The following is a 53828-nucleotide window of genomic DNA, read 5'->3' as shown; positions in this document are numbered from 1 at the left end:
TGGCACCGCCGCCCGCGCCGTCGCCCTACGCGCAGCCGCCCGGTCAGCCGCAGACGCCGCAGCAGCCGCAGTTCGGCCAGATCCCCGGTCAGCCTCCGGGCCAGGTCCCCGGCCAGTTCCCCGGTCAGGGGCAGCCGCCCGGCGTGCTCTCGCCGTACGGACAGCCGACGCCGCCTCCGTACGGAGGCCACCCCCAGGGCGCACCGCCCCCGGGTCTGCCGCAAGCGGGCCAGCAGGCCGGCGCCGGTCTCCAGGCCGCGCTCCAGCCGTACCGCGAGGCGGCCACCGGCCAGCGCTGGACCCCGCAGAACCAGCAGTTGATGCGGGTCGACCTCGCCATGGGCGGCACACCCGTCCTGGCCCGCCAGGGCAGCATGGTCATGTACCAGGGCAAGGTCGAATTCGGTTACAAGAGCGCCGGCTTCGCGGGCCGCGTCGTAGGGAACGCGACCGGGCAGGAGATGCAGCTCATGCGCTGCTCCGGCCGCGGCCAGGTGTTCCTCGCCGAGGAGGGCTCGCATCTGCACCCGATCGAGCTCCAGGGCGACGCCGTCTGCGTCTCCGCGGAGAACGTGCTCGCCTTCGACGAGACCCTTCAGTACGAGGTCCGTCGCATCGAGGGCCACGGCATCCCCGGTGGAGCCCTGTTCACCATGCAGTTCCAGGGCACCGGCACCGTCGTCGTGAAGACCCACGGAGTCCCGGTGGTCCTGCCGGTCACGCCCACGACCTTCGCCGACTGCAACGCCGTCGTCGCCTGGTCGGCCGCCTCCCAGGTCATCCTCTCCAGCCAGGTCCGGCTGCGCCGCAACGCGTATCCGGGGCACAGCGGAGAGACCGTGAATCTGCAGTTCCGGGGAGCACCCGGCAACTTCATCGTCGTCCAGCCGTATGAGGTCTGAGGGAGTCCGCCACATGAACCAGCAACTCGTGGGCTTCGCCCCGACACCCGTCACGGCCCGGATGGAGAATCACGGCCGCACCATGCTCAAGGTCGCCATGGCCAGTGGGCAGGACCTCTACGCCCGCACCGGCTCGATGGTCGCGTACGAGGGCTTCGTGCAGTACGAGCCGAACCCGCCCGCCGTGCGTCAGATCGCCAGTCAGTGGGTGACGGGCGAAGGCGCACCGATCATGAAGTGCGCCGGTGACGGCCTGCTCTATCTGGCCGACTACGGCGCCGACGTCGTCGTCATCAATCTCAACAACGACTCGCTCTCGGTCAACGGCACCAACCTGCTGGCCTTCGACGCGCACCTCCAGTGGGGCGTCGAGAAGGTCAAGGGACTGGCGAAGTTCGCCGGTCAGGGCCTGTGGAACGTCACGATCGCCGGGACCGGCTGGGTCGCGCTGACCTCGCGCGGCACACCGATCGTCGTCGACTGCGGCCGTGGCGAGGACGAGACGTACGTCGACCCCGACGCCCTCGTGGCCTGGTCACCCGGGCTCAAGGTGAAGGGCAAGCGGAGCTTCAAGGCATCGTCGCTGATCGGACGGGGCAGCGGGGAGGCCTTCCAGATGGCCTTCTCGGGCCAGGGAATCGTCGTCGTACAACCGAGCGAGGACAGCACCGACCGCCTGCGGGTCCGGGGCTGAGGGGGAGGAGAACATCATGCAGAGCCCGCTTTTCGGACTCGCGGAAACGCAGTCCCAGGACCGCTACGTCGTACAGAACCCGCAGCTGCTGCGGGTCGCGCTCACCGGCCAGGACGACGTCCTCGCCCGCAAGGGCGCGATGGTCGCCTACCAGGGACTCATCGACTTCGACGGTGAATACCAGTCCCAGGGCCAGCGCCGCGCCAGGGCGAACACCGGTGAAGGCCTCGAACTGATGCGCTGCTCGGGTCAGGGGACGGTCTACTTCGCCAATCTCGCGCAGTACGTGCATGTCGTGGATGTCGACCAGGAGGGCATGACCGTCGACAGCGCCTATGTCCTGGCGCTCGACTCCACGCTGCACACCGAGGTCATCGCGGTGGACAGCCAGTACGGCATCTCCGGCTCCGGCAAGTACCAGCTCAACATCTCGGGCCGGGGCAAGGTCGCCCTGATGACGTCCGGGCAGCCACTGATGATGCACGTGACGCCCGACAAGTACGTCAACGTCGATGCCGACGCGATCGTGGCGTGGTCCTCCGCGCTGCGGGTCCAGATGCAGGCGCAGACGCACTCCTCGGGCGTACGGCGCCGGCGCGGCAACACGGGCGAGGGCTGGGAGCTCAGCTTCCTCGGCCAGGGCTTCGCGCTCGTGCAGCCCAGTGAGGTCATGCCGCCGCAGAACGCGGACATCGGGCAGGGCGCGCGTGCGCAGTTCGGCGTCGGCCAGCAGGGTGCCCACGCGCAGAACCAGAACAACGTCTGGAACAGCCGGGGCTGAGTCCGGTGGGGCTCCGGCTCCGCCGGCCCTTCGGCGCCCGTCAGGGGCGGTCTCCTCGGAGGCCGCCCCCGCTCGTTCCCGTCAGCCCCGCACCCTCCCGGAGAGCGCGGCGCGCGTGCGGTCCAGGAGCCGTACGACCGATCCGTCGGCGACCGCCGCCACCTCGTCGTACGCGAACCAGCGCAGGTCCAGCGACTCCTCGCTGATCTCCTCGACCGCCCCGGCCGGCGCCTGAGCCGCGTACTGGACATCAAGATGCCAGTGGCAGGGCGCCGGAATCCCGTGCCGGTCGAGCTGTACGGGCCCGCCCGGCAGCAGTGTCAGTCCCTGGATCCCGGACTCCTCCGTCGCCTCGCGCAGCGCCGCCGCCGCGAGTGAACCGTCCTGCGGCTCGCAGTGACCGCCCATCTGCAGCCACATGCCGAGCTTCTTGTGGAGGGTGAGCAGAACCCGGCCCCGCTCCGCGTCGATCACCAGGGCGCTCGCCGTGACATGCCCGGCCTCACAGGATTTCCACATCCCGTCCGGACGGGCCGCCAGATGCTCCAGGTAGATCCCGCGCAGCTCCTCCTGACCTTCGTACGTCTCCAGTACGCGGACGGCGTCGTCGTGCAGGCTCACTTGGCGCTGTCGTCCTTGCCCTCGTCGCCGCCCTCGCCCTTGTCGCCGGGCCCCTTGTCGCCGGGCCTCTTGTCGTCGGGCCGGTCGCTGTCCTTCCGGAGACTCTCCTCCGGGGCCTTCTCCGGGTCCTTCGCCGTCTTCGGCTTGCCGCCCGCCGCCTCGCCGAGCATCTTGTCCAGCTCGGAGAAGTCCGCGTGCTCGTGGTGGACGAAGCCGTCAGGGTCGTCCAGGTCCGAGGCCGTCGGCAGCATGTCGGGGTGCTCCCACAGCCCGTCGCGGCCGTCCACGCCCCGCGCGTCCGTGAGCGAGGCCCAGAGCCGGGAGGCGTCCCGCAGCCGCCTGGGGCGCAGCTGAAGGCCGATGAGGGTGGCGAAGGTCTGCTCGGCCGGGCCGCCCGACGCGCGGCGCCTGCGCAGCGTCTCGCGCAGCGCGTCCGCCGACGTCAGCCTGGTCCTGGCAGCCTCGTGCACCACCGCGTCCACCCAGCCCTCGACCAGCGCGAGCGCCGTCTCCAGGCGGGCCAGGGCGGCCTTCTGCTCGACCGTGTCCTCCGGCTGGAACATGCCCTGCTGGAGTGCTTCCTGAAGCTGCTCGGGATTCGACGGATCGAGCTGGCTGACGGCGTCCTCCAGCTTGGAGGCGTCGACCTTGATGCCCCGCGCGTACCCCTCCACGGCGCCGAACAGATGCGAGCGCAGCCACGGCACATGCGCGAACAGCCGCTGGTGGGCGGCCTCGCGCAGGGCCAGATACAGCCGCACCTCGTCCTGGGGGATGCCGAGGTCCTTACCGAAGGCCGCGATGTTCAGCGGGAGCAGCGCGGCCTTGCCGGCCGGGCCCAGCGGCAGTCCGATGTCGGTCGAACCGACCACCTCACCCGCCAGCACGCCCACGGCCTGCCCGATCTGCTGGCCGAACATGGCGCCGCCCATGGAGCGCATCATGCCGATCAGCGGCCCGGCCATGGCCTGCATCTCCTCGGGCAGCACGTCGCCCATGGCGGCGCCCACGCGCTCGGCCACCGGGTCCACGAGCTGTTGCCACGCGGGAAGGGTCGCCTCGACCCACTCGGCGCGGCTCCACGCCACGGTCGATCCCGAACCGGACGGCAGTGACGTCACGGCGTCCAGCCAGACGTCGGCCAGCCGCACGGCCTCCTCGACCGCGATCCGCTCGCCGGGGCTCACGCTGGCGTCCTTCGTGCCGTCGGACGTGCCCTGCGCGACCGTCTGGCGGGCGATCTGCTTGGCCATGTCCCAGTTCACGGGACCGCCCTCGTAGCTGAGCATCTGGCCGAGCTGCTGGAAGGCGGCGCCCAGGTCGTTGGGGTTCATCGATCCGAACATCGCGGCGAACGGGTTGTCCCCGCCCGCGCCACCGCCCGGACCGCCCGGCAGGCCGAACCCCGAGAAGGGGTTGCCCCCGCCGCCTCTGCCGCCGGCACCCTGACCACCTCCGGCGGGGTCGTTCTTCTTGCCGTCGCCGTCCTCTGGCTCCTCCGGCGGAAGGCCGAATCCGAATGGGGTGTCACTCACGGGTTTCCTCGGCTCGTTGGGCCGCCGGCTTTTCTGCCGACGGCGACTGCCCGACACCACCCAGCGTAGACATCCGAGGCCGCATCCGGGCTCGGTGCTCCGCCAATGCTCGGCCTGCGGCAGGATGGACGCCACCTGGTACGCACGTTTCATACACGTCCGTACTGAAGACAACCGCTGGAGACGCCCGGTGAGTTCCCCAGATCCGCAGGTTCGCGCAGCGCGAAACCGCTCAACCCCGACCCCGCCACGCGGCCCCGTCGTCGCGGTCACCGGAGCCGCCTCGGGCGTCGGCGACCTGCTCACCCGGCGCCTCGCGGCGTCCGAGGAGATCAAGCAGGTCGTCGCCATCGACGAGCGCCGCGGCGAGGTGAGCGAGGCGCAGTGGCACATCCTGGACGTACGGGACCCGGCCATCGCCGAGAAACTGCGCGGCGCGGACGTCGTGGTGCACCTGGCGCTCGATCTGGACCTGGAGCGGGACGCGGCGGCCCGTACGGCCTACAACGTCCGCGGCACCCAGACGGTGCTCACCGCCGCGGCCGCCGCGGGGGTGCACCGGGTCGTCCTGTGCACGTCGGCCATGGTCTACGGGGCGCTGGCCGACAACGACATCCCGCTGTCGGAGGACGCCGAGCTGCGCGCCACCGCGGAGGCCACGGGCGTCGGCGACCTGCTGGAGATCGAGCGCCTCGGCCGCCGGGCGCCCCGCGCGCACCCCGGCCTGAACGTCACGGTCGTGCGGCCCGCCGTCCTCGTCGGCGGCACGGACACCGCCCTGACCCGCTACTTCGAGTCACCCCGGCTGCTGGTCGTCACGGGCTCCCGGCCCACCTGGCAGTTCTGCCACGTGGACGACCTGGTCAGCGCCCTGGAGTACGCGGCGCTGGAGAAGGTCGACGGCGAGTTCGCGGTGGGTTGCGACGGCTGGCTCGAACAGGAGGAGATCGAGGAGCTGAGCGGCATCCGCCGCATGGAGCTGCCCTCCGCCGTCGCCCTGGGCGCCGCCGCCCGGCTGCACCGCATCGGCCTCACGCCGTCCCCGGCCGGCGACCTCGCCTACACGATGCATCCCTGGGTGGTCAGCGTCAGCCGTCTCCACGACGCCGGCTGGCGGCCCCGGTGGACCAACGAGGAAGTCCTCGGCGCGCTTCTCGAAGAGGTCGAGGGCCGCCACACCGTCGCCGGCCGACGCCTCGGCCGCAAGGACGCCACGGCCGCCGGAGCCGCCGGTGCGACGGTCGCCCTGCTCGGCGCGGCGGCGGTGGTACGCCGCGCCCGTAAGGCCCGCCGGCGCTGAGGCCGGCAAGCGCGCCGGGCGCCCGCCGTCCTTCGTCCTTCGTAGGACGCTCCGAGCGGGCGGGCCGACAGCCGGTCGAACGCGCCATTACGTGATGCCCGTGCCGTACGGCACGATGGGCCGCATGGCACGCATCGAGGCGCACCCGGGTGAGCAGGCGGCACAGGACCCCATCCGTCTGCTGGCGATCCGCGAGAGCCCGCTGTCCGTCGACGAGATCTTCCGGGCCGTCGGCGACGACGCGGCGGGAGGCACCGCCCTGTTCGTCGGGACCGTCCGGAACCACGACGGGGGCGCCGACGTCGACACCCTCGGATACTCCTGTCACCCGTCCGCCGAGGCCGAGCTACGCCGGGTGGCCGAGAAGGTCGTCGCCGATTACCCCGTCCGCGCACTGGCGGCCGTCCACCGTGTGGGTGACCTCGCCGTCGGAGATCTGGCGGTCGTCGTGGCCGTCTCCTGCCCGCACCGCGCGGAGGCTTTCGAGGCCTGCCGCAAGCTGATCGACGATCTCAAGCACGAGGTGCCGATATGGAAGCACCAGACATTCTCCGACGGTACGGAGGAATGGGTCGGGGCCTGCTGACGCCCTTCCCGCACCGCCGCGTCGCTCTCCGTTCCCGTGTGGCCCGATTTGCGTAACCGCACCCCTGCCCGGAGCGTTGAAGCAGCAGATGGCTAATCTGCTGATCAGTCGGTTCACATACACATGGGTAAGGAGGTCGGGATGGCCGCGCTTGCCTGGTTGCTGATTCCGCTCTTCGCCGCGGTCGGCGCGGCGATATGGGGAAGCTGGGTCTCAAGGAACCGAACCACCGGAGACATAGCCGAACTCGCCGGCTACGCGCGCTTCCGGGACGCCATGGCGAAATCCCATCCGGCCACGACGGACGCCACCTAGGCGCTCGCGCCCGGCTCCCCGCACCCCCTCGTCGGCCCCCGGCCCGCGGCCTCCGTCCGCCCGCCCGTCAGGCCACGCACCGGGGCCAAGTCGCCCCGTACGGACCGGCCCCGGGGGTGCACCGACAGACCCTTCCCGTACTGTCGTTCCATGCCACGCCGCACCGCGACGATGCTCGCCTCCACGCTCGTGCTGATCGCGCTGCTCTGTGCGGGAGTGTTCATTCCCGTTCCGTACGCCGAGATGAGTCCCGGTCCGACGGTGAACACACTGGGCGACGCGAATGGTGAGCCGGTGCTCCACATTGCCGGTCGCAAGACTTATCCGACGACCGGGCATCTCAATATGACGACCGTCAGGGTCACCGGCGCGGATTACAAGATGAATGTGGTCGAGGCGGTCTACGGCTGGTTGTCGCACGACAACATCGTGGTGCCGCACAACACCCTCTATCCGGACGGCAAGACGGAAGAGCAGTCCACGCAGGAGAATGCCGAGGAGTTCAGCCAGTCCCAGGAGAGCGCGAAGGTCGCGGCCCTGAAGGAGGAGAACATCCCCGTCACGTCGCGGGTGATCGTCTCCGCGGTCGTCAAGGACAGCCCCTCCGACGGCACACTGCACGCCGGTGACGTGATCAAAGCGGTGGACGGCAAGACCGTCGAGGCGCCGCCGGACGTCGCCGAGATCGTCACCACGCACAAGCCGGGCGAGGACGTCGTCTTCACGATCATCCCGGCCAAGGTCGCCCAGGCGGCCGAGAAGGCCGGCAAGGAGCCCGAGGGCACCGAGCGGGTCACGGTCAGGACGGTGAAGTCGGACGAGGGTGACGACCGCGCCATCGTCGGCATCCAGGCCGGGACGGACCACACGTTCCCGTTCGAGATCGACATCAAGCTGGCCGACGTGGGCGGACCGAGCGCCGGTCTGATGTTCGCGCTCGGGATCGTCGACAAGATCACGCCCGGCGATCTGACGGGCGGCAGGTTCGTCGCCGGCACCGGCACGATCGACGACAACGGCAAGGTCGGCCCCATCGGCGGCATCGGGATGAAGCTCGTCGGCGCGCGGCAGGCGGGTGCCCGGTACTTCCTGACGCCGGACGAGAACTGCGCCTCGGCCGCTTCCGACATCCCGGGGGGCCTCACCCTGGTGCGGGTGAAGAACATCAAGGACGCCACGGCGTCCCTGGAGAAGATCAAGAGCGGCGACACGGCCGGCCTGCCGAGCTGTTCGACCGGCTAGATCCTGTCCGGGCGATCCTGCCGGGCCCCGACAGGGCCCGGCTCGCCGGTTCGCTTCGTCGGAACGCCGGAGGGGCCGCGGGTGCGGCCCCTCCGGCGTCGAGGTCGTTACGCCTCGAACGTGGCGGCCAGGGCCTCGGCGAGGCCCGGCACCAGGCCGGCGCCGGTCAGCACCTGGGTCGGTGAGTCCTTCTCGCGCAGCCGCAGCGCCGAGTCCCGCGTCCCGTCACGCAGGACGGCGACCGTCATCCGTACCTCCTGACGGTCCGGGTGGGCGGCGACCCAGTCCACGAGCGCGGACTCGTCCAGGCCTTCGGGTACGGACGCCTCGGCGGACGGCGGCAGCATCAGACGCTCCACCGTGATCGCGCAGCCGGCCACCGCGCCGGGCCAGGCGATCGTGGCGAGGAACTCGTCGAGCGGGGTGCCCGCCGGGATCTCGTCCTGCTCGACGGGTGTGAGCGGGGCGGGGGTCGAGCCGTCGTCGAGACCGAGCTGGTTGGCCAGCTCCGGCTCGTCGGTGCGCAGTCGGGCCGTGTCGACGAGCGCGAACAGTCTGGCGGGCTGGTCCCAGCCCAGGCCGGAGGCGTATTCGTCGATCTCCAGCACCGCACGGGTGATGGGGGTCGAGGCGACCGGGCCCGATGCCGAGGGCGGCTGATCGGACGAGGACGAGGAGGAAGAGGAGGAGGAAAGGTTGGACATGGCCAACATCCTGCCTCCTTCCGACCCCCCTGCGGGAACTAGGTAAAGCCTCAGTAAGTTGCATGGGTGGGCCCTACGATCGCTGGGGCCCGCTTACAGACGCTGATTCAGCTGCTTCACACGACCGCGAACTTCGAGGTGCGCACGTTGGCTTTCCAGATGCCGGACCGCGGCGGAGGCCCGACCGGGCCACGGATCAGAGTGGGCCGGCCGTCCAGACGTGCCCGGACCCTGCTCATGACACTGGGCATCCTGGCCGTCCTGGCCATGATGTTCGTCATGTTCGCGGGGTTCTGGACCGACTGGCTCTGGTATCGCTCGGTGAGATACTCATCCGTTTTCACCACCACCCTCTGGACCAAGATCGGCTTGTTCGCGGTCTTCGGTCTGCTGATGGCGGCTGCCGTCGGCGTGAACATCTGGCTGGCGCACCGGCTGCGTCCGCCGCTGAGCGCGATGTCGCTGGAGCAACAGAGCCTCGACCGGTACCGGATGGGCATCGCCCCGTACAAGAAGTGGGTGCTGCTCGGGATCACCGCCCTGGTCGGGCTGATCGCCGGAGCGTCCGCGGCCGGTCAGTGGCGCACCTGGCTGATGTGGGTCAACGGGGTGCCCTTCGGTCAGAAGGACCCCCAGTTCAACCTGGACGTGAGTTTCTACGCGTTCGACCTGCCCTGGTACCGCTTCATGCTCGGCTTCGGCTTCGCCGCCGTCGTCCTGGCGCTGATCGCCGCCGCGCTGACGCACTATCTGTACGGAGGGCTGCGCGTCACCAGCCCCGGCGCGCGGGCGACGGGCGCGGCCACCGGCCATCTCTCGGTGCTGCTCGGTGTCTTCGTCTCGCTCAAGGCCGTGGCGTACTGGCTCGACCGGTACGGGCTCGCCGTCAAGGCGAGTGACTTCAAGGCCACCGGCAACTGGACGGGCCTGCGGTACGTCGACGCCAACGCCTACCTCCCGGCGAAGACGATCCTGTTCTGCATCGCCGCCATCTGCGCCGTGCTCTTCTTCGCGACGCTCTGGCGCCGCACCTGGCAGCTGCCGGTGATCGGCTTCGGTCTGATGGTCCTGTCCGCCATCCTCATCGGCGGCCTCTACCCGGCGATCGTTCAGAAGTTCCAGGTCCAGCCGAACGAGCAGGCCAAGGAAGCCCCGTACATCGAGAAGAACATCGATGCCACACGCGCCGCGTACGGCATCGACGACGCCGATGTGACGGACTACTCCGGCAAGGGCGACCCCGACAAGAAGACCCAGCAGCGCGCGGCGGCCGACTCGGCCGCCAGCTATCGGCTGGTCGACCCCAACGTCGTCTCGCCCGCCTTCCAGCAGCTCCAGCAGGAACGCAAGTACTACCAGTTCCCGGACACGCTGGACGTCGACCGCTACCTCGGCCCGGACGGCAAGCCGCAGGACACGGTCATCGGTCTGCGCGAGCTGAACATCACCGGTATCCCCAAGCGCAACTGGATCAACGACCACTTCACCTACACCCATGGGTACGGAGCGATCGCGTCCAAGGGCACCGGGACGGTCACCGAGGAGAACGACGGCACGATCGGCGCGCCCGACTTCACCGAGTCCGGCCTGCCGACCAGCGGTCAGCTCGGCAAGTACGAGCAGCGGATCTACTACGGCGAGAAGACCCAGCAGTACTCGATCGTGGGCGGCCCGCAGAAGGAGCTCGACTACGAGAAGAACGGTGAGCAGACCACCAGCTACAAGGGCAACAGCGGTGTCGATCTCTCCAACCCGGTGAACCGCGCGGCCTACGCCGTGGCGTTCAGCGAGCCGCAGATGCTCTACTCGGGCGCCATCGGTGAGGGTTCGCGGATCCTGTACAACCGCACGCCCAAGGAGCGCGTCGAGGCCGTCGCACCGTGGCTGACCATCGACGGCGACGCCTACCCCGCCGTGGTCGACGGCAAGATCAAGTGGATCGTCGACGCCTACACCACGACGAACGGCTATCCGTACGCGTCCCGTACGACGCTGGGCGACACCACGACTGACTCGCTGACCAACAACCAGCGCGCGGTCGTCGCCCAGCAGAACCAGGTCAACTACATCCGTAACTCGGTGAAGGCCACCGTCGACGCGTACGACGGCTCGGTCAACCTGTACCAGTGGGACACCAAGGACCCGGTCCTCAAGACCTGGATGAAGGCCTTCCCGAACACGGTCAAGCCGAAGGCGGACATCAAGCCGGAGCTGCTGGCCCACCTGCGCTACCCGCAGGACATGTTCAAGGTCCAGCGCGAGCTGCTCACCCGCTACCACGTCACGGACGCCGCCCAGTTCTACAGCGGCTCCGACGCGTGGCAGGTGCCGGACGACCCGACGAACAAGGACAGCAGTGCGGTCCCGCCGTACTACCTGAGCCTGAAGATGCCGGGGCAGTCGGCCCAGAAGTTCTCGCTGACGACGACGTTCACGCCCAACGGACGTCCCAATCTCGGGGCGTTCATGGCGGTCGACGCCGATGCCACCAGCGACGACTACGGCAAGATCAGAGTCCTGAGGGTGACCTCCACGGTCCAGGGACCGCAACAGGTGCAGAGCGAGCTGAACGGCGTGCCCGAAGTCGCCGAGTTCGTAAGGAACCTGAGAGGTACCGACTCGGACATCGAGTACGGCAACCTGCTGACGGTGCCGCTCGGCGGAGGGTTCCTGTACATCGAGCCGGTGTACGCGCGAGGCGGCAGCGCCAACTATCCGCTGTTGAAGAAGATCGCCGTCTCCTACGGAGGCAAGCCGGTCTTCAAGGACAGCCTGTCCGAGGCGCTGAACGCGGTGTTCGGTGTCGACGGCGCCGAGCCGCCGGAGACGACGCCACCACCGGGCGACGGTGACACGACGACGCCGCCGGCCACCGGTGACGCCGCGCTCAAGGAGGCCATCGCCGACGCCCAGAAGGCGTACACGGACGGTGAGGCCGCTCTGGAGAAGCAGGACTGGGTGGCGTACGGGAAGGCCCAGGAGGCCCTTCAGGACGCCCTGGGGCGCGCGGCCGAGGCGGAGAAGTCCGCCAAGACGCCGGCCAAGCCGCCGGCGGGCGGGAGCGACGACAAGACCTGATCAGCCAACACCCCGCGTCGTGGTAAGGTTTGGAACACAACGACGCGGGGTGGAGCAGCTCGGTAGCTCGCTGGGCTCATAACCCAGAGGTCGCAGGTTCAAATCCTGTCCCCGCTACTTCTCAGTCAAAGGCCCGGATCCGATCAGGATCCGGGCCTTTGCTGCGCGTTGTGTGGTGTTCGTACCTGTTCGTGGTCGATCCGTGACCGTGCGTCCGGTCAAGTGGGCGGTGGGAGTGGCGAGTTGACCCGAGAGGCGTTTGAGTTGTCTCTCTGTGGGCATGTCGACAAAACGCTGAAGTGACCTTGCTGGCCGCGATATACCGGCTGTACGCGGGTAACAGGTGGTGTAACGATGGATTTTATGGGGGACAGGGCAACTCTGTTGGAGACAGGGCGGTTTGTACCGCGACAGGCGGAAAATGCCGCCGACGCCGAGAACTCCAAGGGCGCGACCGGTGCCACGACCGCCGGCGGTCCCACGGAGAGCGCCGACGCCGAGACGGAGGCGCGCCACCGGCGTGCCGCCGACAAGGGCGATGTCGCGTCGATGAGCGTGCTCGGCGCGCTGCTGCTGCGACGCGGTGATCTCGACGCCGCCGAGAACTACCTGCGCGCGGCGACCGCCGAGGGCGACCGCGCCGCGGCCAACAACCTGGGTGTCCTCCTCCACCAGCGCGGCTACACCGAAGAGGCGTCGGGCTGGTGGCGCGTAGCCGCCGTCGCCGGTTCGGCCGCCGCGGCGCACGCGCTCGGCCGGCACTACCGCGAGCAGGGCGACGAGCCCGCCGCCGAGTACTGGCTGCGCCAGTCCGCCGAGCAGGGACACGCGCTGGGCGCCTACGCGCTCGCCGACCTGCTGGAGCACCGCAGCGACGTCGGCTCGGAGCGCTGGCTGCGGGCCGCCGCCGAGCAGGGCCACCGGGAGGCCTCGTACCGCCTCGCGCGTGCGCTGGAGCGCCGTGCGCGGCAGGCCGCGCGCACCGGCGACACCGTCCGCGCGGTCATCGCCGGCAGGGACGGCGGCGCGGGCCCCGGCGTCCGCGAGGCCCCCGCGGGCAGCGACGGTGCGGGTCCCGGCGCCGAGGCCGACGCCGGACAGTCGCTCCTCGCCGAGGCCGCGCAGTGGTACCGGCAGGCCGCCGCGCGCGGGCACCGCCGCGCCGCGCTGCACCTCGGCGCGATCCTGGAGAGCCGCGGTGAGCTGAAGGAGGCCGGGCGCTGGTATCTGACGTCCGCCAAGGACGGCGAGGCGCGGGCCGCCTGCGCCCTCGGCTTCCTGCTGCGCGACGCCGGTGACGACGAGAGCGCCGCCGTCTGGTGGCTGCGCGCCGCGCAGGACGGCGACGGCAACGCCGCCAACGCGCTCGGCGCGCTCCACGCCGCGCGCGGCCAGCAGCAGACGGCCGAGCGCTGGTACCGGGCCGCGATGGACGCGGGCGATGTCAACGGCGCCTACAACCTCGGGCTGCTCTGTGCGGCCCAGGACCGTACGGCACAGGCCGAGCAGTGGTACCGCCGCGCCGCCTACGCGGGCCACCGTGAGGCGGCCAACGCCCTCGCCGTCCTGCTCCTCCAGGCCGGTGACCCGACCGGCGCCGAGCCGTGGTTCTCCAAGGCGGCCGAGGCGGGCAGCGTGGATGCCGCGTTCAACCTGGGCATCCTCTACGCGGGCCGTGACGACGACCGTGCGGCCCTGGTCTGGTACGAGCGGGCCGCGGCGGCGGGGCACACGGAAGCGGCCCTCCAGGTGGGCATCGCGTGCCTCAGGGACGGTGACGAGCAGGCGGCGGAACGGCATCTGCGGTGCGCGGCCGGGGGCGGCAGCGCGGAGGCGGCCTTCCGGCTCGCGACCGTGCTGGACGCGCGGCAGCCGCCGCCGGGCGCGCCGGCGCTCGGTGAGACGCAGCCGGAGAAGACCGAGTGCGAGCAGTGGTACGAGCGCGCGGCCGAGCACGGCCACCGGCGCGCCCAGGTGCGCGTCGGGATGCTCGCCGCGAGCCGGGGCGACATGACGGACGCGGCGCGCTGGTACCGGGAGGCCGCGGAGGCGGGCAGCCGTAACGGCGCCTTCAACCTGGGGCTGCTGCTGGCCCGGGAGGGCAGCGAGCGGGAGGCGGCGCTGTGGTGGTCGCGCGCGGCGCAGGCCGGCCACGGGCGCGCGGCGCTGCGGCTCGCGCTGCTCGCGGCCCGGCGCGGGGAGCTGGCCGAGGGGCAGCGCTGGTGCGCCCGCGCGGTGGAGCTGGGTCCGTCCGAGGTGACGGAGCGGGCCGCGCGGCTGCGCGAGGCGCTGCACCAGGAGCTGACGGCGTGAGCGGTCGAACCGGGATTTGCGCTGGTCGGCGGGGTGACGTAATGTCGTGTTCACCGACGCGGGGTGGAGCAGCTCGGTAGCTCGCTGGGCTCATAACCCAGAGGTCGCAGGTTCAAATCCTGTCCCCGCTACTGAAGAAGGACGAAGGCCCGGATCCGATCAGGATCCGGGCCTTCGTCGTGCTCCGGGGTGCGGCGCGGGAGTCGTGCTCCGGGGTGTGCGCCGCGCGCGTTCCGGCGGGCGCGGGGTGCGGCGCTCGACGGCGCCGACGGGCTCAGCTCCGGGCGCAGTTGGGGCAGGTACCCCGGTACGTCACTTCCACGTCCGAGACCGCGAAACCGAAACGCTCCGTCGCCGGCAGGTCGGCCAGCAGGTCGCCCACCGGGTGCACGTCGCGGATCGTGCCGCAGTGCGCGCAGACCAGGTGGTGGTGGGGCCGGTGGGCGTTCGGGTCGTACCGCTTGGCGCGCCGGTCCGTCGAGACCTCGATGACCTCGCCCAGCGTCACCATCTCGCCCAGGGTGTTGTAGACCGTCGCCCTGGAGATCTCGGGCAGCCGGGCCACGGCGCGCGCGTGCACCTCGTCCGCCGTGAGGTGTACGTGGTCCCCGTCGAGGACCTCGGCCACCACACGGCGCTGGGCGGTCATCCGCCAGCCGCGTTCGCGAAGTCGTTCCAACAGGTCACTCATGAGGGTCAGCTTAACAGTGAGGGCGCCCAGATCCTGAATGAGTGTCGAGTTGGACCCTCGCTTGACTTAGACAAAGTCCATCGTAGGATCGGGACAAGGAAATCGCCGAGCGACAGGTACAGCAGGTATGACGCAGGAGGCGCACGTGACGCAGGGACCGCTTACTACGGAGGCCGGCGCGCCGGTGGCCGACAACCAGAACAGCGAGACCGCCGGCGCGGGCGGCCCCGTTCTGGTTCAGGATCAGGCACTTCTCGAGAAGCTCGCCCACTTCAACCGCGAGCGCATCCCGGAGCGCATCGTGCACGCCCGCGGCGCCGGGGCGTACGGCACCTTCACGCTCACCCGCGACGTCTCGCGGTGGACGCGTGCGAAGTTCCTCTCCGAGGTCGGCAAGCAGACCGAGACCTTCCTGCGCTTCTCCACCGTCGCCGGAAACCTGGGCTCGGCCGACGCGGTGCGTGACCCGCGCGGTTTCGCGCTGAAGTTCTATACCGAGGAGGGCAATTACGACCTCGTCGGCAACAACACCCCGGTGTTCTTCATCAAGGACGCCATCAAGTTCCCCGACTTCATCCACACCCAGAAGCGCGACCCGTACACGGGCAGCCAGGAGGCTGACAACGTATGGGACTTCTGGGGCCTGAGCCCCGAGTCGACGCACCAGGTGACCTGGTTGTTCGGCGACCGCGGCATCCCGGCCACGCTGCGCCACATGAACGGGTACGGCTCGCACACGTACCAGTGGAACAACGAGGCCGGCGAGGTCTTCTGGGTCAAGTACCACTTCAAGACCGACCAGGGCATCAAGAACCTCACCACCGACGAGGCCAACCGGCTCTCGGGCGTGGACCCGGACAGCCACCAGCGCGATCTGCGCGAGTCCATCGAGCGCGGCGAATTCCCGTCGTGGACCGTGCAGATCCAGGTCATGCCGGCGTCGGAAGCGGCCACCTACCGCTTCAACCCGTTCGACCTGACCAAGGTCTGGCCGCACGAGGACTACCCGCCGGTCGAGATCGGCAAGCTGGAGCTCAACCGCAACCCGGAGAACATCTTCGCCGAGGTCGAGCAGTCGATCTTCAGCCCGGCGCACTTCGTGCCCGGCATCGGCCCGTCGCCCGACAAGATGCTCCAGGGCCGTCTCTTCGCGTACGGCGACGCCCACCGCTACCGCGTCGGCATCAACGCCGACCACCTGCCGGTGAACCGTCCGCACGCCACCGAGGCGCGGACGAACAGCCGTGACGGCTTCCTCTACGACGGTCGTCACAAGGGTGCCAAGAACTACGAGCCGAACAGCTTCGGCGGCCCGTTCCAGACGGACAGGCCCCTCTGGGGGCCCACTTCGGTCACCGGCACCACCGGCAACACCGAGGCCCCCGCCCACGCCGAGGACAACGACTTCGTGCAGGCCGGAAACCTCTACCGGGCGATGTCGGAGGACGAGAAGGCCCGGCTGGTCGGCAACCTCGCCCAGTTCATCTCCCAGGTCTCGCGCGACGACATCGCCGAGCGAGCGGTCAACAACTTCCGTCAGGCGGACGGAGACTTCGGCAAGCGGCTGGACACCGCGGTCCAGGCCCTGCGCGGCTGACGGCCCTCGCCGATGAGGCGGCGGAGGCCGGGTTCCGGGACGGACCCGGCCTCCACCGTTGCCGTCCCGACAGCTCCCGCGCCTCCGCGCCTCTCAGCCGGTCAGCGCCGACGGGCGCCGCCCGACCGGGGCCCAGCAGCGGATGATGTCGCGTACGGAGACGATGCCGACCGGCTCCCGGTCGTCGCAGACGATCAGATGTCGGAAGCCGCCGTGCGTCATCGCCTCGGCCGCCTCCTCCAGGGTCCAGATCGGTGAGGCGAACACGACATCGGTGGTGGTGTGCGTGCCGGCCAGTTCGACCTCGGGATTCTGTCCGGCGCCGATCGAGATCAGGATGTCACGCTCGGTGATGATCCCGAGCCCGCAGTTATCGGTGTCCAGGACGACAGCGGCGCCGACGCGGCGTGCCGCCATCAGCTGTGCGGACTGGCGGAGTGTGTGGGTGGGCCCGATGGTGAGGACCACCGTGCTCATGGCGTCACGGACGAGCATGGAGTGGAGCCACCTCCTCGGTGAACCGGTCCCTTGGCTGGAGAACGGATTCACAAGTTCACAAGTGGGGGGACTTTCAGAGTGACACCGGCACGGTGAGTCAACAAGGGGGCGGGCGAAGCGAGCCGCCCGGCGCGTGAAGATCAGAACCGCACGCCCTGGGCGCCCCAAGGGACTCACGATCCCCCGAATGGCCGATTGCCCCGAGAAAAAGTTTGCGGATGTCCGAGCGGGAGCCGTCTTCCGCGGCGCCGTCTCCGGAGTTCTCTCCCCGGAGACACGGCGCCGCCGCTGTCAGTAGCGCTGATTCAGATAGCCGAGCAGCTCCTCGTGGAGCACCCCGTTCGACGCCGCGGCGTTGCCGCTGTGCGGCCCCGAGCGCCCGTCCAGGCCCGTGAACCGGCCGCCCGCCTCCTGGACGATGATCGACGGCGCCGCCATGTCCCACAGGGACAGCTCCGGCTCCGCGCACATGTCCACCGAACCCTCGGCGACCATCATGTACGGCCAGAAATCGCCGTACCCGCGAGTACGCCAGCAGGCCCGGGTCAGATCCAGGAACCCGTCGAGGCGGCCCTGCTCCTCCCAGCCCTTCAGTGAAGCGTGCGCGAACGAGGCGTCCCCGATGCGCGAGACCTTCGAGACCCGCAGCCGGGTCGCGGACGAGAGGCTGCGGCCGGAGTACGCGCCGCCGCCCTTGGCCGCCCACCAGCGACGCGCCAGCGCGGGCGCCGACACCACGCCGACCACCGGCTCGTAACCGCCCTCGCCCGCCACCATCAGGGAGATCAGCGTCGCCCAGACGGGGACGCCGCGTACGTAGTTCTTGGTGCCGTCGATCGGATCGATCACCCAGCGGCGCGGGCCGGTGCCCTCGATGCCGTACTCCTCGCCCAGTACGGCGTCACGTGGCCGCGCCCGCTGGAGATTGCCGCGGATCAGCTCCTCGGCCGACTTGTCGGCCTCACTCACCGGGGTCATGTCCGGTTTGGTCTCGACCTTCAGGTCGAGAGCCTTGAACCGGTCCATCGTCGCGGCGTCGGCGGCGTCCGCGAGGACATGGGCGAGTCGCAGATCATCGTGGTAATCGGGCATGGTCGTCACAGTATCGACAGCGTCCGAGATCGGGCTACGGGCCGGTGGGGGAGGCGCCCCGGCCCCGGGTCCTCTTGACAGCGCGCGAGGCTGCGTCAACTCTGAGTGCGGAGCCGAACGGCCCGGGAGGCAACGATGCCTACAGCGCGTGAAGCCCTACTCAACGCCGCTCTTTCGGCGCTCACGGACCAGTCCTGGTCCGCCGTCAGGATGGTCGACGTCGCGTCGGCCGCCGGGGTCTCGCGGCAGACCCTCTACAACGAGTTCGGCAGCAAGGACGGTCTCGCCCGCGCGCTGGTCCGGCGCGAGGCCGACCTGTATCTGAACGGTGTCGAGCGGCTGCTGGCCGAGCCCGCCGAGCCGGTGGACCGGCTGGTGTCGGTGGCCGAGTGGACGGTCTCGGAGGCGCGCTCCAGGCCCCTGCTGCGGGCCCTGCTCACCGACGGGTGGACCGAGCGCCACCCGGCGCCCCGTCCCGTACGCCCCGCGGCCCCTCCGGGGGGCGCGCCCGCACAGCGCCGCGCGGACGCCGGGCCGCCCGCGCCGGCGGATCTGGTGGCGGCGGTACGCAACCGGGCCGTGGCCGCGCTGGATCCGGGGCGGCCGGACCGCCGGGGCCCGGCGGACGCCGGTGGTCCGCCGCGTACCGAGCCGCTGCGCGTGCAGGCGGGACGGGTGCAGCGGGCGCGTGTGGAGCAGGCGAGGGCGGACCAGACCCGCGCCGAGCAGGCACGGGTCGAGCGGGGACGTACGCCGCAGTACCGCAGACCGGAGCACGCCCGGCCCGAACAGTCCCGTTCCGATCAGTCCCGGACCGACAACGGCCGTCCCGCCGCCCCGCCCAGGGCTCCCGAGCCCGTCCCCCGTACGAAGGACGAGTCCGCCGAGCTGGCCTTCCGCTGCGAACTCGCCGTACGCCTCGCCCTCGCGCACGTCGTCGCGCCCGACGGTGAGCCCGTCGGGCGGCTGGTGCGCGCGGCCGTCGCCGGACCGATCGCGGCCGTCAGTGCTGGGACGAGCCCGAGAGCTGGAGGCCGATGACACCGATGATGACGAGGGAGATCGAGATGATCTTCAGCGTGGAGACCAGGTCGTCCAGGAAGACCATCCCGTAGATCGCCGTGCCGGCCGCGCCGATGCCCGTCCACACCGCGTACGCCGGGCCGACGTCGAGCTTCTTGAGCGAGAGGGTCAGCAGGCCGAAGCTGGCGAGCGCGAAGGCCGCGAACGCGACCGTCGGCCAGAGCCGGGTGAACCCGTGCGAGAGCTTGAGACAGACGGCGAAGCCCGTCTCCAGCAGCCCCGCGACTACCACCAGCAGCCACGCCATCGTCTGTGCCTCCCGCGTCGGTGACCGCACGTTCTCGATGTGCCTCGGTATGCCTTGACAGACCTTGCCAAGACTTGGTGAGTTTATGCACTCACCAAGACTTGCAGGCGGCAAACATCGCGGGATCAGTCGCCCTCGCGCCGCTCCCGGGTGGAGAGAAGCCGGCGCAGCGAGTCGAGCCTCGACGGATCGGCGTGGCCTTCGGCCACCCACGTGTCCAGCGCGCAGTCCGGTTCGTCGTGGCCGCACCCGCGCGGGCAGTTCTCCGTGCCCGGTACGAGATCCGGGAAGGCCAGGATGACGCGCGACGGGTCGACGTGGTGCAGGCCGAAGGAGCGGATGCCCGGGGTGTCGATCACCCAGCCGTCCGCCTTCACCAACGGCAGCGCGAGCGCGGAGGTGGTGGTGTGCCTGCCGCGCCCGGTGACCGCGTTGACCAGGCCGGTCGTACGGCGGCGGTCGTCCGGTACGAGCGCGTTGACCAGCGTCGTCTTGCCGACGCCGGAGTGCCCGACGAACGCGGTCATCCGGCCTTCGAGGTACTCCCGTACGCGGTCGGCCGCCTCACCGGTGGCCAGTTCGTCCCGTCGCGTGACGACGTAACGGATTCCCAACGGCCGGTAGGTCTCCAGCAGTTCGTCCGCCGAGGCGAGGTCGGACTTGGTCAGGATCAGCAGCGGTTCGAGGCCCGCGTCGAACGCCGCGACCAGACAGCGGTCGATCAGCCGGGGCCGCGGCTCGGGGTCGGCGAGCGCGGTGACCACGGCGAGTTGGTCGGCGTTGGCGACGACGACGCGCTCGAACGGGTCGTCGTCGTCCGCCGTGCGCCTCAGTACGGAGCGTCGCTTCTCGATCCGTACGATGCGCGCCAGCGTGTCCTTCCTTCCGCTGAGGTCCCCGACGATCATCACCTGGTCACCGACCACGGCGGCCTTGCGGCCCAGTTCGCGCGCCTTCATCGCCAGGACGACGGTGTCGCCGACCAGACAGGTGAGCCGGCCGCGGTCGACGGTCAGGACCATGCCCTCCGCCGCGTCCTCGTGCTTGGGGCGGATGCTGGTGCGCGGGCGGTTGCCCTTGGGGTTGGGGCGGGAGCGGATGTCGTCCTCGTCCGGGTTCTTGCCGTAGCGGCGCATCGCGTCAGGCTCCCGCTCCCGCGAGCATGTCGGTCCACATCTCAGGGAAATCGGGCAGGGTCTTGGACGTCGTTCCGACGTTCTCGATCTCCACGCCGTCCACGACGAGGCCGATGATCGAGCCCGCCGTGGCCATGCGGTGGTCGTCGTACGTGTGGAAGACACCGCCGTGCAGGGGGCGCGGGCGGATCCGGAGGCCGTCGGCGGTCTCGGTGACGTCGCCGCCCAACTCGTTGATCTCCTTGGTGAGGGCGGCCAGCCGGTCCGTCTCGTGGAGCCGCAGATGGGCGACGCCGCGCAGCGTGGAGGGGCCGTCGGCGAGGGCCGCGACGGCCGCGATGCCGGGGGTCAGTTCGCCGACCTCGCTCAGGTCGACGTCGATGCCGTGGATCCGGCCGCCGCCCGTGAACGTCAGTCCCCGCGCGGTCAGTTCGCAGGAACCGCCCATCTCGGTGAAGATCCGGCGCAGCGCGTCACCGGGCTGTGTGGTGCGGGTGGGCCAGTCCCGTACGGTCACCCGGCCGCCGGTCACGAGGGCGGCGGCGAGGAACGGCTGGGCGTTGGAGAGGTCCGGCTCGACGGTCAGGTCGCGGCCGAGCACGGCACTGGGGGAGACCCGCCAGACGTTCGGCTCGCCGCCGGTCTCCGGCTCGTCGACCTGGGCGCCGACGCCGCGCAGCATGTCGACGGTCATCCGGATGTGCGGCAGGGACGGGAGGGTGGCGCCCACGTGCCGTACCTCGACGCCCTGGTTGAAGCGCGGGCCCGAGAGCAGCAGCGCAGAGACGAACTGCGAGGACGAGGAGGCGTCGATCTCGACGGTGCCGCCGTCCAGCGCGCCGCCGCCGTGCACGGTCAGCGGGAGCGAGCCGCGGGCCTCGTCGTCGATACGGGCGCCGAGGGCGCGCAGGGCGTCGATGACGCCGTGGAGCGGGCGTACGTAGGAGCGCGGGTCGCCGTCGAAGTGGATGGGGCCGTCGGCGAGGGTCGCGACGGGGGGCAGGAAGCGCATGACCGTACCGGCGTTGCCGACGTCGACCCTGGCCGGGCCGTGCAGACCGTTGGGGAAGATGCGCCAGGCCTCGCCGGTGAACGACGGGCTGCCCGCGCCGCGTGCGGGCGTCATGGAACCCGCCGCCGCCGAACTGGAGGAGACCGTCTCCTCGATGCCGACGCCCATCGCGCGCAGGGCGTCCGCCATCAGGAGGGTGTCGCGTGAGCGCAGGGGCCGGCGCAGCCAGCCGGGTTCGGCGGCGAGCGCGGCGAGGACGAGGCCACGGTTCGTGACCGATTTCGAACCGGGCACGGTGACCGTCGCTTCGACGGCCCCGCTCGCGTAAGGGGCGGGCCAGAGGGCAGGGTGCACGGCGCTTTCGGTCATGGCCTTTACTTTAATGGCTGTACAACGACCCTGATCCTGATCAAATACGTTGAAATCGGGGCGTAATACGAAGGTGGTATGGAGGCGCGCGACCGGCTCGCGGGGTGCTTTCCGGGCGCGCTACAGGCCCAGCAGCCAGGTGCCTCCGCCGATCAGCGAGCACAGCGAGACGGCGTGGAAGAGGAACAGCCACATCGCCGGCGGCACGTGCGTCAGGCGCGAGAGCTGGTCGGCGTCGGAGTCGGGGGCGCCGCCGTGCCGCCGCTTGGACTGGAGCTCGAAGGCCGGCCGTACGCCGCCGAGCAGCAGGAACCATACGGCGGCGTACGCGAACGCGGCCTGCACGGCCGGACCGGTCAGCCAGGAGATCAGCAGGAAGGCCGCCCCCGTCACGATGACGGTGAGCGCCCCGTACGCGTTGCGGATCATGACCAGCATCACCAGCAGCAGGGCCGTCGCCAGCCAGAGCAGCAGCGTGATGTGGTGCGCGGCGAGCAGCCAGGCGCCGCCGAGGCCCAGCAGGGACGGGGCCGTGTAGCCCGCCGCCGCGGTGAGGATCATGCCGATGCCGGTGGGCTTGCCGCGGCTGACGGTCAGGCCCGAGGTGTCGGAGTGCAGCCGGATGCCGTCGAGCTTGCGGCCGGTGAGGAGGGCGACCAAGCCGTGTCCGCCCTCGTGGGCGATGGTGACGGCGTTGCGCGACAGGCGCCAGAGGGCCTGCGGTACGACGGCGGCGAGCGCGACGACGGCGGTGGCGATCACCAGCCAGTCCTCGGGGACGGGCTGGGTGCCGAAGACGCGATCCCACAGATCGCCTATGGAGGCGGCCGAGATGCCGCTGGAGTCGGTGCTGATCATCGCTCGGGCGGCTCCTTGGGAGGACGCGCGTCGGGTGCGCGTCGGGTGTGCGTCGTCGCAGTGTGGCACTTGCGCGCGGGACGCGGCCGCCGCACAGCGGCTGGAGGGTTTCAAGCCACGTGCGGTCAAGGGCAGTTCAAGTCTTGACGACACCCGAAAGCGGCTGCCATGGTCTAGACCTAGTAGAACATTGGAGTGGTTAGCCCTGCGACAGCGCTCCACCGGACCGTCACCGGACTTCTTCCGCTGTCGATGCAACTGTTCGTGCACCTTCGCGAGTTCCCCACACGCAGTGAGTCCGTAACGGGTCGGAGCCGGCCGCGTCTTCGGCGACGGTCCCGTCGGATGTCACCACGAAGGAGTTGTCATGCACAAGAAAACTCGTCTCGCCCTCGTCCTGAGTGCGGCGGTCGCACCGATCATCGCCGTCACTCTTCCCGCCCCGGCCGCCTCCGCGCACGGCTGGATCAACTCGCCCGCCAGCCGGCAGGACCAGTGCAAGACCGGCGTCGTCTCCTGCGGCGAGATCAAGTGGGAGCCACAGAGCGTCGAAGGCCCGAAGGGCCTCAAGAGCTGCAACGGTGGGCTCGCGAGGTTCGCCGACCTCAACGACGACAACAAGGGCTGGCAGCGCTCCAACATCGGCGTCAACCAGACGTTCAACTGGACGCTGACGGCGCGGCACCGCACCACCACCTGGCAGTACTTCGTCGGCAACACCAAGGTCGCCGAATTCAACGACGGCGGTGCCACCCCCGGTGCCACCGTGAGCCACAACGTCAACTTCGGCAGCATCCGCGGCAACCAGAAGGTCCTGGCCGTCTGGAACATCGCCGACACCCCGATGGCGTTCTACTCCTGCATCGACGTCAACATCCGCTGACCCGGGCGGAGTCGGAGCTGATATGAGTCCCTGTCGGGGCCGGGGGCCACCCCCGGCCCCGACAGGGCTGTCGGCCCCATGGTCACGCTCTGCGCGAAGTGACCGGCGGAGACGACGGACGATCTGCGAGGGTTGTACGCGTGCCGGTGGCGTGATCCGGCGCGGGTGCGTCGGCAGGTCGGAGGGTGGTCGGACATGTGCGGTCGGTACGCGGCGAGCCGGAGGCCGGAGGATCTCGTCGGGCTCTTCGAGGTCGAGAAGTGGGAGCCTGAGGAGACCCTCGCGCCCGACTGGAACGTGGCACCTACCAAAGAGGTGTACGTGGTCCTGGAGCGTCCCGTGAAGGGCGCCGACGATCCCGCCCCCGTACGCCAGCTCCGCACGCTCAGGTGGGGGCTCGTGCCCTCCTGGTCCAAGACGCCCGAGGGCGGCGCCCGGATGATCAACGCACGCGCCGAGACCGTGCACGAGAAGCCGTCCTTCCGGCGCCCCTTCGCCTCCCGGCGCTGCCTCGTACCGGCCGACGGCTACTACGAGTGGGTCACGGCCCCCGAGGAGCGGCAGCTGGAGGAGCAGGGCAAGAAGAAGCGGCCCCGCAAGCAGCCGTACTTCGTCACCCCGGCCGACGGGTCGGTCATGGCCATGGCCGGTCTGTACGAGTTCTGGCGCGACAAGACCCTCCCCGACGACCACCCGAACGCCTGGTGGGTGACCTGCTCGGTCATCACGACCGAGGCGGAGACCGGCCCGCTCGGCGTGGCCCCGGCCGAGGGGCCCGGGTCGCTCGCCGACATCCACCCCCGGATGCCGCTGATGCTGACGCCCGACCGGTGGGACGCCTGGCTGGATCCGGCCCGTACGGACCTGGACGAGCTGCGTGAGCTGCTGGCGCCCCCGCCGGAGGGGCTGATGCGGGCCTATCCCGTGGCGACGGCCGTCAGCAACGTACGGAACAACGGTCCGGAGCTGCTGGAGGAGCTGGCCGCGCCCGAGGAGAGCACCCTCTTCTGAGGAGGACGCGGCGGATCCGCGGCGTACGACCACCCCGATGTGATCCTGGTGACATGCAGAGCGAGATCGTCGACACTCCTGCGGGCGACGCCCGCATCACCTGGCACCTCTCTACGGAGGGGAGGGCGTCGAAGGGGAGGGCGGCGCGCCTCGTTCTCGCCGTCGGCCATGGCGCGGGCGGCGGCATCGAGGCACGCGACCTCCAGGCGCTCGCCGCGGCGCTGCCCGCGCTCGGGGTGACCGTGGCGCTGGTCGAGCAGCCCTGGCGGGTGGCCGGGAAGAAGCTGGCCCCCGCGCCGAAGACACTCGACACCGGCTGGCGGGCGCTCTGGCCGGCGCTGACGAAGCCCGGACTGCCCGTCGTCGCGGGCGGGCGCAGCGCCGGGGCGCGAGTGGCCTGCCGTACGGCGCGCGAGCTGGGCGCCCACGCCGTACTGGCGTTGAGCTTCCCACTGCACCCGCCGGGCCGGCCGGAGAAGTCCCGCGCCGACGAACTGCTCGGCGCCGGAGTGCCGACGCTCGTCGTCCAGGGCGGGAACGACCCCTTCGGGAAGCCCGCCGAATTCCCCGACGGCGGTCACGAGCTGCTTGAGGTGCCGTACGGCGACCACTCCTTCGCCGTCCCCAAGCGCGCCACGCTCACCCAGGACGAGGCCCTCACCCTCCTTACGGACGGCGTCGGGAAGTGGATCCGGTCACAGTCGGCCCGCTGACGGAGCGTGCCCGCGCACCCGGGAATGCGTCGTGGACGGCGGCTGTTGTGCGAGATGTCGGTACACAGATCCTGGAAAGGGAGTCCGTCGCATGGGTTCGACCATCTGCCCCGCCCGGTCGCACGCCACCGAAGTGGAGTGGACGGTGCTTTCCGCACCCAGGACCGCCCCCGCCCGGTCGTCGGCCGAGGCGGCAGCGAAGCCCGCCCCGGCACAAGGTCGACTATTCTCCGATTCGAGTGGGTCCGCCTTCGGGCCTGCCGCAGCGTTGGAGGAGGTGGGTCCGGTCACTGGGACCGACACAGGGACCGACGACGGCCACAAGGAAGAGTCAGCCGCCGAGCGCAACGCCCGTTTCGAGCGCGACGCCCTCGGCTATCTCGACCAGATGTACTCGGCCGCCCTGCGCATGACGCGCAACCCGGCCGATGCCGAGGACCTCGTGCAGGAGACCTACGCCAAGGCGTACGGCTCCTTCCACCAATTCCGTGAGGGCACCAACCTCAAGGCGTGGATGTACCGCATCCTCACCAACACCTTCATCAACTCGTACCGCAAGAAGCAGCGTGAACCCCAGCGCAGCGCCGCCGAGGAGATCGAGGACTGGCAGCTGGCGCGCGCCGAGTCGCACATGTCGACCGGTCTGCGCTCCGCGGAGTCCCAGGCGCTCGACCACCTTCCCGACTCCGACGTGAAGGAAGCGCTCCAGGCGATTCCCGAGGAGTTCCGCATCGCCGTGTATCTCGCCGATGTAGAGGGCTTTGCGTACAAGGAGATCGCGGACATCATGGGGACACCCATCGGTACGGTGATGTCGCGACTGCACCGTGGACGGCGTCAACTGCGCGGCATGCTTGAGGACTACGCCCGCGAGCGCGGGCTTGCCCCGGCCGGCGCCGGAGAGTCGTCGGATGATCGGAAAGGCTCGGGCTCATGAGTTGCGGAGAGCCGCACGAGACGGATTGCACCGAAGTTCTCGACCATCTTTACGAGTACCTCGACCGGGAGATGCCGGACAAGGACTGCACCAAGTTCGAGGAGCACTTCGACGAGTGCTCGCCGTGCCTGGAGAAGTACGGACTCGAACAGGCCGTGAAGAAGCTGGTCAAGCGGTGCTGCGGACATGACGACGTACCGACCGATCTGCGGGCCAAGGTCATGGGACGCATCGACCTCATCCGCGCCGGCCACGCCGTGCCCGAGCGGGACGTGACGGCCGTCGACACGGACCAGCCGGCGACCGCCACCGAGTAGTCGGCAGCCGTAGTACCGACCCGCCTACGGGGCGCGCCGCGCACATCGCGGCGCGCCCCGCGTGCGTTTGCGCACGCGTCACCCGATGGTGCTAATCGCCGCCGTCGGCCGGTGGTCCGGCACCCAACTCGCTAGCCTGGCCCTCTGTTTGGGCCGGTGCCAAGTGAGCTTTTTTGCGGGGTGAGGGCGGGGTGAGGGCGGGGTGAACGCCATTCCGGGAGCGGCACGCGCGTACATCTGCTGCGCCGTGCTGGGCGCCCTCGCGTGCGTCCTTCCCGCGTTCACCCTGCCCGGGTTACGCCCCGCGTCCCTGGCCGGACCCGACAGCCTGTGGCCCGTTGTCCTGCCCCTCGGCGCGCTGTACGCGCTCTGCGAGGCACCCGCCCGCTGCCGCTTCCTCGGGAGGTCGGTGCGCGGCTCGGTGCCCGTCACCGCCGGGTCCTTCTTTCCCGTCCTGCTCGCCGCCGCTTTCCTGCTGCCGCCCGCCGCCGCGGCGCTCGTGGCCGTCCCCGGCGGACTCTGCGGCCACGTCGCGCGGCGACCGGCCGGGGTCCGCCGGGTATGGCGCGCGGCCCAGCTCGCCGTCGCCACGTGGGCCGCCGCCCAGGCCCACCGGCTCCTCGACGGTCCCGCCGCGCTGGGCGGCGCCGCGTACCCCGGCCACGCCGTCCCCGGTGTTCCCGGCGCCCTCGCTGTTCCCGACTTCCCGTACGCGCTGCTGCCCGCCGGGGCCGGGGCCCTCGCCTTCTGCCTGGTCCTGTGCGCGCTCGACGGCGGCATCCTCGTGACCGCCGAGCGGCGGCCCGTCCGCACGGCCTGGCGCGGCCTGCTGCCGCGTTCGCTCGCGCCGTACGGTGCGCACGCCCTGGCCGGGCTGATGATGGCCGTGCTCTGGCGCAGCCCGTACGGTCCGCTCTCCGCGCTCTTTGTACTGCTGCCGATGTACATCTCCTGCTGGGTCTTCGCGCAGTACCACCGCGAGCGTGCCGCGCACCAGGCGACCATCAGGGCGCTCGTCCAGGCCGTCGACCTCAAGGACCGGTACACGCGCGGCCACAGCGAACGGGTCGGGCGGGCGTCGGTGATGATCGCCGGCGAGCTGGGGATGGACGACGAGCGCCTTGAGGTCCTGCGGTTCGCCGGGATCCTGCACGACGTGGGCAAGCTCGGCGTCCCCACGCGCGTGCTGCGCAAGGACGGGCCGCTGACCCCGGAGGAGCGGCGCGTCATCGAGCTGCACCCCGAGTACGGCCACGAGATCGTGCGAGGTATCGGTTTCCTCGGAGAGGCCCGGGCCGCGATCCTGCACCACCACGAACGGCTCGACGGCACCGGCTATCCGTACGGCCTGGCGGGGGCGGAGATCCCCGAATTCGCACGGGTCGTCGCCGTCGCGGACGCCTTCGACGCGATGACCTCCACCCGGTCCTACCGGCGGGCGCGGCCAGTGGCGACGGCGGTGGCGGAGCTGCGGCGGTGCGCGGGCACCCAGTTCGACCCGCGGATGGTGCGGGCGCTCGTACGGGCGCTGGACCGGTACGGCTGGCAGACGGCCGTGACGTCGGACGAGAGGGACGGTGCGGACGGCGGCGACGGCGCGTGGGAGGCGGGGATGGGGGTGTCGGCCCCGTTACAGGCGGCGCTCGCCGTGCCCGCCGGGGCGCTGCTCCCGGCGCCCGGGGACGGCGGCGCCGACCCGCGCAAAAACGTCCCGCCACCGCGCAGGGCGGACGGTCCGCGTACGACGCCCTCGCCGATGCCGATGCCGACACCGGCGCCGACACCGGCGCCGATGCCGACCGCCGACGGTGCGGGCGTCCCCGGCGGTCCGGGTGCCCCGCGCGGTCCGCGCACCCCCGGCGGTCGCGGGTGAACGCCGCCCCGGCCGTCCGTCCACCCCGCCCCGTCCCCACCGTCGTCGCCGTCCACGGCGCCGCGCTCCTGCTCGCCGGAGCCGGTCTCGGCCGGACCCTCTGGCACGGGATCACCGAGCCCCGCACCGCCCTCGCCTTCGGCGTGCTCATCACCTTCGGCGAACTCGTCCGCCGAGGCGCCCTCCCCGGCGAGCGCGAGCCCGCCCCCCTCGCCGCCGCCGGAGCCCTCGCGTACGCCCTGCTCGGGCAGAACGCGGGCCGGCCGGCCGAGCACGGCGTCCCGCAGACCGTCGCCGTCGTCGTTGCCGCTGTCCTCGTCGGAGCCGTACCGCATCTCGCCCGCGGTCACGGCCCCGCGCGCGACCACGTGGCGCGCCGCGTGCTGACCGTCGGCTTCGCCGCCGTCTGCTTCCAGCCGTTCGTCGCCTCGGGCGAGTGGGGGAAGCGGGTCGGCGAAGGCCCGTACCACGCGCTCCTGCTCCTCCTCCTACTGATGCTGACCGCCCTGTGCGACGCCGTCCTCGCCGCGCTGATGGCGCGCGCCCGTACCCGCCATCCGTACGGGCCGCTGCTCCGCGACGAACTGCGCGCCCTGATCGGCATCGGCTCGGCCGTCTGCGCGACCGGTGTGGTGATGGCCCTCGGCGTCGCCGTCGCGGGGCTGTGGGCGCTGCCGGTCTTCTGTGTGCCGCTGCTGCTGACGCAGCTGTCCTTCCGGCGGTACGCGGCCGTCCGCACCACCTACGGCCAGACCATCGCCTCGCTCGCCCGCGCCACCGAGATCGCCGGATACACCCGCCACGGCCACGCCCGCAGGGTCGCCGAGCTGAGCCGCGCGGTCGGCCGTGAGCTGGGGCTCTCCGGAGCGGAGCTGACCGTCCTGGAACACGCGGCGCTGATGCACGACATCGGCCAGCTGTCGCTCGTCGATCCCGTGCCCGACGGCGCCACCGCCCTGCTGCCGGTCACCGAGCAGCGGCGGATCGCGCTGCTCGGCGGGGCCGTCGTACGCCAGACCGGGGTCCCGGCGGCGGTCGCCGTCGTCGTGGAGCGGCAGGCCGATCCGTACCGCGAGCAGCCTTTGTCGGCCCGGATCGTCCGCGCCGTCAACGCGTACGACGATCTCGCCGGGGCGGGCGCCGGCGGCCCCGGAGGGGCGACAGGGCCGCTCAGGGCCCTGGAGCGGCTGCGCCTCGGCACCGGCCACGACTACCAGCCCGAGGTGGTGGAATCTCTCGCGCGCGTCCTGTCACGCGGTGGTCTGACCCCTGGTCGGGCTGGGTAACCCATGGGTAAGGAGCGAGCGCCCGACCGGGCATGGTTGGATGCGAAGAGGAGTCCAAGAGGGTGTCCGGGGGCACAGACCCGAGCGACCGGCAGGCGGGAATCGTGAAGATCTTCGGGAAGGTACGGCATCGGCCCTCCGCCTCGTGGCGGCAGGCCACCGACCGCGCGTTCACGCTGATCGGCGACGGACGGTACGAGGACGCGGGTGCGCTGCTCACTCGTGCGGCGGATCTGGAGCCCTGGCTCTCCGAGTCCTGGTTCAACCTGGCGCTGCTGCACAAGTTCCGGCACGACTGGGAACAGGCGCGCGCCGCCGGGCTGCGCGCCGTCGCGCTGCTCGACAGGGAGACCGGGGCACCCGACTGGTGGAACGTCGGCATCGCGGCCACCGCGCTCCAGGACTGGCCGCTGGCCCGCCGTGCCTGGCAGGCGTACGGCCTGAAGGTGCCCGGTTATCAGTACGCCGCGGCGGCGACCGGTGAGCCGGTCGGTATGGAGCTGGGCAGCGCGGCCGTCCGGCTCTCGCCCGAGGGCGAGGCCGAGGTCGTCTGGGGCCGCAGGCTCGACCCGGCCAGGATCGAGATCCTGTCCATCCCGCTGCCGTCCTCGGGCCGCCGCTGGGGCGAGGTGGTCCTGCACGACGGCGTGCCGAACGGCGAGCGTACGACCGCCGCGGGGTCGAACGGCGCCGCGCGGGCGTTCCCGGTCTTCGACGAGATCGAGCTGTGGGCCCCGTCACCCGTGCCGACCTGGGTGGTGCTGCTGGAAGCGGCGACCGAGTCCGACCGGGACGCCCTGGAGCGGCTCGCCGCCGACGCGGGCTTCGCCGCCGAGGACTGGTCGTCCTCCGTACGACTGCTCTGCCGGTCCTGCTCCGAGAGCCGCATGCCGAGCGCCGAGGGCGACGGCGAGCACCTCGACCCGCACGACCACAGCGAGCCGGGGCATCCGGGGCCGCTCGGGCATCGTACGGAGGGCGAGTTGTGGGTGCCCGAGCGCGAGTGCGGGATAGCCGCGCCGCCCGGACTGGTCCGCGGCCTGCTCGACGGCTGGGTGGCCGACAGCCCGGACACACGTGAGTGGCGGGATCTCGAAGAGGTCTGCTGACCTCTCGGCGGGGGTGGACCGCCGGGGGCCGGTTCTCGGGTATCGCGGCGGACAGCGCGTCTGCGGGCCGTAGGCTGTACGGGCACATCGCGCAGGCAGCGGTGTACAGGCAGCAGCGGGTACCGAGGAAGGCGTACTGCGGACATGGCGCAGCAGGAGACGGACCAGAAGACCGAGGGCGGGGCCTCCCGGGCGGAGCGGGGAGACGGGTTCGTCGCGGGCGGCGAAGGCATCGTGGACGACGAGGGGTTCGTCGTCGACACACAGGACGCGGAGGCGCGTGAGCTGGCGTACCGCGAGCGCGGGACGTCGCGCCCCATCACCGTCGTCGGCAATCCGGTCCTGCACAAGGAGTGCCGGGACGTCACGGAGTTCGACGACAAGCTCGCCACGCTCGTCGACGACATGTTCGCGAGCCAGCGGACGGCGGAGGGCGTGGGCCTGGCCGCCAACCAGATCGGTGTGGACCTGAAGGTCTTCGTCTACGACTGCCCGGACGACGACGGTGTGCGGCACGTCGGTGTCGTCTGCAACCCGGTGCTGGACGAACTCCCGCCCGAGGAGCGCAATCTGGAGGACGGCAACGAGGGCTGCCTGTCCGTCCCGACGGCGTACGCGGAGCTGGCGCGGCCCGACTACGCGGTGGTCCGGGGCCAGGACGTCAACGGCAAGCCGGTCAAGGTGCGCGGCACGGGCTACTTCGCGCGCTGCCTCCAGCACGAGACGGACCATCTGTACGGATACCTGTACATCGACCGGCTCTCGAAGCGCGACCGCAAGGACGCGCTCCGGCAGATGGAAGAGGGCACGCCGCGCTACGAGGTCGTACCGAACGCCTGACGTCCGTCGTTTGCCCGACCGTCGCGGCCCCGTTCCGGAACTCCGGGAGCGGGGCCGCCGGTGTCGCCGAGGTCGGCCGGGAAAAGCGCCATTGGTTCGACAAGTGGCCCTGGTCGGGGACGGGTTGACGCGCGTCGACCCGTGCGCCACTCTCTGCCGTACATCTTGCCTGTCCGCACGTCCCACCTCGCCGTACATCTCGCCTCGAATCTGGAGACCCGATGCTCCGACGTACCTCACGACTTCTGCTCAGCCTTGTCATGACCCTGACGTTCGCCTGGGCGGGCGCGGTGGTCACCGCCGGCACCGCGCAGGCCGACGGCTGCTACACCTGGTCCGGCGCCCTCTCCCAGGGGTCCAGCGGCGCCGCTGTGACCCAGCTCCAGATCCGGGTGGCCGGACACGCGGGCAACGGTGCCGTACTCGGCATCGACGGCGAGTACGGACCGGCGACCTCCGCCGCGGTCAAGCGCTTCCAGTCCGCGTACGGGCTGGCCGCCGACGGCGTCGCGGGCCCCGCGACCTTCAACAAGATCTACGAGCTCCAGGACGACGACTGCACGCCGATCCACTTCACGTACGCCGAGCTGAACAACTGCAACTCCGACTGGTCCGGCGGCGCGGTGAGCGCGGCGACCGCCAAGTCCAACGCCCTGCGCACCATGTGGAAGCTGGAGGCGATGCGGCACGCGATGGGCGACCAGCCGCTCCGGGTCACCAGCGGATTCCGCTCGCACGCGTGCAACAACGCGGTCGGCGGAGCCGCCAGCAGCCGTCATCTGTACGGAGACGCCGCCGACATCGGGTCCGGACCGCACACGCTGTGCTCGCTGGCCCAGAACGCGCGGAACCACGGCTTCAACGGCATCCTCGGCCCGGGGTACCCCGGCCACGACGACCACGCGCACGTCGACCACCGCTCGGGCCGCTTCTGGTCGGCGCCGAGCTGCGGCATCTGACGCTCCCGCGCTTTCTCCGACCGGGGCCTCACGCGACGCGCGTGGGGCCCCGGAACGTGCGCCGGTAGACGTTCGGGGTCGTCCCGAGCGTACGCAGGAAGTGGTGCCGCAGCCCCGCCGCGTTCCCGAAGCCCGACCGGCCGGCGATCGCGTCCACCGTCTCGTCCGTCCCCTCCAGCAACTCCTGTGCCAGCAGCACGCGTTGGCGCAGCAGCCAGCGGTACGGGGTGGTGCCCGTCTCCTGCTGGAAACGGCGCGCGAACGTGCGGGGTGACATGTGGGCGCGCTCCGCGAGCTGTTCGACGGTCATCTCGCTGTCCAGATGCCGCTCCATCCAGGCGAGGACCCCGCCCACCGTGTCGCACGCGGTGGGCAGCGGGCGCTCGATGAACTGCGCCTGTCCGCCGTCGCGGTGCGGCGGTACCACCATGCGGCGGGCGATCGCGTTGGCGACCTCGGGGCCGTGCTCCTGGCGTACGACATGGAGGCAGGCGTCGATGCCCGCGGCCGTACCGGCGGACGTGACGACGGGGCCGTCGTCCACGTACAGCACGTCGGGCTGCACGTCGGCCAGCGGATACGCCTCCGCCAGCTCGGCGGAGTGCATCCAGTGGGTGGCGCAGCGGCGCCCGTTGAGCAGCCCGGCGGCGCCGAGGGTGAACACGCCCGCGCAGACACTGAGCACACGCGCGCCCCGGTCCACGGCCCGGCGCAGCGCGTCCAGCAGCTCGGGCGGGTAGTCGCGGACGACGTACGTGTCCCCGGCCGGCACGCAGATCAGATCGGCCTCCTCCAGCCGGTCGAGGCCCTGGAGCGCGGAGATGGTGAATCCCGCGTGCGTACGCAGGACGGGGCCCTCGGCCGAGACGACGGCGAAGTCGTAGACCGGCAGGCCCTGCGCGCTGCGGTCGAGGCCGAACACCTCGCAGAGCACGCCGAGTTCGAAGGGGTGGACTCCGTCGAGAAGGACGACCGCGACGTTTTTCAGCATGGCAGCAGTGTGGCAGTAATTCGATGGTTCATGACAGTCCTGCCACTGCTCTTTGTTCGGCCGAGCGACGAGAGTGGAGCCATGAACGCAATCGGTGGTTACCTCGTCGTACTGGCCCTATTCGCCCTTCTCGCCCTTCCCGGACTGATCGGCTACCTCAAGGACCGCGCCATCGACCGCCAACTGCGGCGCGCGGAGGACCCGGACGCAGCGCCGGCCGACCGCTCACCCACGTATGCGCCAGCGCGGCGGCTGCCGCACCGAGCGCGTACCACAGCAGGTCAGGCGCATTGAACGTCGACCCGAACACGAGCCGCACGATCACACTCCGCTCGGCGGGCCCGGCGGTCACCCCGGTGAGCTGAAGCAGCTCAACGGCCCAACTGAACGCCAACGCCCCGCATCCGGCCACGACGGGCCGCACGCGGGGAGCGGCCAGGACGACGAGGACGTACACGAGGACGGTGTACAACGCGACCCCGCCGTACTTGGCGACGCCCCCGTCCGCGACAACCCTGACCCCGAGCCCGGCCCCGACAACCCCGACGGCGACTGCCGTGGCCACCAGCCGCGTGCGCGCACGAATCCGCATGTTGCTCATGCGAGGCAGGCTATGTCCGGAGTCAGGAGCCGGCGAAAGCGATGAACGTGTGCCAGGGTCCTTTGGGGACGTCCAGCACTGCGCCGTGGGTGGTCTTCGAGTCGCGGATGTGGATCCTGGTGGCAGTGACGGCTACCTCGACGCAGTTGCCGCCGCCCGAGCCGCTGTAGCTGCTCTTGAACCATGTCAGCCGGGCGGGTCCGGCCATAACCTGCTCGGTATTCATGCTTCTCCTGCCACGCGCTCGATCAGACGCGCAGACTCCTCCGCGTTCAGGGCCTGCGTGCGCAGCTTGCCATAGCGCAGTCCGAAGGTGCTGACCTTTGTGGGGTTGGTGATCACGAGACCCACGTCCTGGGACTCGATGTAGCCGACCCGTCGGTGCTCCAGCGTCTCCAGAACCACCATAGAACCGTTGTGTCCGGGGTGGAAGCCGAGGTTTGACGGCATGACTTGGATCTCCACGTTGCGCATCGAGCTCTGCCCCAGCAGGTGTTGAAGCTGACCCCTCATCACGTCTTCGTTGCCCACCATGGTGGTCAGGGCCGCCTCGCCGATGATGAAGCACGACTCCACCAGGGGCGTGCGCGTCAGCAACCTCTGTCGGCCGATCCTGGCTTCGACGTGCTGCTCGATGATTTCGTCGCTCAGCGGTGGGCAGTGAGCTGTGAACAGTGCCCGTGCGTACTCCTCGGTCTGAAGCAGTCCGGGGATTAGGAGCGGTTCGAAGTCGTACCTGCTGACGGCCTCTGTCTCGATCAGCGCGAAGTCCTGGAAGAACGCCGGGAGTTTTGCCAGGTCCACGTCGTCCTGCAACACCGTCAGGGTTCCGCCCGCGTTCAGCGCCGTCTCCGCTGCCTCGGTGAACTTCGCCTGCGCCGGTCTGCGGCCTTGCTCGATCGACGCGACCAACTCGACGGAGTAGCCGAGCGTCTGGGCGAGTTCCTGCTGAGTCAGGCCCGCTCTGTCGCGGTGGAGTCTGAGCAGTTTTCCGTAGCCGGCCCAGATACCGGGCCGCTCGTCTTCCTGTCCCCGCTGCTTCTTCTGGCGGCTGCTGGTTCCCATACGCCTCACACCCCAACGTACCGATGTGCGAATGTAGTTCACCATCCAACGCGGAGCGTACGGCCCCGGACACGGTCCGCGACCCGTACAACTGCCGTCAGTACGGGCCACCGCGCCGCGGCTGCACGCTTCGCGACCCGCTACCCCCACCGCCGCGCTCGCCGTGTTGTCCGGTTCTGTCCGGAGCACCGCACGGTGGACCCTCGCGGCGTGGAACGCATGGGTGGGCGTCAGCCGTACCGCTCGGGACGCCAGGCCCCGGTGGCGGTAGCGGGCGCCGGTGTCGAACGGCGCCCGCAGCGTCCGGCGGTCCCTCTCGGGTGTCACGAAGGGCGTTCCTAGAAGTCGTCGTCGAAGCCGACCGTGCCCTCCACCGCCACCTGGTACGCCGACGGGCGGCGCTCGAAGAAGTTCGTCAGTTCCTGGACGCCTTGGAGCTCCATGAACGAGAACGGGTTCTCGGAGCCGTACACCGGCGCGAAGCCCAGGCGCTGGAGGCGCTGGTCCGCGACGCACTGCAGGTACTCGCGCATCGACTCCGTGTTCATGCCCGGCAGGCCCTCGCCGCAGAGGTCGCGGCCGAACTGGAGCTCCGCCTCGACCGCCTCCTTCAGCATGTCGGTGACCTGCTGCTGGAGCGCGTCGTCGAAGAGTTCCGGCTCCTCCTTACGGACGGTGTCCACGACCTCGAAGGCGAAGTTCATGTGCATCGTCTCGTCGCGGAACACCCAGTTGGTGCCGGTGGCGAGCCCGTGCAGCAGGCCGCGCGAGCGGAACCAGTAGACGTACGCGAACGCTCCGTAGAAGAACAGGCCCTCGATGCAGGCCGCGAAGCAGATCAGGTTCAGCAGGAAGCGGCGCCGGTCCGCCACCGACTCCAGGCGGTCGATCTTCTCGACCGAGTCCATCCACTTGAAGCAGAACTGCGCCTTCTCGCGGATCGACGGGATCTCCTCGACCGCGTCGAACGCCGCCGCGCGGTCCGCCGGGTCCGGGAGGTAGGTGTCGAGCAGCGTCAAGTAGAACTGGACGTGCACGGCCTCCTCGAAGAGCTGGCGGGAGAGGTAGAGCCGCGCCTCGGGGGAGTTGATGTGCTTGTAGAGCGTCAGCACCAGGTTGTTCGAGACGATCGAGTCGCCCGTCGCGAAGAACGCGACCAGCCGGCCGATCATGTGCTGCTCGCCGGGGGAGAGCTTGGCGAGGTCGGTGATGTCGGAGTGGAGGTCGACCTCCTCCACCGTCCAGGTGTTCTTGATCGCGTCGCGGTAGCGCTCGTAGAAGTCCGGGTAGCGCATGGGGCGCAGGGTCAGTTCGAAGCCCGGGTCGAGCAGGTTCTTCTCAACAGAGGTGGAACTCATTACTGGCAGGCCTCGCAGGACTCGGGGTTTTCCAGGGAGCAGGCGATGGCGTCGGCGTCCGGCGCCATCTGCACGGGCACGGACGGCGGCGGTACGGCGGCCGCGGCCACCGGCTGCGACTTCGCCGCGCGGGCGATCCGCGTCGCCGGGCGCGACCGCAGGTAGTACGTGGTCTTGAGCCCCTTCTTCCAGGCGTACGCGTACATCGAGCTGAGCTTCCCGATGGTCGGCGTCTCCAGGAACAGGTTCAGCGACTGGCTCTGGTCGAGGAACGGCGTACGCGCCGCCGCCATGTCGATCAGGCCGCGCTGCGGGATCTCCCACGCCGTGCGGTACAGCTCGCGTACGTCGGCCGGGATCCAACTGAAGCCCGCCACCGAGCCGTTGGACTCCCGCAGCGCCTCGCGGGACTGCGCGTCCCACACGCCGAGCTTCTTCAGCTCGGCCACCAGATAGGCGTTGACCTGGAGGAACTCACCCGACAGGGTCTCGCGCTTGAAGAGGTTGGAGACCTGCGGCTCGATGCACTCGTACACCCCGGCGATCGAGGCGATGGTGGCCGTCGGCGCGATGGCGAGCAGCAGGGAGTTGCGCATACCGGTCTTCGCGACCCGCGCCCTGAGCGCGTCCCACCGCTCGGGCCAGTTGAGCGCCACGTCGTAGTGGTCCGGGTGCAGCACGCCGCGCGCGGCGCGGGTCCGCGACCAGGCGGGCAGCGGGCCCTCGCGCTCGGCGAGGTCGCAGGACGCCTCGTACGCGGCGAGCATGATCCGCTCGGAGATACGGGTGGAGAGCGCGGCGGCCTCGGCCGAGTCGAACGGCAGCCGCTTCTTGAAGAAGACGTCCTGGAGGCCCATCACGCCCAGGCCCACGGGGCGCCACTTGGCGTTGGAACGGCCGGCCTGCTCGGTCGGGTAGAAGTTGATGTCCACGACCCGGTCGAGGAAGGTCACGGCGGTGCGGACGCTCTCGTCCAGCCGCTCCCAGTCCAGCTCGCCCGTCTCCGTCACGAAGGCGCCGATGTTGACCGATCCGAGGTTGCAGACGGCCGTCTCGCCGTCGTCCGTGACCTCCAGGATCTCGGTGCAGAGGTTCGAGGAGTGCACGACGGTGCCGGGCTCGGCGGTCTGGTTCGCCGTACGGTTCGACGCGTCCTTGAAGGTCATCCAGCCGTTCCCGGTCTGGGCGAGGGTGCGCATCATGCGGCCGTACAGCTCACGCGCCGGGATGGTCCGGCGGGCCTTGCCCGCCGCCTCGGCGGCGCGGTACGCCGCGTCGAAGTCGTCGCCCCACAGGTCGACCAGCTCGGGCACGTCGGAGGGCGAGAACAGCGACCAGTCGCCGTCCGCGTCGACCCGGCGCATGAACTCGTCGGGGATCCAGTGCGCGAGGTTCAGATTGTGCGTACGGCGGGCCTCCTCGCCGGTGTTGTCGCGCAGCTCCAGGAACTCCTCGATGTCCGCGTGCCACGTCTCCAGATAGACGCAGGCCGCGCCCTTGCGCCGGCCGCCCTGGTTGACGGCGGCGACGGAGGAGTCGAGCGTCCGCAGGAACGGCACGATGCCGTTGGAGTGTCCGTTCGTGCCGCGGATCAGCGAACCGCGGGCGCGGATACGGGAGTACGAGAGGCCGATGCCGCCCGCGTGCTTCGAGAGGCGGGCCACCTCGTGGTAGCGGCCGTAGATGGAGTCCAGCTCGTCCAGCGGGGAGTCCAGCAGGTAGCAGGACGACATCTGGGGGTGGCGGGTGCCGGAGTTGAAGAGGGTGGGCGAGGAGGGCAGGTAGTCGAGCCGGCTCATCAGGCCGTACAGCGCTGAGACTTCGTCCACGGCGGCCGGGGAGTCGTCCTTGGCCAGGCCGGACGCGACGCGCAGCATGAAGTACTGCGGCGTCTCGATGACATCGCGGGTGATCGGGTGCCGGAGCAGATAGCGGCTGAAGAGGGTGCGCAGGCCGAAGTAGCCGAAGCGGTCGTCGGCGGCGGGGTCGATCAGCGCGTCGAGGCGGGCGGCGTGGCGGGTGACGAACGCGGCCGTACGGTCGGCGATCAGGCCCTCCGCGTGGCCCACGGCGACCGAGGAGGAGAACGAGACGGCGCCCTGGCCGGCGGCCTCGTCCGCGATGGTGCGGGTGAGGAGGCGGGCGGCGAGACGGGAGTAGGCGGGGTCCTCGGAGATGAGCCCGGCGGCGGCCTCGGTGGCGAGTTCACGCAACTCGGCCTCGTCCGACGCGGCGTTGCGGCCGCGGAGCGCGGCGGCGGCGACCTTGCCGGGGTCGGTGTCGGCCAGATCGGCGGTGAGGTCCGTGAGGACCCGCAGCAGGCCCGTTCCGGGCCCGTCGGCCGACCTGTCGGCCGCGACGGCCGTACCCGGTCCCCGCTCGGAGATCGCTGAAGCCGGATCGGCTGGCGCGATGGTCACGTGGTGCTCTCCCTCGCTCGGCTCTGGGCCACGAGGGAGGGGCATGGCGGCGCACGCCCGCGTACGCAGGCCCGGAGGCGGGCAGCGCGCGGTGCGGCGTCCACCGGCCCAACCTCGGGGCCCGGACGTCTCGGCACCCGGATCGGTCGAGCCGGATGCGCCGTCGGCAGGTGCTCGGACTCGCGGGCGCGCAAAGCGCACCACAGCACACCGTTGCGGGACAGTTCCGGATTTCCACCGGATTCTCCTGCGGCGACAACAGACTTGAGCATACATGTGGGGCTCGTTGGGAGCGGCACCCCCCACATGTTGTGTCGCGGGTGTTCAGCCTTGCCCTGAATCAGCCCCGAAACGCCTTAGATCTCCAGGCTGTAGGTGAGCAGGGACAGCCCCGGGACGGGAGACCAGTCGCGCTCCGGGGTCCGTACGAAGCCCAGGCGCTCGTAGATCCGGTGCGCGCCCGTCATCGACTTCTGCGTGGACAGCCGCACCCGTACACACCCCTCGGTGGCCCGCGCGCGGTCCACACAGGCCCGTACCAGCGCCCCGCCGACACCCCGGCCCCGGGCGGCCGGTGCGACGGCCAGCATGCGGAACTCGGCCTCCCCGTCCCCGGCCAGATCGGCCCACGCGGACGGGCCGGAGACGTGGGCCACCCCACCGAGCAGGTGCCCGTCCCCGCCGACGGCTACGAGCACCTCGGCCCCCTCGGCACGCGCCGCGACGTCCCGCAGGGTCGCCAGATAGGGGTCCCCATCCCCGAAGTCCAGCAGTCCGTCGTCCAGATAGGCGCGCGCGGTTATCTCGCCGAGCGTGTCGTACTCGGCGGGCTCGGCCGCTCTGATGGTGAAGTCGGTCGCCGGCCGTGTCGTCTGATCCATACATGCAGTGTGCGACACGGGATGAGAAGTCCCGCACTCATGCGGAGGGCCCGTCGTATCCCCTTGTGGAGACGCGACGGGCCCACCGAGCGCTCAGCAGCAGCGGAACCCTTCCCTCGGGTCCGCCTCCCGTGCGTCCATCCGATCGCGTTCGAAAGCACGGCGGGTCTTGATCTCCGCCGACGGGTCGCAGGCGCGCGTGTGGGCCACGTAGTGGTCGTACGCCGACTCGCCCGTCAACTCCCTTACGTACCAGCGGATCCGGCCCACCGCGTGCCGTACCTTCGCCGCGGACGTCATGACGGGCCCGCCCCGGCCGACGCCCCCGCCCTCGACGCTTCCGCCGCCGCCAGCTCCGCCTTCTCCTCCTTCGTCGCGATCAGGCCCGCCGGTGCGACCAGTTCCGACTTCACGTACGGCGTCTCCGACAGCTTCACGCTCTCCGGGTGGCGGATCGCCTTGTAGCAGACCCGCGCCGCGTCGGCGATGACCACGAGGATCAGGATCGCGAAGACCGCCGAAAGGACGCCGTCCACCGTCGAGTTGGTGACGACCGTGTGCATGTCGTCCATCGTCTTCGCCGGCGGGATCACCTCGCCCTTGTCGATGCCCGCCTGGTAGACGTCGCGCTGGGTGAAGAAACCGACCCTCGGGTCGTCGGAGAAGATCTTCTGCCAGCTCGCGGTGAGCGTGACCGCCGCGTCCCAGGCGAGCGGAACTCCCGTCACCCAGGCCCATTTGAGCCGGCCGGACTTCACCAGCAGCGTGGTGCACACGGCGAGCGCCACCGCCGCCAGGAGCTGGTTCGCGATGCCGAACAGCGGGAAGAGCTGGTTGATGCCGCCCAGCGGGTCGTGCACGCCGACCCAGAGGAAGTAGCCCCACGCGCCGACGACCACGGCGCTGGCGAACCAGACGCCCGGCTTCCAACTGACCTGCCGCATCGGCTTGTACACGTTGCCGAGCATGTCCTGGAGCATGAAGCGCCCGACGCGTGTCCCCGCGTCCACCGTCGTGAGGATGAACAACGCCTCGAACATGATGGCGAAGTGGTACCAGAACGCCTTCATCCCCGTGCCGCCGATGACGGACGAGAAGATGTCCGACATGCCGAGCGCGAAGGTCGGCGCGCCGCCCGTACGGGACAGCAGGCTCGACTCCTCGACGTCCTTCGCCGCCTGGGCGAGCTGGTCCGGAGAGATGGTGAAGCCGAGGTTGGCGACGGCCTGGGAGGCGGACTCGACCGTGCCGCCGATGACTCCGGCGGGGGAGTTGACCGCGAAGTACAGCCCCGGGTCGATGATGCACGCCGTGATCATCGCCATGATCGCGACGAACGACTCGGTGAGCATCGCGCCGTACCCGATCATCCGGATCTGGGTCTCCTTCTGCACCATCTTCGGCGTGGTGCCCGAGGAGACCAGTGCGTGGAAACCGGACAGCGCGCCGCACGCGATGGTGATGAAGACGAACGGGAACATCGAACCGGCGAAGACCGGACCGTCACCCCGGCTCGCGAACTCCGTGACCGCGTCCATCTTCATCGTCGGCAGCGCGACGACGACACCGACCGCCAGCAGCGCGATCGTGCCGACCTTCATGAAGGTCGACAGATAGTCGCGCGGCGCCAGCAGCATCCAGACCGGCAGTACGGAGGCGAGGAAGCCGTACACGATCATCCAGATGACCAGCGTGCCGGCCTCCAGCGTGAACGTGTCGGCCAGCGAGGACTCGGCGACCCAGCCGCCGGCGACGATCGCGAACAGCAGCAGCGCCACGCCGATCAGCGAGACCTCGCTGACCTTGCCCGGCCGCAGCACCCGCAGGTACACGCCCATGAAGAGCGCGATCGGGATGGTCATCGCGATGGAGAAGACACCCCACGGCGAGTCCGCCAGCGCGTTGACGATGACCAGTGCCAGCACGGCCAGCAGGATGATCATGATCAGGAAGACCGCGATGAGCGCGGCGGCGCCGCCGAATGGGCCTATCTCGTCACGGGCGATCTGGCCCAGCGAACGGCCGTCGCGGCGCGTGGAGAAGAAGAGCGTGACCATGTCCTGGACCGCGCCCGCGAAGATGACGCCCACGACGATCCAGATGGTGCCCGGCAGATAGCCCATCTGGGCGGCCAGTACCGGCCCGACGAGCGGTCCCGCGCCCGCGACGGCCGCGAAGTGGTGCCCGAAGAGCACGCGCCGGTCGGTGGGGTGGAAGTCGACACCGTTGTCGAGGCGTTCGGCGGGCGTGGCCCGCGTCTTGTCGACCTTCAGTACCCGCCGCGCGATGAATCTGGAGTAGAAGCGGTACGCGATGGCGTACGAACCGAGTGCCGCCGCGAGCATCCAGGCGGCGGAGATCTCCTCACCGCGCGACAGCGCGAGGACGCCCCAGCCGACCGCGCCCACCAGGGCGACGAGCGCCCAGATCACCATCGACTTCGGCGTCGGACGCCCGGACGGTTCCTGTGACGGTTCCTGGGTGGAATTTGCTGGTGCCGGCTCTGGCATGGCGAGTCGTCCCCTCACTGGTCACCTGCTGAAACACGCAGGAAATCTAAGGGAACGTCTCGGCATGCGTCACCCCCCGTCCGCATATCGGTACGGCAACGGTGTGCGTGCCGTACTCCTGCGCCGGTTCCTCAACGGGCCGTCTGACGTGGGGCTTTGTCGTGCTCGGTGTGTTTCGTCCAGTCTCAGTCGGTGGGCCTGCGCAGCCGCGCCACGAACTTGTACCGGTCGCCCCGGTACACCGACCGCACCCACTCCACCGGCTCCCCGGCGGTGTCGATCGAGTGCCGCGAGAGCATCAGCATGGGCAGGCCCACATCCGTCCCCAGCAGCCCCGCCTCGCGCGGCGTCGCCAGCGACGTCTCGATCGTCTCCTCGGCCTCCGCCAGGTGCACGCCGTACACCTCGGCCAGCGCCGTGTAGAGGGAGGTGTACTTGACGAGCGAACGGCGCAGCGCGGGGAAGCGTTTGGCCGAAAGGTGTGTGGTCTCGATCGCCATCGGCTCGCCGCTCGCCAGCCGTAGCCGTTCGATGCGCAGCACGCGCCCGCCCGTGGTGATGTCGAGCAGCCCGGCGAGCGTGTCGTCGGCGGTGACGTAGCCGATGTCGAGGAGTTGCGAGGTCGGTTCCAGACCTTGCGCGCGCATGTCCTCGGTGTACGAGGTGAGCTGGAGCGCCTGCGAGACCTTGGGCTTGGCCACGAACGTGCCCTTGCCCTGGATGCGCTCCAGCCGGCCCTCGACGACCAGCTCCTGGAGCGCCTGGCGCACCGTGGTGCGCGAGGTGTCGAATTCGGCCGCCAGGGTGCGCTCCGGCGGTACGGGCGTGCCCGGCGGCAGCGTCTCCGTCATGTCGAGCAAGTGCCGCTTCAGCCGGTAGTACTTGGGCACGCGTGCGGTACGGGTCGCCGCCCCGTTCTCGGTCTCGGTGCCGCCCCCGTCCGTGGCCATGGCCTGCCTTCCCGACTCCTGCGCTGCTGCCGTCACCGGCTCCTCCGTCTGTTGCGGCTCACATGGTGGCACGGTCCGGTCGCGGGTCGTCTCCCCGATCCAGGTGTCGGTCCGATAACGGACACGACAGCCCTCTTATACACCCTTGACACCCCTAAAGGTCTAGGCCAAGCTCCCCGTACTGGTCTAAACCATTAAAGACCAGGTCCCAGCCCCGGTGGTACTCGTCGTAAGTCAGCGCGGTGGGGAGGGGGTTGCAGGAATCCCTGAGGAGGGTGGCGTGAAGCGCAAGCTCATCGCGGCGATCGGCGTCGCGGGCATGATGTTCTCGGTCGCGGCGTGCGGATCCGACGACAGCAATTCGGCGAAGGACCCGAAGGACCGTAAGGACACAGTCACCGTCTGGCTGATGGTGGACGCGCAGAGCACCTGGCCGGAACTGGTCAAGGACGTCAACGCGCAGTTCAAGGAGAAGTACCCGAACGTCAAGGTCAATGTCCAGTACCAGCAGTGGGCGGACAAGGCCAAGAAGCTCGACACCGCCCTCGGTGGCGACAAGTTCCCGGACGTGGTCGAGCTCGGCAACACCGAGACGATGCAGTACATCCTCAACGGCGCGGTCGCCGAGATCGATCCCAAGAAGTACGACAACTCGGACACCTGGATCCAGGGGCTGAAGGACACCTGCACCTTCGAGGGCAAGCAGTACTGCGTGCCGTACTACGCCGGTGCGCGTGTGGCGATCTACAACACGGACATGCTCAAGAAGGGCGCCGGCCTCGACACGCTGCCGGAGACCGAGGACGAGATGCTCGCGGCCATGGACAAGGTCGCGAAGGAGAACGGCAAGAAGGACAAGCGTTCCTCCAGCCTCTACCTGCCGGGCCGTTACTGGTACGCCGCCATGTCCTACGTCGCCGCGTACGACGGCAAGATCGCCGAGTACGACGAGGGCGCGAAGGAGTGGAAGGCCTCGCTCTCCTCGCCCGAGTCGCAGAAGGGCATCCAGCACTTCATCGACCTGGTCAAGAAGTACAACAAGGCCGACCTGACCAAGGACGAGCAGGACCACGCCAATGTGATGGCCAACGAGAAGGCGGCCCTCATCTACGGCAACGGCTGGGAGTCGGGCTCCGTCATCGACGGCAAGAACAACGGCAACCCGAAGCTTGAGGGCAAGATCCTCACCGCCGGAATGCCCGGCCCGAACGGCAAGGCGCTGCCCTCCTTCATCGGCGGCTCCGACCTGGCCATCACCAGCAAGTCCAAGGTCCAGGACCTGGCCGGGGACTGGGTCTCGATGTTCACCAGCGAGAAGTCCATGGAAGTCCTCGCGGGCAAGAACATCCTCCCGAACAACGAGAAGCAGCTGGAGCCGCTGAAGGCGAAGCCGGAGACGGCCGCGATCGCCAACGCGGTGCCCGACGCGTGGTTCACCCCGATCGCGCCCGGCTGGACCTCCATCGAGAAGGAGGAGGTCCTGCAGAACATGCTCCTGTCGATCCTCAAGGGTGACTCGGTGGCCGACGCGACGAAGGCGGCCGACTCGAAGATCAACGAACTGATCAACGAAGAGTCCTGACCCCAGGGTCCTGAGCGCCAGGGCCTCCGGCGCCCCCGCCCCCGGAGGCCCGTCGGCTCAACGGCGGGCGGGCGGGGGTCCGGTCACCACCGGACCCCCGCTCCCCGCCCTTTCGGGCGTGGATTCGGTGCAGAGAATGAAACGGAAGGTCAGTCACGTGACTGCTGCCGACACGCAGGAGGCCGCCGGACCACCGGCGCCCCCGGTACCGCGTGACCCGAAAGGGACAGACGGCCGGCCCGGCCCGGAGAAGGAGACGGTCAAGGTCACCGGGAAGAGACGCCGTAAGAAGGGCGAACTCCTCCCGTTCCTGCTGATCCTCCCGGCGATCGTCGCCATCGCCGCCGTCTACGCGTTCCCCCTCGCCAAGACCGTGATCATGTCCTTCCAGGACATGGGCCGGCGCGAGCTGTGGACGGGGGAGTCGCCGCCCTGGGTCGGCTTCGAGCAGTTCACCAACATCCTCGGTGACGAGGAATTCTGGTCCGTCACCGGCCGCACCGTGCTGTTCATGATCGTCTGTGTCGGACTCACCATGGCCATCGGCCTGCTGGTCGCCATGATGATGACCCGGCTGTCCACCTGGGTGCGCCTGACACTGACCGCGGCGCTGATCGCCGCCTGGTCGATGCCCCTGATGGTCGCCGCCTCGATCTTCCGCTGGCTGTCGGACTCCGACTACGGCCTGCTGAACACCCTGATAGCCAAGGTCGCCGGCGAGGACTTCCTCGGCCACAACTGGTTCCTCGACCCCTGGCAGGGCTTCGCGATCATCACCCTGCTGGTCGTCTGGGGCGCCGTCCCCTTCGTCGTGATCACGCTGTACGCGGCCCTCACCCAGGTCCCCCGGGAACTGGAGGAGGCGGCGGCCCTCGACGGCGCCAACGTCAGCGGCGTGTTCCGCTACGTGACCTGGCCCGTCATCCGCCCGGTCTTCGTCATGGTCACCACGCTCTCGGTGATCTGGGACTTCAACGTATTCGGCCAGATCTGGCTGTTGCGCGGCAACAAGCCCGAACCGGAGTACGAGACCCTCGGCCTCTACTCCTTCTCCAAGGCCTTCGAGTCCACCTCCTTCAGCCAGGGCACCGCGATCGCCCTGATCACCGTCCTGCTGCTCTCCGGCGTGGCCGTGTTCTACCTGCGTCAGCTGATGAAGACAGGAGAGGTCGAATGAGCACCTCAACCTCCACCGCGCCCGCGCCCGTTCCGGCCACGCCCCCGGCGGCCGTCGAGCAGAAGCTGCGCCCGGACCGCAAGAGGAGCCGCGGCCTCTACGACGTACTCGGTCTCCTCTTCGCCGTCGTCATGGCATTCCCGGTGTACTGGCTGGTCATCAGCTCGCTGCGGCCCAACCACGAGATCCGCTCCTACGACCAGACGCTGTGGCCGTCGTCGCTCACCTTCGACAACTTCGCCCGCGCGGTCGACCAGCCGAACTTCGCCACCGCCGTCCAGTCCAGCCTGATCGTCTCGGTCACCGCGGTCGTCGGCGGCATGATCATCGCGACGCTGGCGGCGCTCGCCATCGGCCGGTTCAGATTCTTCGGCCGTCGCGCGCTGCTGATGGTGCTGATCCTCGTACAGATGCTGCCGCCGACGGCGATGCTCATCCCGATCTACGCGCAGCTCAACGCGATCGGGGGCCTGGACGAGTACTGGGGCCTGATCATCGTCTACCTGGTCTCCACGCTGCCGTTCGCGATCATCATGATCCGCGGCTTCGTCGTGAACATCCCGGTGGAGCTGGAGGAGTCGGCCATGGTCGACGGCTGTACGCGGATGGGCGCTTTCCGGCGGGTGATCTTCCCCCTGCTGGCCCCGGGCCTCGCGGCGGCGTCGATCTTCGCGCTGGTCAACGCGTGGAACGAGTACCTCTTCGCGTACATCCTGATCAACGACAACTCCAAGTACACGCTCAACGTGTGGCTGATGACCTTCACCACCGAGCGCGGCACCGACTACGGGGCGCTGATGGCGTCCTCGACCCTGATCGCGCTGCCGGTGGTGGTGTTCTTCATGATCATTCAGAAGAAGATGGCGACCGGTCTGACATCCGGCGCAGTAAAGGGATAGCGCCGTATGACCACTCTCACCCACCGCTCGGACACCCTGACCAGGGACGCCCTCGCCGTCCTCCAGCCCGGCTTCCACGGCACCACGGCGCCGGACTGGCTGCTGCGGCGCATCGGCGAAGGACTCACCTCCGTCGGCCTCTTCGGCCGCAACATCACCTCGCCGGCCCAACTGGCCGCGCTCACCGCGCAGCTCAGGGCCGAGCGGGACGACATCCTCGTCGCCATCGACGAGGAGGGCGGGGACGTCACCCGTCTCGAAGTACGGAACGGGTCGTCCTTCCCCGGCAACTACGCGCTCGGCTCCGTCGACGACGTGGACCTCACCCGGGCGGTCGCGCGCGAGCTGGGCAGCCGGCTCGCCGCGTGCGGCGTCAACCTCAACTGGGCGCCGTCCGCCGACGTCAACTCCGACGTCAACAACCCCGTCATCGGTGTCCGCTCCTTCGGCGCCGATCCGGCGCTCGTGTCCCGGCACACGGCCGCCTATGTGGAAGGGCTCCAGTCCGCCGGGGTGGCCGCCTGCACCAAGCACTTCCCCGGACACGGCGACACGGCCGTCGACTCGCACCACGCGCTGCCGCGCATCGACGTGGATTTCGACACGCTGCACGCCCGTGAACTGGCGCCCTTCCGCTCCGCGATCACCGCGGGTTCCAAATCGGTGATGAGCGCGCACATCCTGCTTTCCGCGCTCGACCCCGACCGCCCCGCGACGCTCAGCCCGCAGATCCTCACCGGTCTGCTCCGTGAGGAGCTGGGCTTCGACGGTCTGATCGTCACCGACGGCATCGAGATGCGGGCCATCGCGTCGACGTACGGCATCGAGCGCGGCTCCGTCCTCGCGATCGCCGCGGGCGTCGACGCGATCTGTGTCGGCGGCGGCCTGGCCGACGAGGAGACCGTCCTGCGACTGCGCGACGCATTGGTCGACGCGGTACGGGAAGGCGAACTGCCCGAGGAGCGGCTGGCCGACGCGGCGGCGCGAGTACGCGCCCTCGCCGACTGGACGCGCCGGGTGAGGGGGGCTTCGGGGCCGGGCGCGGCCGTACAGGAGGGGACCGCGCCCGGCGTCGCCGGCTCCGCCGCGCGCGCCGGAGCCGGCACCGCCGACGGAACCGGCATCGGGCTGATCGCCGCGCGCCGCGCCCTGCGGGTGACCGGCACGGTCGAACCTCTTCAGGAGGCGCCGTACGTCGCGTCCTTCGCCCCTGTCGCGAACATCGCCGTCGGCGACGAGACCCCTTGGGGCGTCGCCGCCGAACTCGCGGCGCTGCTGCCGGGCACGGAGACGGGCACCTACGGCAGCGGGAACGACGCCGCCCAGGTGCTGGCCGCCGCCGGGGAGCGCAGGATCGTCGCCGTCGTACGCGACGCGCACCGGCACTCCTGGATGGCGGCCGTCCTGGACGCCATCCTCGCCGCCCGTCCGGACACCGCCGTCGTGGAGATGGGTGTCAACCACGCCGAGCCCACGGGAAGCCCGCACATCGCCACGTACGGCGCCGCGCGCGTCTGCGGCCGGGCGGCGGCGGAAGCCCTCACGGGCCGGGGCGCCTGAACGGGGCGCCGGTACGCGAACGCCGGAGGGGCCGCGGGTGCGGCCCCTCCGGCGTTTCGCCCGTCCGGTGTCCCCGGTGAATCCGTCAGATGCCCTGCCAGTCCGGCTTCGCGGCGTACGTGGCGCGGAAGTACTCCGCGAGCTTCAGCTTGGACGCGGCGGCCTCGTCGACCACCACGGTGGCGTGCGGGTGAAGTTGCAGCGCGGAGGCGGGTACGACGGCGGCCACCGGCCCCTCCACGGTCTGCGCCACGGCCTCGGCCTTGCCCTCGCCCGTGGCCAGCAGCACCAGGTGCCGGGCCTCCAGGATCGTGCCGATGCCCTGGGTGATGACGTGGTGCGGCACCTCGTCCGGGCTGTCGAAGAACCGGGCGTTGTCCTCCCGGGTCTGGCGCGTCAGCGTCTTGATGCGGGTGCGCGAGGCCAGTGACGAGCACGGCTCGTTGAAGCCGATGTGCCCGTCGGTCCCGATGCCGAGCAGCTGGAGGTCCACCCCGCCGGCCTCGGCGAGGGCCAGGTCGTACGCCTCGCACGCCGCCTGTACGTCCTCGGCGGAGCCGTCCGGCCCCATGAACGCGTCCTCGGTGAGCCCGAGCGGCTCGACGACCTCGCGCAGGACCACCGAGCGGTACGACTCCGGGTGCCCGGCCGGCAGCCCGACGTACTCGTCCAGCTGCGCGATACGGGCGCCCGAGGCGTCCACCGCGCCGGCCCGTACCTTGGCGGTCAGCGCCTGGTAGATGGGCAGCGGGGTCGATCCCGTGGCCACCCCGAGCAGGGCGTCGTGCTTACGGCGCAGCAGGTCCGCGATGGTCTCCGCTATGAGCTCGCCGCCCGCCTTGGCGTCCTGGACGATGACAACTTCCACGCTGGGCCTGCCGATCTGGTAAGAGTCCTCTGAGTCTCGTGGTATAGACCAATCTAGCAGAGCGCCAGGCGGCGGCGCGGCCCCTTCCGCCGGCGGGGGAACGCGTTCCGGTGGTCGACTTGTGCGGGCCCCGTGGGCGTCGTCCCCCGGTCATCTTCGGCGATGGGGAGGCGCCCGGCACGTCCGCGACGACTCCTTCGGAAAGGCCGCGGCCCATGCGCGCCGGCCCCGGAAACACCCACGGGCCGCGGCGCCAGGACGGGACCCTCAGCCCGTCCGGCACCGCAGCCCGGAGTTGCTACGGCCACGAGGGCCGTGAAAGAGGTATCGACGCAGTCAGGGCAGAGAGCGCCGGTTACCTCGTTCCGCCCTCCTGTGCGGGGAGGGCGGAAGCTTTACCCAAGTATTGTGGACTAGACCATTCGCATCTGTCCATCGATCGGGCAGGGCTTTTTCCGGCCCCTCCCACCACCACGTCGCGCGGACCGCCCCGGTTCACCCCACGGGTACGCTCGCCTCTGTGCCCTCCATGAACGACCTCGTGCGCCAGCACACCGCCCTGACCGAGTCCGACCTCGAATGGCTCCATCTGCTGGTCTCGGAGTGGCAGCTGCTCTCCGACCTGTCCTTCGCGGACCTCGTCCTGTGGGTCCCGACCCGCGACGGCGCCCGCTATGTCTCCGTGGCCCAGATGCGGCCCAACACCGGCCCCACGTCCTACCAGGACGACATGGTCGGCCACCTCGTCCCCCGGGGCCGCAGGCCCCTCCTGGACGCCGCGCTGGACGAGGGCCGGATCGTGCGCGAGGGCGACCCGGAGTGGCGGGAGGAGGTCCCGGTGCGGGTGGAGTCGATCCCCGTACGCCGCGAGGGCCGCGTCCTCGGCGTCATCGCCCGCAACACCAACCTCCTCACCGTCCGCACCCCCAGCCGGCTGGAGCTCACCTACCTCCAGTCCGCCTCCGACCTCGCCCAGATGATCGCTGCCGGATCGTTTCCCTTCCCCGGCCAGCAGGTCGACATGGACGCGTCACCACGCGTCGGCGACGGTCTGATCAGGCTCGACGTCGACGGCGTCGTCCAGTACGCGAGCCCCAACGCGCTCTCCGCGTATCACCGGCTGGGACTCGCGTCCGACCTGGTGGGACACCACCTCGGCCAGACGACCGACGAACTCGCCCCGGCGCGCGGCCCCGTGGACGAGGCCCTGGTCAAACTGGCCAGCGGATACGCCCCGCGCGAGACCGAGGTGGAGAGCGCCGGCGGTGTCATCCAGCTGCGCGCCATCCCGCTCAAGCCGAAGGGCACCCGGATCGGTTCGCTGATCCTGCTCCGTGACGTCACCGAACTGCGGCGCCGTGAGCGCGAGTTGATAACGAAGGACGCCACGATCCGGGAGATCCACCACCGGGTGAAGAACAATCTCCAGACGGTCGCCGCGCTGCTCAGGCTCCAGGCGCGCCGGATGGACTCGGAACAGGGCCGTGAGGCCCTCAACGAGGCCGTGCGGAGGGTCGGTTCCATCGCCATCGTCCATGAGACGCTTTCTCAGAATCTGGACGAACGGGTCGAGTTCGACGAGATCGCCGACCGGGTGCTCGCGATGGTGTCGGAGATCTCACCCGGCAAGACGGTGCGCCGGACGGGCCGGTTCGGGATTCTGGACGCGGAAGTGGCCACGCCGCTCTCCATGGTCCTCACCGAGATCCTGCAGAACGCGCTGGAGCACGCCTTCGAGACGGGGGAGCGCGGCACGGTCGAGGTGCACGCCGTCCGCAGCGGCGGGAACGGGCCCAGGCGCCCCGGCGACGTGGGCCGTTCGGACGCCCGGCTGCTCATCACCGTCCAGGACGACGGCCGTGGACTGCCCGAGGGATTCGACCCCAGGCGGGCCGGCAACCTGGGTCTGCAGATCGTACGGACGCTGGTGGAAGGGGAGTTGGGCGGCGGGTTCGACATGCTTCCCGGCCAGGAGCGGGGGACGAGGGTGATCCTCGACATCCCGGTGGAGCCGCACAAGTAGTCGAACGGCGGTTGTCACAGCGACGAGCCCCGGACCGTGATGACGGTCCGGGGCTCGGCCTCAAGCTCTGTGACGTTGCGCATCGGGGGGTACTGCGCGCTGCGGTTCGGGGGCGGGGTTATGCGTACACGCTGTACGCGCCGCCGTGCTCAAGGTGGGTGCGGTGTCTCAGGCGGTCGCGTTACGCGCCCGGTTGCGAGCGGCACGGCGCTTCATCGCGCGGCGCTCGTCCTCGCTGAGGCCACCCCAGACACCCGAGTCCTGACCGGACTCGAGCGCCCACTGCAGACACTGCTCCATGACGGGGCAGCGACGGCAGACGGCCTTGGCTTCCTCGATCTGCAGCAGCGCAGGACCGGTGTTGCCGATGGGGAAGAAGAGCTCGGGGTCTTCCTCGCGGCAAACGGCGTTGTGACGCCAGTCCATGGCTGCTACCTCTCTTGGTGTTACGTGCTGATTGCTTGTGAATGTGAACGCTTTCACGAATCCCCGGACAAGGGAAGGGCCGACGCCCAGACGAACTGGGGTGGTCCTGGCTTGAGGAGGGGGTTCTGGTGCTCAGTGGAGGCCGGTGTTGCGGGCCGTCCCGAGCGCCATGTAGAGATTCGCAAACCTCGGCGGCGGATACAACCCCTTCAGGAAAGTTTTTTTTGATTCCTCGGTGTCGACTCGGTCACAGCCGTACTTCCATGGGGTGGATGCCAGCCTAAACGTTCGAGTGAAAGGACTTTCCCCACTTCCACTCACACAATCACACGCAGTGCACGGCGTACGCCTGTGAACGTCACGCTCGTTCGCAGTCCCAGGTGGTCGCCATCCATCTGGAAGGGCAGTGGGACCTTCGATTGCAAGGTGAAGTCCGTCAGGTCATGAAGGGAAACCGCGTGCCTGCCGTGGGGCCCCCGATCGGGGGTCGAATTGAGCAGCTGCGTCGCATAACGCGCCACCGCCGGAGTCGACAACTTGCTCAGTCCGAGCACATCCAGAGCGGTGTCGAACGACGCGCCCGGAGACGCGTACAGCGGACGATTGCCCAGGTAGGAGTAGGGGGCGGTGTTGCAGACTATCGACAGCACGAGGTCCGTGACCGGCTTCTCGCCCGGCCGGTCGAGGGTGATCATGCCGCGCCTGCGATGAGGTTCGTCCAGGAACTGCCGTACCACCTGGCGCACATAGAGCGCGTGCGTCGAACGCTTACCGCGCTCCCGCTGTTGTTCGACCCGGCCGACCACTCCCGCGTCGAATCCCAATCCCGCGCAGAAAGTGAACCAGCGCGAAGGAACTGATTCATCGTCGGTTCCCGGGGTCCCGGCCGCCAGTCCCAGACCGACAGTGCGTTCGCTCCGGTTACTCAGCGCGTCCAGAATGGCGCCGGTCGCCTCCACGGCGTCATTCGGCAGCCCCAGCGCACGGGCGAAGACATTCGTCGAACCGCCCGGCACGACGGCCAGTCTCGGCAGCCGGTCGGGGTCCGGACCTTTGTGCAGAAGGCCGTTGACGACCTCGTTGACCGTGCCGTCGCCGCCGAGGGCGACGACCAGCTCTATGTCGTCGGAGTCCGCCGCGCGCCGCCCCAGATCGCGGGCGTGCCCCCGGTACTCGGTCGTCACCGCCTCCAGCTTCATCTCGCTGGCGAGCGCGTGGATGAGTACGTCGCGTGTGCGGGCACTGGTGGTGGTTGCTGCCGGATTGACCACAAGGAGTGCGCGCATACGGACGAGATTACCGGCCATGGGCACCCGCCCCGTCCCCGGGCGGTCCGCGCGCCGTCCGGGGCCCCGCCGGTCACCGGGAGCCGGCGGCTACCCTGCTGGGGTGAGCAGAGTCGACCAGAACACCCCCGACCCGAGCCCGCGTCCCGGCCGGCTGACCGCGGCGGCCGCCTGCGCGGGGCTCGAAGCCCTCGCGCTCGTCGCCGGCGGCGGATACCTGCTCGTCATGGGTCTGCTCGGGCGGCCCGACGACCCGCAGCAGTCCGTGATGGGCGGTCTCACCCTCGTCGCCCTCGGCGTCATCCCGCTGCTCGCGGCCCGTGGGCTGCTGCTGCGGCGCGGCTGGAGCCGGGGCCCCGCACTCGCCACCCAGTTCATGGCGCTGCCGGTCGCCTGGACGCTGCTGAACTCCAGCGGCGCGCTGATTCCGGCCGGGATCGCGCTCGCGGTGGTCGCCGTGACGGCGCTGGTCCTGCTGATCAACCCGACGACCACCGAAGCGCTCGGCATCGGAGGCCCGGACCGGGCCTAGGGCCCGTCTTCGAAGTAGCGCCGTCCGCCCGCAGGGCGGGGCCCGCGGCGGCTGGTGCGGTGCCTCGCAAGACCGAGGATCGGCCTCGTACCGGGCGTACTCGGCCGACTCCGACAA

At 70.1% G+C, this 53828-nt stretch carries 49 protein-coding genes, 2 tRNA genes, 1 pseudogene and 1 riboswitch; of the genes and pseudogenes, 29 read left to right on the top strand and 23 right to left on the bottom strand.

Going from position 1 to position 53828, the window contains the following annotated elements; genetic code table 11:
* From P3L51_RS10610 to P3L51_RS10600, 3 genes are all read left to right on the top strand, one after another.
* On the top strand, positions 1-902 hold a 902-nt coding region (locus P3L51_RS10610; RefSeq protein WP_354604865.1), incomplete at its 5' end, for an AIM24 family protein.
* Between the two features lie 13 nt (positions 903-915).
* On the top strand, positions 916-1596 hold the full coding sequence (locus P3L51_RS10605; protein WP_354604864.1) for an AIM24 family protein: 681 nt from the start codon (positions 916-918) through the stop codon (positions 1594-1596).
* A 16-nt stretch (positions 1597-1612) separates the two neighbouring features.
* On the top strand, positions 1613-2377 hold the full coding sequence (locus P3L51_RS10600) for an AIM24 family protein (RefSeq protein WP_354604863.1): 765 nt from the start codon (positions 1613-1615) through the stop codon (positions 2375-2377).
* Positions 2378-2458: 81 nt separating this feature from the next.
* Here P3L51_RS10600 and P3L51_RS10595 read toward each other — a convergent pair whose 3' ends face one another.
* Both P3L51_RS10595 and P3L51_RS10590 read right to left on the bottom strand, forming a co-directional pair.
* Positions 2459-2998, bottom strand: coding sequence for an NUDIX hydrolase (locus P3L51_RS10595; RefSeq protein ID WP_354604862.1), 540 nt, complete (start codon positions 2996-2998; stop codon positions 2459-2461).
* The gene (locus P3L51_RS10590; protein WP_354604861.1) at positions 2995-4533 is read right to left on the bottom strand and encodes a zinc-dependent metalloprotease; all 1539 of its coding nucleotides are present in this window, start codon (positions 4531-4533) and stop codon (positions 2995-2997) included. The genes P3L51_RS10595 and P3L51_RS10590 overlap by 4 nt, the downstream gene beginning before the upstream one ends.
* Positions 4534-4723: 190 nt before the next feature.
* Between P3L51_RS10590 and P3L51_RS10585 the strand changes: the two genes are divergently transcribed.
* The 4 genes from P3L51_RS10585 (at position 4724) to P3L51_RS10570 (ending at position 7976) form a co-directional block, all read left to right on the top strand.
* Complete coding sequence (locus tag P3L51_RS10585; protein WP_354604860.1) at positions 4724-5833, top strand: SDR family oxidoreductase; 1110 nt, start codon at positions 4724-4726, stop codon at positions 5831-5833.
* Between the two features lie 124 nt (positions 5834-5957).
* Positions 5958-6419, top strand: coding sequence for a molybdenum cofactor biosynthesis protein MoaE (locus P3L51_RS10580; RefSeq protein ID WP_354604859.1), 462 nt, complete (start codon positions 5958-5960; stop codon positions 6417-6419).
* Between the two features lie 141 nt (positions 6420-6560).
* Positions 6561-6734, top strand: a complete 174-nt coding sequence (locus tag P3L51_RS10575; protein ID WP_354604858.1) for a hypothetical protein — start codon at positions 6561-6563, stop codon at positions 6732-6734.
* Positions 6735-6884: 150 nt separating this feature from the next.
* A complete protein-coding gene (locus P3L51_RS10570) occupies positions 6885-7976 on the top strand; it encodes a YlbL family protein (RefSeq protein WP_354604857.1) in 1092 nt (363 codons plus the stop codon).
* A 107-nt stretch (positions 7977-8083) separates the two neighbouring features.
* On the opposite strand, the gene P3L51_RS10565 is transcribed toward P3L51_RS10570, so the two are convergent.
* Positions 8084-8689 (bottom strand): PPA1309 family protein, encoded by a 606-nt coding sequence (locus tag P3L51_RS10565; protein WP_435594422.1) that lies wholly within the window; start codon positions 8687-8689, stop codon positions 8084-8086.
* 150 nt (positions 8690-8839) lie between these two features.
* Between P3L51_RS10565 and P3L51_RS10560 the strand changes: the two genes are divergently transcribed.
* From P3L51_RS10560 to P3L51_RS10545, 4 genes are all read left to right on the top strand, one after another.
* A complete protein-coding gene (locus P3L51_RS10560) occupies positions 8840-11758 on the top strand; it encodes a UPF0182 family membrane protein (RefSeq protein WP_354604872.1) in 2919 nt (972 codons plus the stop codon).
* A gap of 43 nt (positions 11759-11801) precedes the next feature.
* Positions 11802-11875 (top strand) — tRNA-Met (locus P3L51_RS10555).
* 237 nt (positions 11876-12112) lie between these two features.
* Positions 12113-14071 carry a tetratricopeptide repeat protein gene (locus P3L51_RS10550; protein ID WP_354604855.1) on the top strand — a complete coding sequence of 653 codons (1959 nt, stop codon included), beginning with the start codon at positions 12113-12115 and terminating at the stop codon, positions 14069-14071.
* A 57-nt stretch (positions 14072-14128) separates the two neighbouring features.
* A tRNA-Met gene (locus P3L51_RS10545) sits at positions 14129-14202 on the top strand.
* A gap of 143 nt (positions 14203-14345) precedes the next feature.
* On the opposite strand, the gene P3L51_RS10540 is transcribed toward P3L51_RS10545, so the two are convergent.
* Complete coding sequence (locus P3L51_RS10540) at positions 14346-14762, bottom strand: Fur family transcriptional regulator (protein WP_354604854.1); 417 nt, start codon at positions 14760-14762, stop codon at positions 14346-14348.
* A 127-nt stretch (positions 14763-14889) separates the two neighbouring features.
* Here P3L51_RS10540 and P3L51_RS10535 point away from each other — a divergent pair, with 127 nt between their 5' ends.
* The gene (locus P3L51_RS10535) at positions 14890-16359 is read left to right on the top strand and encodes a catalase (RefSeq protein ID WP_354604853.1); all 1470 of its coding nucleotides are present in this window, start codon (positions 14890-14892) and stop codon (positions 16357-16359) included.
* A 93-nt stretch (positions 16360-16452) separates the two neighbouring features.
* Here the strand turns inward: P3L51_RS10535 and P3L51_RS10530 are convergent, their stop codons facing one another.
* Positions 16453-16854, bottom strand: coding sequence for a CBS domain-containing protein (locus tag P3L51_RS10530; RefSeq protein WP_354604852.1), 402 nt, complete (start codon positions 16852-16854; stop codon positions 16453-16455).
* Between the two features lie 294 nt (positions 16855-17148).
* Positions 17149-17949, bottom strand: coding sequence for a histidinol-phosphatase (hisN, locus tag P3L51_RS10525; RefSeq protein ID WP_354604851.1), 801 nt, complete (start codon positions 17947-17949; stop codon positions 17149-17151).
* Between the two features lie 135 nt (positions 17950-18084).
* Here hisN and P3L51_RS10520 point away from each other — a divergent pair.
* Positions 18085-18579 (top strand): annotated as a pseudogene (locus P3L51_RS10520) (TetR/AcrR family transcriptional regulator); the annotation flags it as partial.
* A gap of 373 nt (positions 18580-18952) precedes the next feature.
* Here P3L51_RS10520 and P3L51_RS10515 read toward each other — a convergent pair.
* The 4 genes from P3L51_RS10515 to P3L51_RS10500 form a co-directional block, all read right to left on the bottom strand.
* The gene (locus tag P3L51_RS10515) at positions 18953-19279 is read right to left on the bottom strand and encodes a DMT family transporter (protein WP_354604871.1); all 327 of its coding nucleotides are present in this window, start codon (positions 19277-19279) and stop codon (positions 18953-18955) included.
* Positions 19280-19404: 125 nt separating this feature from the next.
* Complete coding sequence (rsgA, locus tag P3L51_RS10510; RefSeq protein WP_354604850.1) at positions 19405-20415, bottom strand: ribosome small subunit-dependent GTPase A; 1011 nt, start codon at positions 20413-20415, stop codon at positions 19405-19407.
* Positions 20416-20419: 4 nt separating this feature from the next.
* Entirely contained in the window at positions 20420-21796 is a 1377-nt protein-coding gene (aroA, locus tag P3L51_RS10505) for a 3-phosphoshikimate 1-carboxyvinyltransferase (protein ID WP_354604849.1), read from the bottom strand.
* Between the two features lie 120 nt (positions 21797-21916).
* Positions 21917-22654: a M50 family metallopeptidase gene (locus P3L51_RS10500; protein ID WP_435594421.1), complete on the bottom strand. Its 738-nt coding sequence runs from the start codon at positions 22652-22654 to the stop codon at positions 21917-21919.
* A gap of 367 nt (positions 22655-23021) precedes the next feature.
* On the opposite strand from P3L51_RS10500, the gene P3L51_RS10495 reads away from it, so the two are divergent.
* The 10 genes from P3L51_RS10495 to P3L51_RS10450 all read left to right on the top strand — a co-directional run bounded on the left by P3L51_RS10495 (position 23022) and on the right by P3L51_RS10450 (position 32582).
* Positions 23022-23537: a lytic polysaccharide monooxygenase auxiliary activity family 9 protein gene (locus P3L51_RS10495; protein WP_354604848.1), complete on the top strand. Its 516-nt coding sequence runs from the start codon at positions 23022-23024 to the stop codon at positions 23535-23537.
* A 195-nt stretch (positions 23538-23732) separates the two neighbouring features.
* Positions 23733-24548 (top strand): SOS response-associated peptidase, encoded by an 816-nt coding sequence (locus P3L51_RS10490; protein ID WP_354604847.1) that lies wholly within the window; start codon positions 23733-23735, stop codon positions 24546-24548.
* Between the two features lie 53 nt (positions 24549-24601).
* Positions 24602-25261: an alpha/beta hydrolase family protein gene (locus tag P3L51_RS10485; RefSeq protein ID WP_354604846.1), complete on the top strand. Its 660-nt coding sequence runs from the start codon at positions 24602-24604 to the stop codon at positions 25259-25261.
* A 277-nt stretch (positions 25262-25538) separates the two neighbouring features.
* Positions 25539-26198, top strand: a complete 660-nt coding sequence (locus P3L51_RS10480; protein ID WP_023538783.1) for a sigma-70 family RNA polymerase sigma factor — start codon at positions 25539-25541, stop codon at positions 26196-26198.
* On the top strand, positions 26195-26515 hold the full coding sequence (gene rsrA / locus P3L51_RS10475; protein ID WP_354604845.1) for a mycothiol system anti-sigma-R factor: 321 nt from the start codon (positions 26195-26197) through the stop codon (positions 26513-26515). The genes P3L51_RS10480 and rsrA overlap by 4 nt, the downstream gene beginning before the upstream one ends.
* Positions 26516-26717: 202 nt before the next feature.
* Positions 26718-28388, top strand: a complete 1671-nt coding sequence (locus P3L51_RS10470; RefSeq protein ID WP_354604844.1) for an HD-GYP domain-containing protein — start codon at positions 26718-26720, stop codon at positions 28386-28388.
* Entirely contained in the window at positions 28385-29674 is a 1290-nt protein-coding gene (locus P3L51_RS10465; RefSeq protein ID WP_354604843.1) for an HD-GYP domain-containing protein, read from the top strand. The genes P3L51_RS10470 and P3L51_RS10465 overlap by 4 nt, the downstream gene beginning before the upstream one ends.
* 104 nt (positions 29675-29778) lie before the next feature.
* Positions 29779-30783 carry a tetratricopeptide repeat protein gene (locus tag P3L51_RS10460; RefSeq protein ID WP_354604869.1) on the top strand — a complete coding sequence of 335 codons (1005 nt, stop codon included), beginning with the start codon at positions 29779-29781 and terminating at the stop codon, positions 30781-30783.
* Between the two features lie 144 nt (positions 30784-30927).
* Positions 30928-31623, top strand: a complete 696-nt coding sequence (gene def / locus P3L51_RS10455) for a peptide deformylase (protein WP_354604842.1) — start codon at positions 30928-30930, stop codon at positions 31621-31623.
* A 221-nt stretch (positions 31624-31844) separates the two neighbouring features.
* Entirely contained in the window at positions 31845-32582 is a 738-nt protein-coding gene (locus P3L51_RS10450) for a D-Ala-D-Ala carboxypeptidase family metallohydrolase (RefSeq protein WP_354604841.1), read from the top strand.
* 28 nt (positions 32583-32610) lie between these two features.
* Here P3L51_RS10450 and P3L51_RS10445 read toward each other — a convergent pair whose 3' ends face one another.
* The 10 genes from P3L51_RS10445 to P3L51_RS10400 all read right to left on the bottom strand — a co-directional run bounded on the left by P3L51_RS10445 (position 32611) and on the right by P3L51_RS10400 (position 43358).
* Positions 32611-33573 (bottom strand): GlxA family transcriptional regulator, encoded by a 963-nt coding sequence (locus tag P3L51_RS10445; protein ID WP_354604840.1) that lies wholly within the window; start codon positions 33571-33573, stop codon positions 32611-32613.
* 157 nt (positions 33574-33730) lie between these two features.
* Positions 33731-34174: a DUF2809 domain-containing protein gene (locus tag P3L51_RS10440; protein WP_435594420.1), complete on the bottom strand. Its 444-nt coding sequence runs from the start codon at positions 34172-34174 to the stop codon at positions 33731-33733.
* 22 nt (positions 34175-34196) lie between these two features.
* Positions 34197-34400 carry a DUF397 domain-containing protein gene (locus P3L51_RS10435; protein ID WP_354604839.1) on the bottom strand — a complete coding sequence of 68 codons (204 nt, stop codon included), beginning with the start codon at positions 34398-34400 and terminating at the stop codon, positions 34197-34199.
* Entirely contained in the window at positions 34397-35239 is an 843-nt protein-coding gene (locus P3L51_RS10430) for a helix-turn-helix domain-containing protein (protein WP_354604838.1), read from the bottom strand. Before P3L51_RS10430 ends, P3L51_RS10435 begins: the two co-directional genes overlap by 4 nt.
* 338 nt (positions 35240-35577) lie before the next feature.
* Positions 35578-36597, bottom strand: coding sequence for a ribonucleotide-diphosphate reductase subunit beta (locus P3L51_RS10425; RefSeq protein ID WP_354604837.1), 1020 nt, complete (start codon positions 36595-36597; stop codon positions 35578-35580).
* Complete coding sequence (locus P3L51_RS10420; RefSeq protein ID WP_354604836.1) at positions 36597-39017, bottom strand: ribonucleoside-diphosphate reductase subunit alpha; 2421 nt, start codon at positions 39015-39017, stop codon at positions 36597-36599. Before P3L51_RS10420 ends, P3L51_RS10425 begins: the two co-directional genes overlap by 1 nt.
* Before the next feature lie 148 nt (positions 39018-39165).
* Positions 39166-39289: riboswitch (cobalamin riboswitch) on the bottom strand.
* A gap of 84 nt (positions 39290-39373) precedes the next feature.
* Positions 39374-39898 carry a GNAT family N-acetyltransferase gene (locus P3L51_RS10415; protein ID WP_354604835.1) on the bottom strand — a complete coding sequence of 175 codons (525 nt, stop codon included), beginning with the start codon at positions 39896-39898 and terminating at the stop codon, positions 39374-39376.
* Positions 39899-39991: 93 nt separating this feature from the next.
* On the bottom strand, positions 39992-40198 hold the full coding sequence (locus tag P3L51_RS10410; protein ID WP_354604834.1) for a YbdD/YjiX family protein: 207 nt from the start codon (positions 40196-40198) through the stop codon (positions 39992-39994).
* On the bottom strand, positions 40195-42408 hold the full coding sequence (locus tag P3L51_RS10405) for a carbon starvation CstA family protein (protein WP_435594419.1): 2214 nt from the start codon (positions 42406-42408) through the stop codon (positions 40195-40197). Before P3L51_RS10405 ends, P3L51_RS10410 begins: the two co-directional genes overlap by 4 nt.
* Before the next feature lie 185 nt (positions 42409-42593).
* On the bottom strand, positions 42594-43358 hold the full coding sequence (locus tag P3L51_RS10400; protein WP_354604867.1) for a GntR family transcriptional regulator: 765 nt from the start codon (positions 43356-43358) through the stop codon (positions 42594-42596).
* 280 nt (positions 43359-43638) lie between these two features.
* Between P3L51_RS10400 and P3L51_RS10395 the strand changes: the two genes are divergently transcribed.
* The 4 genes from P3L51_RS10395 (at position 43639) to P3L51_RS10380 (ending at position 48576) form a co-directional block, all read left to right on the top strand.
* A complete protein-coding gene (locus tag P3L51_RS10395; protein WP_354604832.1) occupies positions 43639-44940 on the top strand; it encodes a sugar ABC transporter substrate-binding protein in 1302 nt (433 codons plus the stop codon).
* A 157-nt stretch (positions 44941-45097) separates the two neighbouring features.
* On the top strand, positions 45098-46117 hold the full coding sequence (locus P3L51_RS10390; protein WP_354604831.1) for a carbohydrate ABC transporter permease: 1020 nt from the start codon (positions 45098-45100) through the stop codon (positions 46115-46117).
* A complete protein-coding gene (locus P3L51_RS10385) occupies positions 46114-47016 on the top strand; it encodes a carbohydrate ABC transporter permease (RefSeq protein ID WP_354604830.1) in 903 nt (300 codons plus the stop codon). Before P3L51_RS10390 ends, P3L51_RS10385 begins: the two co-directional genes overlap by 4 nt.
* Positions 47017-47022: 6 nt before the next feature.
* Positions 47023-48576: a glycoside hydrolase family 3 protein gene (locus P3L51_RS10380; RefSeq protein WP_354604829.1), complete on the top strand. Its 1554-nt coding sequence runs from the start codon at positions 47023-47025 to the stop codon at positions 48574-48576.
* A gap of 85 nt (positions 48577-48661) precedes the next feature.
* On the opposite strand, the gene nagB is transcribed toward P3L51_RS10380, so the two are convergent.
* A complete protein-coding gene (nagB, locus tag P3L51_RS10375; protein WP_354604828.1) occupies positions 48662-49444 on the bottom strand; it encodes a glucosamine-6-phosphate deaminase in 783 nt (260 codons plus the stop codon).
* 529 nt (positions 49445-49973) lie between these two features.
* Between nagB and P3L51_RS10370 the strand changes: the two genes are divergently transcribed.
* Positions 49974-51467 (top strand): histidine kinase N-terminal domain-containing protein, encoded by a 1494-nt coding sequence (locus P3L51_RS10370; protein WP_354604866.1) that lies wholly within the window; start codon positions 49974-49976, stop codon positions 51465-51467.
* A gap of 168 nt (positions 51468-51635) precedes the next feature.
* Here the strand turns inward: P3L51_RS10370 and P3L51_RS10365 are convergent, their stop codons facing one another.
* Complete coding sequence (locus tag P3L51_RS10365; RefSeq protein ID WP_004937597.1) at positions 51636-51893, bottom strand: WhiB family transcriptional regulator; 258 nt, start codon at positions 51891-51893, stop codon at positions 51636-51638.
* Between the two features lie 317 nt (positions 51894-52210).
* Positions 52211-53179, bottom strand: a complete 969-nt coding sequence (locus P3L51_RS10360) for a diacylglycerol/lipid kinase family protein (protein ID WP_354604827.1) — start codon at positions 53177-53179, stop codon at positions 52211-52213.
* A 103-nt stretch (positions 53180-53282) separates the two neighbouring features.
* Between P3L51_RS10360 and P3L51_RS10355 the strand changes: the two genes are divergently transcribed.
* The gene (locus tag P3L51_RS10355; RefSeq protein WP_354604826.1) at positions 53283-53711 is read left to right on the top strand and encodes a hypothetical protein; all 429 of its coding nucleotides are present in this window, start codon (positions 53283-53285) and stop codon (positions 53709-53711) included.
* The last annotated feature ends 117 nt before the right edge of the window (positions 53712-53828 follow it).

This window comes from Streptomyces panacea, assembly GCF_040560175.1.
GTDB lineage: Bacteria > Actinomycetota > Actinomycetes > Streptomycetales > Streptomycetaceae > Streptomyces > Streptomyces panacea.
The sequence above is the reverse complement of the archived record's forward strand: the minus strand, read 5'-3'. Positions and strand labels throughout refer to the sequence as shown.

What these genes read in the sequence shown, in the direction of transcription:
- P3L51_RS10600 (WP_354604863.1), top strand. Translation starts at nt 1,613, where the DNA reads ATGCAGAGCCCGCTTTTCGGACTCGCGGAAACGCAGTCCCAGGACCGC.
- P3L51_RS10530 (WP_354604852.1), bottom strand. Translation starts at nt 16,854, where the DNA reads ATGCTCGTCCGTGACGCCATGAGCACGGTGGTCCTCACCATCGGGCCC.
- P3L51_RS10485 (WP_354604846.1), top strand. Translation starts at nt 24,602, where the DNA reads ATGCAGAGCGAGATCGTCGACACTCCTGCGGGCGACGCCCGCATCACC.
- P3L51_RS10450 (WP_354604841.1), top strand. Translation starts at nt 31,845, where the DNA reads ATGCTCCGACGTACCTCACGACTTCTGCTCAGCCTTGTCATGACCCTG.
- P3L51_RS10575 (WP_354604858.1), top strand. Translation starts at nt 6,561, where the DNA reads ATGGCCGCGCTTGCCTGGTTGCTGATTCCGCTCTTCGCCGCGGTCGGC.
- P3L51_RS10380 (WP_354604829.1), top strand. Translation starts at nt 47,023, where the DNA reads ATGACCACTCTCACCCACCGCTCGGACACCCTGACCAGGGACGCCCTC.
- aroA (WP_354604849.1), bottom strand. Translation starts at nt 21,796, where the DNA reads ATGACCGAAAGCGCCGTGCACCCTGCCCTCTGGCCCGCCCCTTACGCG.
- rsgA (WP_354604850.1), bottom strand. Translation starts at nt 20,415, where the DNA reads ATGCGCCGCTACGGCAAGAACCCGGACGAGGACGACATCCGCTCCCGC.
- P3L51_RS10565 (WP_435594422.1), bottom strand. Translation starts at nt 8,689, where the DNA reads ATGTTGGCCATGTCCAACCTTTCCTCCTCCTCTTCCTCCTCGTCCTCG.
- P3L51_RS10385 (WP_354604830.1), top strand. Translation starts at nt 46,114, where the DNA reads ATGAGCACCTCAACCTCCACCGCGCCCGCGCCCGTTCCGGCCACGCCC.
- P3L51_RS10580 (WP_354604859.1), top strand. Translation starts at nt 5,958, where the DNA reads ATGGCACGCATCGAGGCGCACCCGGGTGAGCAGGCGGCACAGGACCCC.
- hisN (WP_354604851.1), bottom strand. Translation starts at nt 17,949, where the DNA reads ATGCCCGATTACCACGATGATCTGCGACTCGCCCATGTCCTCGCGGAC.
- P3L51_RS10605 (WP_354604864.1), top strand. Translation starts at nt 916, where the DNA reads ATGAACCAGCAACTCGTGGGCTTCGCCCCGACACCCGTCACGGCCCGG.
- P3L51_RS10415 (WP_354604835.1), bottom strand. Translation starts at nt 39,898, where the DNA reads ATGGATCAGACGACACGGCCGGCGACCGACTTCACCATCAGAGCGGCC.
- P3L51_RS10445 (WP_354604840.1), bottom strand. Translation starts at nt 33,573, where the DNA reads ATGCTGAAAAACGTCGCGGTCGTCCTTCTCGACGGAGTCCACCCCTTC.
- P3L51_RS10435 (WP_354604839.1), bottom strand. Translation starts at nt 34,400, where the DNA reads ATGAATACCGAGCAGGTTATGGCCGGACCCGCCCGGCTGACATGGTTC.
- P3L51_RS10560 (WP_354604872.1), top strand. Translation starts at nt 8,840, where the DNA reads ATGCCGGACCGCGGCGGAGGCCCGACCGGGCCACGGATCAGAGTGGGC.
- P3L51_RS10430 (WP_354604838.1), bottom strand. Translation starts at nt 35,239, where the DNA reads ATGGGAACCAGCAGCCGCCAGAAGAAGCAGCGGGGACAGGAAGACGAG.
- P3L51_RS10410 (WP_354604834.1), bottom strand. Translation starts at nt 40,198, where the DNA reads ATGACGTCCGCGGCGAAGGTACGGCACGCGGTGGGCCGGATCCGCTGG.
- P3L51_RS10360 (WP_354604827.1), bottom strand. Translation starts at nt 53,179, where the DNA reads ATGCGCGCACTCCTTGTGGTCAATCCGGCAGCAACCACCACCAGTGCC.
- rsrA (WP_354604845.1), top strand. Translation starts at nt 26,195, where the DNA reads ATGAGTTGCGGAGAGCCGCACGAGACGGATTGCACCGAAGTTCTCGAC.
- P3L51_RS10365 (WP_004937597.1), bottom strand. Translation starts at nt 51,893, where the DNA reads ATGGACTGGCGTCACAACGCCGTTTGCCGCGAGGAAGACCCCGAGCTC.
- P3L51_RS10495 (WP_354604848.1), top strand. Translation starts at nt 23,022, where the DNA reads ATGCACAAGAAAACTCGTCTCGCCCTCGTCCTGAGTGCGGCGGTCGCA.
- P3L51_RS10570 (WP_354604857.1), top strand. Translation starts at nt 6,885, where the DNA reads ATGCCACGCCGCACCGCGACGATGCTCGCCTCCACGCTCGTGCTGATC.
- P3L51_RS10490 (WP_354604847.1), top strand. Translation starts at nt 23,733, where the DNA reads ATGTGCGGTCGGTACGCGGCGAGCCGGAGGCCGGAGGATCTCGTCGGG.
- P3L51_RS10370 (WP_354604866.1), top strand. Translation starts at nt 49,974, where the DNA reads ATGAACGACCTCGTGCGCCAGCACACCGCCCTGACCGAGTCCGACCTC.
- def (WP_354604842.1), top strand. Translation starts at nt 30,928, where the DNA reads ATGGCGCAGCAGGAGACGGACCAGAAGACCGAGGGCGGGGCCTCCCGG.
- P3L51_RS10400 (WP_354604867.1), bottom strand. Translation starts at nt 43,358, where the DNA reads ATGGCCACGGACGGGGGCGGCACCGAGACCGAGAACGGGGCGGCGACC.
- P3L51_RS10500 (WP_435594421.1), bottom strand. Translation starts at nt 22,654, where the DNA reads ATGATCAGCACCGACTCCAGCGGCATCTCGGCCGCCTCCATAGGCGAT.
- P3L51_RS10515 (WP_354604871.1), bottom strand. Translation starts at nt 19,279, where the DNA reads ATGGCGTGGCTGCTGGTGGTAGTCGCGGGGCTGCTGGAGACGGGCTTC.
- P3L51_RS10550 (WP_354604855.1), top strand. Translation starts at nt 12,113, where the DNA reads ATGGATTTTATGGGGGACAGGGCAACTCTGTTGGAGACAGGGCGGTTT.
- P3L51_RS10440 (WP_435594420.1), bottom strand. Translation starts at nt 34,174, where the DNA reads ATGAGCAACATGCGGATTCGTGCGCGCACGCGGCTGGTGGCCACGGCA.
- P3L51_RS10540 (WP_354604854.1), bottom strand. Translation starts at nt 14,762, where the DNA reads ATGAGTGACCTGTTGGAACGACTTCGCGAACGCGGCTGGCGGATGACC.
- P3L51_RS10405 (WP_435594419.1), bottom strand. Translation starts at nt 42,408, where the DNA reads ATGCCAGAGCCGGCACCAGCAAATTCCACCCAGGAACCGTCACAGGAA.
- P3L51_RS10425 (WP_354604837.1), bottom strand. Translation starts at nt 36,597, where the DNA reads ATGAGTTCCACCTCTGTTGAGAAGAACCTGCTCGACCCGGGCTTCGAA.
- P3L51_RS10535 (WP_354604853.1), top strand. Translation starts at nt 14,890, where the DNA reads ATGACGCAGGAGGCGCACGTGACGCAGGGACCGCTTACTACGGAGGCC.